Annotated in this window: 49 protein-coding genes and 1 pseudogene (2 of these 50 cut by a window edge); 23 read left to right on the top strand and 27 right to left on the bottom strand. The window is 68.1% G+C overall.

Annotated features, from left to right (window positions below; translation table 11 throughout):
* Window positions 1-640 carry the 5' portion of a DeoR/GlpR family DNA-binding transcription regulator gene (locus BLV49_RS05905; protein WP_176980737.1) on the bottom strand. It extends 134 nt beyond the left edge of the window, so 640 of the gene's 774 nt are visible here — the first part of the coding sequence; its start codon is at window positions 638-640; its stop codon lies off the left edge, out of view.
* A gap of 86 nt (window positions 641-726) precedes the next feature.
* Between BLV49_RS05905 and BLV49_RS05900 the strand changes: the two genes are divergently transcribed.
* The 10 genes from BLV49_RS05900 to BLV49_RS05855 all read left to right on the top strand — a co-directional run bounded on the left by BLV49_RS05900 (window position 727) and on the right by BLV49_RS05855 (window position 14,144).
* A complete protein-coding gene (locus tag BLV49_RS05900) occupies window positions 727-2,256 on the top strand; it encodes an FGGY-family carbohydrate kinase (protein WP_091181273.1) in 1,530 nt (509 codons plus the stop codon).
* A complete protein-coding gene (locus BLV49_RS05895; RefSeq protein WP_091181268.1) occupies window positions 2,253-3,155 on the top strand; it encodes a hypothetical protein in 903 nt (300 codons plus the stop codon). The genes BLV49_RS05900 and BLV49_RS05895 overlap by 4 nt, the downstream gene beginning before the upstream one ends.
* Window positions 3,152-3,832 carry an aspartate/glutamate racemase family protein gene (locus BLV49_RS05890; RefSeq protein ID WP_091181263.1) on the top strand — a complete coding sequence of 227 codons (681 nt, stop codon included), beginning with the start codon at window positions 3,152-3,154 and terminating at the stop codon, window positions 3,830-3,832. Before BLV49_RS05895 ends, BLV49_RS05890 begins: the two co-directional genes overlap by 4 nt.
* On the top strand, window positions 3,829-5,727 hold the full coding sequence (locus BLV49_RS05885) for an alpha-amylase family protein (RefSeq protein WP_091181261.1): 1,899 nt from the start codon (window positions 3,829-3,831) through the stop codon (window positions 5,725-5,727). Before BLV49_RS05890 ends, BLV49_RS05885 begins: the two co-directional genes overlap by 4 nt.
* Before the next feature lie 2 nt (window positions 5,728-5,729).
* Window positions 5,730-7,601 carry an MBL fold metallo-hydrolase gene (locus BLV49_RS05880; RefSeq protein ID WP_091186840.1) on the top strand — a complete coding sequence of 624 codons (1,872 nt, stop codon included), beginning with the start codon at window positions 5,730-5,732 and terminating at the stop codon, window positions 7,599-7,601.
* The gene (locus BLV49_RS17365; protein ID WP_342706616.1) at window positions 7,507-7,839 is read left to right on the top strand and encodes a PIN domain-containing protein; all 333 of its coding nucleotides are present in this window, start codon (window positions 7,507-7,509) and stop codon (window positions 7,837-7,839) included. The genes BLV49_RS05880 and BLV49_RS17365 overlap by 95 nt, the downstream gene beginning before the upstream one ends.
* A gap of 111 nt (window positions 7,840-7,950) precedes the next feature.
* Window positions 7,951-8,949: an ROK family protein gene (locus BLV49_RS05870; protein WP_091181257.1), complete on the top strand. Its 999-nt coding sequence runs from the start codon at window positions 7,951-7,953 to the stop codon at window positions 8,947-8,949.
* Window positions 8,942-9,523: a D-sedoheptulose-7-phosphate isomerase gene (locus tag BLV49_RS05865; RefSeq protein WP_091181253.1), complete on the top strand. Its 582-nt coding sequence runs from the start codon at window positions 8,942-8,944 to the stop codon at window positions 9,521-9,523. The genes BLV49_RS05870 and BLV49_RS05865 overlap by 8 nt, the downstream gene beginning before the upstream one ends.
* Window positions 9,520-12,234, top strand: coding sequence for an alpha-mannosidase (locus BLV49_RS05860; protein ID WP_091181249.1), 2,715 nt, complete (start codon window positions 9,520-9,522; stop codon window positions 12,232-12,234). The genes BLV49_RS05865 and BLV49_RS05860 overlap by 4 nt, the downstream gene beginning before the upstream one ends.
* On the top strand, window positions 12,231-14,144 hold the full coding sequence (locus BLV49_RS05855) for a YyaL domain-containing protein (protein WP_245723547.1): 1,914 nt from the start codon (window positions 12,231-12,233) through the stop codon (window positions 14,142-14,144). The genes BLV49_RS05860 and BLV49_RS05855 overlap by 4 nt, the downstream gene beginning before the upstream one ends.
* 88 nt (window positions 14,145-14,232) lie before the next feature.
* Here the strand turns inward: BLV49_RS05855 and BLV49_RS05850 are convergent, their stop codons facing one another.
* The 6 genes from BLV49_RS05850 to BLV49_RS05830 all read right to left on the bottom strand — a co-directional run bounded on the left by BLV49_RS05850 (window position 14,233) and on the right by BLV49_RS05830 (window position 21,188).
* A complete protein-coding gene (locus tag BLV49_RS05850) occupies window positions 14,233-14,526 on the bottom strand; it encodes a ribbon-helix-helix protein, CopG family (RefSeq protein ID WP_091181246.1) in 294 nt (97 codons plus the stop codon).
* 168 nt (window positions 14,527-14,694) lie between these two features.
* Window positions 14,695-14,982, bottom strand: coding sequence for a hypothetical protein (locus BLV49_RS05845; protein ID WP_091181243.1), 288 nt, complete (start codon window positions 14,980-14,982; stop codon window positions 14,695-14,697).
* 90 nt (window positions 14,983-15,072) lie between these two features.
* On the bottom strand, window positions 15,073-16,824 hold the full coding sequence (locus BLV49_RS05840; protein ID WP_091181238.1) for an ABC transporter ATP-binding protein: 1,752 nt from the start codon (window positions 16,822-16,824) through the stop codon (window positions 15,073-15,075).
* Window positions 16,805-18,700: an ABC transporter ATP-binding protein gene (locus tag BLV49_RS05835; RefSeq protein WP_091181234.1), complete on the bottom strand. Its 1,896-nt coding sequence runs from the start codon at window positions 18,698-18,700 to the stop codon at window positions 16,805-16,807. Before BLV49_RS05835 ends, BLV49_RS05840 begins: the two co-directional genes overlap by 20 nt.
* On the bottom strand, window positions 18,697-19,092 hold the full coding sequence (locus BLV49_RS17155; protein WP_245723546.1) for a hypothetical protein: 396 nt from the start codon (window positions 19,090-19,092) through the stop codon (window positions 18,697-18,699). The genes BLV49_RS05835 and BLV49_RS17155 overlap by 4 nt, the downstream gene beginning before the upstream one ends.
* Window positions 19,089-21,188 carry a glycoside hydrolase family 38 N-terminal domain-containing protein gene (locus tag BLV49_RS05830; RefSeq protein WP_245723545.1) on the bottom strand — a complete coding sequence of 700 codons (2,100 nt, stop codon included), beginning with the start codon at window positions 21,186-21,188 and terminating at the stop codon, window positions 19,089-19,091. The genes BLV49_RS17155 and BLV49_RS05830 overlap by 4 nt, the downstream gene beginning before the upstream one ends.
* 225 nt (window positions 21,189-21,413) lie before the next feature.
* On the opposite strand from BLV49_RS05830, the gene BLV49_RS05825 reads away from it, so the two are divergent.
* Window positions 21,414-22,790, top strand: a complete 1,377-nt coding sequence (locus BLV49_RS05825) for an ABC transporter substrate-binding protein (RefSeq protein ID WP_091181231.1) — start codon at window positions 21,414-21,416, stop codon at window positions 22,788-22,790.
* A gap of 86 nt (window positions 22,791-22,876) precedes the next feature.
* Here BLV49_RS05825 and BLV49_RS05820 read toward each other — a convergent pair whose 3' ends face one another.
* The 4 genes from BLV49_RS05820 to BLV49_RS05805 all read right to left on the bottom strand — a co-directional run bounded on the left by BLV49_RS05820 (window position 22,877) and on the right by BLV49_RS05805 (window position 26,143).
* A complete protein-coding gene (locus tag BLV49_RS05820) occupies window positions 22,877-23,665 on the bottom strand; it encodes an alpha/beta fold hydrolase (protein ID WP_245723544.1) in 789 nt (262 codons plus the stop codon).
* Between the two features lie 205 nt (window positions 23,666-23,870).
* On the bottom strand, window positions 23,871-24,206 hold the full coding sequence (locus BLV49_RS05815; RefSeq protein ID WP_091181226.1) for an SRPBCC family protein: 336 nt from the start codon (window positions 24,204-24,206) through the stop codon (window positions 23,871-23,873).
* 39 nt (window positions 24,207-24,245) lie between these two features.
* A complete protein-coding gene (locus BLV49_RS05810) occupies window positions 24,246-25,211 on the bottom strand; it encodes a carbohydrate ABC transporter permease (RefSeq protein ID WP_091181222.1) in 966 nt (321 codons plus the stop codon).
* Complete coding sequence (locus BLV49_RS05805) at window positions 25,211-26,143, bottom strand: carbohydrate ABC transporter permease (RefSeq protein ID WP_091186834.1); 933 nt, start codon at window positions 26,141-26,143, stop codon at window positions 25,211-25,213. The genes BLV49_RS05810 and BLV49_RS05805 overlap by 1 nt, the downstream gene beginning before the upstream one ends.
* Before the next feature lie 292 nt (window positions 26,144-26,435).
* Here BLV49_RS05805 and BLV49_RS05800 point away from each other — a divergent pair, with 292 nt between their 5' ends.
* Window positions 26,436-27,491, top strand: coding sequence for a LacI family DNA-binding transcriptional regulator (locus tag BLV49_RS05800; protein WP_091181219.1), 1,056 nt, complete (start codon window positions 26,436-26,438; stop codon window positions 27,489-27,491).
* An 86-nt stretch (window positions 27,492-27,577) separates the two neighbouring features.
* Here the strand turns inward: BLV49_RS05800 and BLV49_RS05795 are convergent.
* Window positions 27,578-28,555: pseudogene (locus tag BLV49_RS05795) on the bottom strand (Gfo/Idh/MocA family protein); the annotation flags it as partial.
* A 45-nt stretch (window positions 28,556-28,600) separates the two neighbouring features.
* Window positions 28,601-29,599, bottom strand: a complete 999-nt coding sequence (locus BLV49_RS05790) for a Gfo/Idh/MocA family protein (protein ID WP_091181214.1) — start codon at window positions 29,597-29,599, stop codon at window positions 28,601-28,603.
* A 199-nt stretch (window positions 29,600-29,798) separates the two neighbouring features.
* Between BLV49_RS05790 and BLV49_RS05785 the strand changes: the two genes are divergently transcribed.
* Window positions 29,799-31,379 (top strand): FAD-dependent oxidoreductase, encoded by a 1,581-nt coding sequence (locus BLV49_RS05785; RefSeq protein WP_091181211.1) that lies wholly within the window; start codon window positions 29,799-29,801, stop codon window positions 31,377-31,379.
* Window positions 31,380-31,458: 79 nt separating this feature from the next.
* Window positions 31,459-33,255 (top strand): stealth conserved region 3 domain-containing protein, encoded by a 1,797-nt coding sequence (locus BLV49_RS05780; protein WP_091181208.1) that lies wholly within the window; start codon window positions 31,459-31,461, stop codon window positions 33,253-33,255.
* On the opposite strand, the gene BLV49_RS05775 is transcribed toward BLV49_RS05780, so the two are convergent.
* From BLV49_RS05775 to BLV49_RS05755, 5 genes are all read right to left on the bottom strand, one after another.
* Window positions 33,202-34,131, bottom strand: coding sequence for a phosphodiesterase (locus BLV49_RS05775; protein WP_281245316.1), 930 nt, complete (start codon window positions 34,129-34,131; stop codon window positions 33,202-33,204). The two genes, BLV49_RS05780 and BLV49_RS05775, sit on opposite strands and share 54 nt — an antisense overlap.
* Before the next feature lie 82 nt (window positions 34,132-34,213).
* Window positions 34,214-37,099, bottom strand: coding sequence for an AAA family ATPase (locus BLV49_RS17315; RefSeq protein ID WP_143033976.1), 2,886 nt, complete (start codon window positions 37,097-37,099; stop codon window positions 34,214-34,216).
* A 59-nt stretch (window positions 37,100-37,158) separates the two neighbouring features.
* A complete protein-coding gene (locus BLV49_RS05765; protein ID WP_091181196.1) occupies window positions 37,159-37,407 on the bottom strand; it encodes a hypothetical protein in 249 nt (82 codons plus the stop codon).
* 100 nt (window positions 37,408-37,507) lie between these two features.
* Window positions 37,508-39,034, bottom strand: a complete 1,527-nt coding sequence (locus BLV49_RS05760; protein WP_091181193.1) for a DUF7059 domain-containing protein — start codon at window positions 39,032-39,034, stop codon at window positions 37,508-37,510.
* A 21-nt stretch (window positions 39,035-39,055) separates the two neighbouring features.
* Window positions 39,056-39,490 carry a hypothetical protein gene (locus tag BLV49_RS05755; RefSeq protein WP_091181189.1) on the bottom strand — a complete coding sequence of 145 codons (435 nt, stop codon included), beginning with the start codon at window positions 39,488-39,490 and terminating at the stop codon, window positions 39,056-39,058.
* Window positions 39,491-39,649: 159 nt separating this feature from the next.
* Between BLV49_RS05755 and BLV49_RS05750 the strand changes: the two genes are divergently transcribed.
* On the top strand, window positions 39,650-41,764 hold the full coding sequence (locus BLV49_RS05750; protein WP_091181186.1) for a RecQ family ATP-dependent DNA helicase: 2,115 nt from the start codon (window positions 39,650-39,652) through the stop codon (window positions 41,762-41,764).
* A gap of 6 nt (window positions 41,765-41,770) precedes the next feature.
* Here BLV49_RS05750 and BLV49_RS05745 read toward each other — a convergent pair whose 3' ends face one another.
* The gene (locus tag BLV49_RS05745; RefSeq protein WP_245723543.1) at window positions 41,771-42,151 is read right to left on the bottom strand and encodes a TraR/DksA family transcriptional regulator; all 381 of its coding nucleotides are present in this window, start codon (window positions 42,149-42,151) and stop codon (window positions 41,771-41,773) included.
* A 140-nt stretch (window positions 42,152-42,291) separates the two neighbouring features.
* Here BLV49_RS05745 and BLV49_RS05740 point away from each other — a divergent pair, with 140 nt between their 5' ends.
* From BLV49_RS05740 to BLV49_RS05710, 7 genes are all read left to right on the top strand, one after another.
* Complete coding sequence (locus BLV49_RS05740) at window positions 42,292-42,681, top strand: hypothetical protein (protein WP_091181182.1); 390 nt, start codon at window positions 42,292-42,294, stop codon at window positions 42,679-42,681.
* 83 nt (window positions 42,682-42,764) lie between these two features.
* Entirely contained in the window at window positions 42,765-44,912 is a 2,148-nt protein-coding gene (locus BLV49_RS05735; RefSeq protein ID WP_091181178.1) for a DUF6049 family protein, read from the top strand.
* Window positions 44,905-46,542: a murein biosynthesis integral membrane protein MurJ gene (gene murJ / locus BLV49_RS05730; protein ID WP_091181174.1), complete on the top strand. Its 1,638-nt coding sequence runs from the start codon at window positions 44,905-44,907 to the stop codon at window positions 46,540-46,542. Before BLV49_RS05735 ends, murJ begins: the two co-directional genes overlap by 8 nt.
* Before the next feature lie 61 nt (window positions 46,543-46,603).
* The gene (trxB, locus tag BLV49_RS05725) at window positions 46,604-47,569 is read left to right on the top strand and encodes a thioredoxin-disulfide reductase (protein WP_091181169.1); all 966 of its coding nucleotides are present in this window, start codon (window positions 46,604-46,606) and stop codon (window positions 47,567-47,569) included.
* A gap of 45 nt (window positions 47,570-47,614) precedes the next feature.
* Window positions 47,615-47,938: a thioredoxin gene (trxA, locus tag BLV49_RS05720; protein ID WP_091181165.1), complete on the top strand. Its 324-nt coding sequence runs from the start codon at window positions 47,615-47,617 to the stop codon at window positions 47,936-47,938.
* Window positions 47,939-48,037: 99 nt separating this feature from the next.
* The gene (locus tag BLV49_RS05715) at window positions 48,038-49,387 is read left to right on the top strand and encodes an aminotransferase-like domain-containing protein (protein WP_176980736.1); all 1,350 of its coding nucleotides are present in this window, start codon (window positions 48,038-48,040) and stop codon (window positions 49,385-49,387) included.
* A gap of 26 nt (window positions 49,388-49,413) precedes the next feature.
* Window positions 49,414-50,367 carry a D-alanine--D-alanine ligase family protein gene (locus BLV49_RS05710; RefSeq protein ID WP_091181158.1) on the top strand — a complete coding sequence of 318 codons (954 nt, stop codon included), beginning with the start codon at window positions 49,414-49,416 and terminating at the stop codon, window positions 50,365-50,367.
* A gap of 94 nt (window positions 50,368-50,461) precedes the next feature.
* On the opposite strand, the gene BLV49_RS05705 is transcribed toward BLV49_RS05710, so the two are convergent.
* The 8 genes from BLV49_RS05705 to rpmH all read right to left on the bottom strand — a co-directional run bounded on the left by BLV49_RS05705 (window position 50,462) and on the right by rpmH (window position 56,494).
* Window positions 50,462-51,442, bottom strand: coding sequence for a ParB/RepB/Spo0J family partition protein (locus BLV49_RS05705; protein WP_091181154.1), 981 nt, complete (start codon window positions 51,440-51,442; stop codon window positions 50,462-50,464).
* A complete protein-coding gene (locus BLV49_RS05700) occupies window positions 51,442-52,362 on the bottom strand; it encodes a ParA family protein (protein WP_091181150.1) in 921 nt (306 codons plus the stop codon). The genes BLV49_RS05705 and BLV49_RS05700 overlap by 1 nt, the downstream gene beginning before the upstream one ends.
* 1,068 nt (window positions 52,363-53,430) lie before the next feature.
* Window positions 53,431-54,078, bottom strand: coding sequence for a 16S rRNA (guanine(527)-N(7))-methyltransferase RsmG (gene rsmG, locus BLV49_RS05695; protein ID WP_091181147.1), 648 nt, complete (start codon window positions 54,076-54,078; stop codon window positions 53,431-53,433).
* 16 nt (window positions 54,079-54,094) lie between these two features.
* The gene (locus BLV49_RS05690) at window positions 54,095-54,607 is read right to left on the bottom strand and encodes a Jag family protein (protein WP_091181144.1); all 513 of its coding nucleotides are present in this window, start codon (window positions 54,605-54,607) and stop codon (window positions 54,095-54,097) included.
* 2 nt (window positions 54,608-54,609) lie between these two features.
* Window positions 54,610-55,659: a membrane protein insertase YidC gene (yidC, locus tag BLV49_RS05685; RefSeq protein ID WP_091181140.1), complete on the bottom strand. Its 1,050-nt coding sequence runs from the start codon at window positions 55,657-55,659 to the stop codon at window positions 54,610-54,612.
* 8 nt (window positions 55,660-55,667) lie between these two features.
* Window positions 55,668-55,982: a membrane protein insertion efficiency factor YidD gene (gene yidD, locus BLV49_RS05680; protein ID WP_091181137.1), complete on the bottom strand. Its 315-nt coding sequence runs from the start codon at window positions 55,980-55,982 to the stop codon at window positions 55,668-55,670.
* Window positions 55,979-56,332 (bottom strand): ribonuclease P protein component, encoded by a 354-nt coding sequence (rnpA, locus tag BLV49_RS05675; RefSeq protein WP_091181134.1) that lies wholly within the window; start codon window positions 56,330-56,332, stop codon window positions 55,979-55,981. The genes yidD and rnpA overlap by 4 nt, the downstream gene beginning before the upstream one ends.
* Window positions 56,333-56,356: 24 nt before the next feature.
* On the bottom strand, window positions 56,357-56,494 hold the full coding sequence (gene rpmH, locus BLV49_RS05670) for a 50S ribosomal protein L34 (RefSeq protein ID WP_091181132.1): 138 nt from the start codon (window positions 56,492-56,494) through the stop codon (window positions 56,357-56,359).
* 333 nt (window positions 56,495-56,827) lie between these two features.
* On the opposite strand from rpmH, the gene dnaA reads away from it, so the two are divergent.
* Window positions 56,828-57,298 carry the start of a chromosomal replication initiator protein DnaA gene (dnaA, locus tag BLV49_RS05665; protein WP_091181129.1) on the top strand. It continues 963 nt past the right edge of the window, so the window shows 471 of its 1,434 coding nt (coding positions 1-471); it begins with the start codon at window positions 56,828-56,830; the stop codon falls past the right edge of the window.

Genomic DNA, 57,298 nt, shown 5'->3' with positions numbered 1-57,298 from the left:
TGGAGGCCCGGCGAGCGAGCTTCGTGTGGTCGGCGAGCACGATGACCGTCTCGGCGCTGCCGGCCATGCGCTTCTTCACCTCGGCGTCGAGCATGTTCGCGCACATGAGCCCGGCCGCGTCGACAGCGGTGACGGAGAGCACGGCGACGTCCACCGAGAGCGACTCGAACGCACTGGCCGCTCCCGGTCCCGCGAATGAGCGCGTGTCGCGCTGATACACGCCGCCGACGCCGATGAGCTCGATGTCGTCGCGCGCCGTGCACGCGCTGATCACGGGCGCCGAGTGGCTCACGACGGTAGAGCCCGGCCCGACGAGGTCCGCGAGCGGCGCCACCGTCGTTCCGGCATCGAGCGCGACCGTCCCCGAGGGCGGCAGAAGCGCGGCGCAGGCGGCGGCGATCTCCCGCTTCTCCCTTGCGCCCGACCTGGTGCGCTCATCGAACGGGATGCTGCCGACGAGCGTCGCTCCCCCGGTGACGCGGCGCGCGCGTCCCTCGAGCTGCAGCTGGCGCACGTCGCGGCGAATCGTCATCTCGGAGACGCCGAACTCCGCCGCGAGCTGGCCGGAGGAGACATAGCCGGTCTCCTCCAGGCGGCGCAGGATCTCCGCACGTCGCGCGGGAGCTTCGGTGTATCGCACGCATCCATCCAACGTTCTGCGCGAAGCGTTTGTCAATAGTGCGACAAATCTTGACCTCTTTGTGCAGAAACGGACAAAATGGGGTTATGGCGAGGACGGCATCCGAAGGCGCTTCGCCGGCGACAGCCGCGCCGGACGATGCGGCGCTCCCGGACGCTGCCGTCGCGGTCGGCATCGACATCGGCAGCACAAATACGAAGGCGGTGCTGGTCTCCTGCGGCGGACCCCGGTCGGAGCTCCGTGAGCTCGCCGTGCGGCAGTTCTCCACTCCCGACACCGCGGACGAGCTGCGCGACTCGGTGACGCAGGCGCTCCGCGAGCTCACGGCCGTGGCCCCCCGGCATCCGCTCGTCGTCGGCATTGCGTCGATGGCAGAGACCGGCGTGCCGCTCGATGCGGCGGGCACGCCCCTGACCCCGCTCGTGCGCTGGAACGCGTCCGCCGACGCCACCGTCTTCGAACGCATCGACCCCGAGCGCTTCTTCTGCGCGACGGGAGTGCCGGCGCTGCCTAAGGTGCCGCTCGCGATGTGGCACGCGCTCGGCGCCGACGACCCGGGTCTGTGGCGGCGCCTCGCCCGCTGGTCCGGCGTCGCCGACCTGATCGCCCACACCCTCGCCGGCCACTGTGCCACCGACCACACGCTCGCGGGGCGCACGGGCGCGTACCTGCTTCCCGCACGGGGCGAGCGGATGCCGCGCGGCTTCGACGCACGACTGCTCGCGCTCGTCGGCCTCACGCCCGACAAGCTGCCCGACGTCGTCGCTCCGGGAGAAGCCGTCGGCGCCGTGTCGGCGGCCGCGGCCCACTCGACCGGGCTGCGCGAGGGCACGCCCGTCTACGTCGCCGGCCACGACCACGCCGTCGGAGCCTGGGGAGCCGGCGCGCGAGGCCCCGGCGACGACGCCGACTCGATGGGAACGACGGAAGCGCTCGTCCGCGTGCTCGGTGCACCCGCCGACCGCGCCGCCGTTTCCGCGACGGGCATGAGCCTCACGCGCACCGTCCCTGGCGCGCACGAGTCGCTTCTCGCCGGCGCGAGCGGCGGCTCGCTCCTCGCGGGATGGGCGCACTCCCCCGGCCCCGTCGATGGGACCACGAGGCTCGGCGAACTCATCCGGCTGCCCTACCCCTCCGGCCGGCAGACTCCGCACCCCGACCGGACCGCCCGCGACGAGCTCATCGACATCGCCGGGCGCCCCGTCGACCCCGCGACGCGCTCGGACGACGAGCTCCGCCGCGCGACGCTCCTCGGCCTGTGCCTGCAGCTGCGCTGGATGGCCGAGACGCAGCAGAACGCCGCGGCGGACCCGCTCGCCCCGAGCGTCGAACCGCTCGCCGTCATCGGCGGCGCTCCCGCGGGGAACGCGGAGTGGCTTGCGTTGAAGTCCGCCGTCCTCGGCCGGCCGCTGCGCGTTGCGCACGTCGCTCAACCTGTCGCGTGCTCGGCCGCGCTGCTCGCGGCCGTGCGGGCGGGCGTGTGCGCCGACGACGTGCGCCTGCCGGCGGCATCCGTCATCACCCCACCCGCCGAGAGCGAGGCGCAGGCCGCCTACGACACCTTCCGCCGAGCCGCACTCGCGGCCCCGACCCCGACAGAGGAGAGGCGCGTATGACGCGAAACGACCGCCGCAGGGATCTGCGCCCCATCGCCCGCGAAAGCGGAGCTCTCGCGATGGTCGCCATGGACCAGCGCGAGAGCCTGCGCACGATGTTCGACGCCGCGGGCGCCGGACGGCCGGCGGACGACGTGCTGCGCGCGTTCAAGCTCGACGTCGCCGAAGTGCTCGGGCCGCTCGCGTCCGGATTCCTCATCGACCGGCACTACGGCTACCCCGAGGTGCGCGACGCCGGCCTGCTGCCCGCGTCCACGGGGCTCATTCTCGCCGCCGACGCGCTCACGCAGGACGACGGCGGTCCCGTCGAGGAGACGGCGCTCGACGAGGTCGTGTGCGCGCCCGATTTCGACCTCGCGGGCGTCGCGGCGATCAAGCTGCTCATCATCTGGCGCCGTGACGAGCACCGGGCGCGCCGCATCGAGCTCGCCCGCTCGTTCATCAACACGGCGGCCAGGCGCGGCGTGCTCTCGGTTCTCGAGCCCGTCGTCCGGTCCACGCCCGGCGAGCTCGACGACGGCAGCTGGGACGCAGACGACGCCATCGTCGAGGCGGCGAAGGAGCTCTCCCCGCTCGGTCCGAGCCTGTACAAGGTGCAGGTGCCGCTCGCCGGCGCGGGAGAGAAGACCGAGCAGGCCGCGGCGAGCGAACGACTCGCCGCCGCGATCACCGGCCCCTGGGTCGTGCTCTCGCAAGGCGTCGAGCGTGACCGGTTCTTGCCCGCCGTCGAGGCCGCCTGCCGGGCCGGCGCGAGCGGCTTCCTCGCGGGGCGAGCGCTCTGGAGCGACATCGTCGGCGCCGATGACGTCCCGGCCGCGCTGCGGCAGACGTCCGTGCCGCGACTGCGAGCGCTCATCGACGTCGTCGACCGGAACGCGCGCCCCTGGAGCGAGGCATGAGCACGCGACTCGGACTCCTGCACACCGTGCCGGCCCTCGCCGACTCCTTCCAGAGCGGCATCCGGGCGCGGCGGCCCGACGTGGACCTCGTGCACGTCGTCGACTCGGCGCTGCTCGAGACCGCGATCGACGTCGGCGTGACCGACGAGGTGACCGAGCGCGTCGCCGCGCACATCGGCTACCTGCAGCGCTGCGGAGCACGCGCGATCCTCGCGACCTGCTCGTCGATCGGCGAGGCCGTCGAGCAGGCGGCGGAATCCGCGACCGTGCCCGTCCTTCGCGTGGATACCGCCATGGCGCGCACCGCCGTCGATACCGCCCTGCGGGGCCACGACCCGACGGACGGACCGGGCCGCATCGCCGTCCTCGCGACCCTGGAAGCGACGCTCGGCCCGACGGGCCGGCTGCTTGAACGCGCGGCGGCCGACGCCGACGTTCGCGTGCAGGCCCACGTCGTCGAAGGCGCCGCCGCGGCCCGCTCCGCCGGCCGGCCCGACGAGCACAACCGGCTCATCGCCGCCGCTCTGCTCGACGCCGCCGCGCGCTCCGACGTCATCGTGCTCGCTCAAGCCTCCATGGCGGAGGCGGCCGCCGACGCCCCGACCGACGTTCCCGTGCTCACCTCACCCGACAGCGGCACCGCCGCCCTCCTTCACACCCTCGATGAGAATCCATGACCGAATCGCAGACAACGGCAACTCTTGCGGCGAACGCGACAGACCGCCCCCTGATCGAGCGCACCGGCAAGCGCCTGATCGTGCGCGCTGCGCGCTATGAGCTCGAGGTCCCGCGCTTCGCCTCGGGATTCGAGTCGGCCCCGTACGCCCTGCTCCGCGACCTCGACGGCGGCGACTGGCTGAGCGTCAACCTGCTCAGCAGCGTCGACACGACCAACGGCGTCGACGAGAGCGTGAGCGTCGACGCCGTCGAGGTGTGCGAATACGGCGTCGACGCGATCCGCATCGGGGTGCGGCTGAGCAGCTCCATCTGGGATGAGCACGAGACGCGCCTCGTGTGCACCCCCGCGACGCTCGAACTCTCCACGAGCGTGCGAGGCATCGGGACGCTCAGCGAAGTCGCGCTGTTCGGCGGACGCGCGATGCTCCCGACCGGCGCGTGCGGCACCTTCCGCTCGGAGGCGGTATTCACGGGCGTGCTCGTCCCCGCGGCGACCGAGCCCGTGCAGCTCATTCGCTCGTCTCGCACCCCCGCGACGCTCGGCGTCGTCGGCGACGCCGACCCCGGGAGGCTCAACGCCGTGTTCTCGCCGCCCCCGCTCGCGTTCGGTCTGACACGCGAGCACGTCGCGGTGACGGCGCACGCGCCCGAGGGCGACTGGCTCGGCCTCTGGCTGCGCGCAAGCGTGGACGAGCTGCGGTTCACGAGCATGCGCTACGCGCCGAGCGAGAACGGGTTCGCGATCACGCTCGACTACGACGGTCACACGCCCGTCGACGGCACGTGGGACTCCCCCACTCTCGTCCTCTCCCCCACCGGCATCGGCGACGGCTGGCGCGTTCTGGACGCCTACCGCGACGACCTCGCCGCTCATGGCCTCGCCCCTGACGTGTCCGCCCGCGCCATCCCGGACTGGTGGCGGCACCCCATGTTCTGCGGCTGGGGAGCGCAGTGCGCGCGCTCCTCGCACGTGCTCCACGTGGGCCCGAGCGAACCGACCGCCGACACGGCGCCCGAGACGGCCGACGACGAGAAGTCCGTGACGGCCGCAGCGGCGAGCTTCGCGCGCGAGAGCGTCTATGACGAGTTCCTCGCCCGGCTGAAAGCGCACGAGATCGTCCCGGGAACCATCGTCATCGACGACCGCTGGCAGTCCGCGTACGGAACGGGAGCGATAAACACCGAACACTGGCCGGATCTCAAGGGCTGGATCGCCGCCCGGCACGGCGCCGGGCAGCGCGTTCTGCTGTGGTGGAAAGCGTGGGATCCCGAAGGTATTCCCGCTGCGGAATGTGTCACCGATCCACGCGGTCGGCCCGTGAGCGTGGACGCGGGAAACCAGGCCTATCGGGATCGCCTCCGCGGCATCCTGCATCACCTGCTCAGTCCCGAGGGACTCGACGCTGACGGGCTGAAGATCGACTTCACCCAACGCGGCCCGAGCGGGCATGCGCTGCGCGCGACAGAGACGACGTGGGGAATCGCCGCGGTGCACAGCCTGCTCAGCACGTTGTGCGAGGGCGCCCGCGCGGCGAAACCTGACGCGCTCGTCGTCGCGCACGCCGTGCATCCGTCGTTCGCGGACGTGTGCACGATGGTGCGCTTGAACGATGTCTCGAAGTACGACGTGAGCGGCGCGCGCGTGCCCGTCGTCGACCAGCTGCGCATGCGCCATCAGATCGCCTCGCGCGTGCTCCCCGACACTCTCGTCGACACCGACCAGTGGCCGATGCCGAACCGCGCCGAATGGCTGCGCTACGCGCACGAGCAAGTGCATCTCGGTGTTCCCGCGCTGTACTACCTCGAGGCGATCGACCGGTCAGGCGAGCACATCGACTCCGCCGATCTGCGCGAGATCGCCGCGACCTGGCGGCACTATCGCGAGGGACTGTGAGCATGCCCGCACCACGTGCTGGCGAATACTCCGGCGACGATGTCGTCGAAGTGACCCGCGGCGTCTACCGGGTGGGCGACACGTGCAACGTGTACCTCATCGTCGCCGACGGGTCGCCGTCGGAGGAGCGCACGGCCGTCGCTGTCGACTTCGGCGCCGGGCGCGCCCTCGAGGTTCTCGCCGACCTCGCCATCGACCGGATCACCGACGTCGTCATGACGCATCACCACCGCGATCAGGCGCAGGGGCTCCCGCTCGCCGTTGAGCACGGCGCGCGCGTGCACGTGCCGCCCGTCGAAGTCGAGCTGTTCCGCAACGTCGAGGAGATGTGGGAGACCCGCCCCCTCGACAACGACTACAACCTTCGGCAGGATCGCTTCTCGCTGCTCGAGTCTGTTCCCATCACCGGCGTCGTGCCCGAATACCGGTCCGCCGATTTCGGCGGTGTCACGCTCTACACGCTGCCCACACCGGGCCACACGATCGGCTCCGTGACCTACATCCTCGAGCGCGACGGGCAGCGGATCGGATTCTCCGGTGACCTCATCTACTCCCCCGGCAAGGTCTGGTCACTCGCCGCATCGCAGTGGTCGTACACCGCCCACGAGGGGCCCGCGATAACAGTCCTCAGCTGCTATCTGCTGCAGGACGAGAACCTCAATGCCCTTCTGCCCTCCCATGGCGACACCATGTGGCATCCGGACGACGCGCTCGGCCTGCTCGCCGCTCGCATGCAGTACCACGTCGACTCCCGACGCTGGCACCCGTGGGACCTGCACGACCGGCTGCGCAATCCGTTCATCCAGCTCACCGACCATCTGCTGCTGAACCGGTCGAGTCTTTCGTGCTGCTACATCGTGCTCTCCGACACCGGCGAGGCGCTCATCATCGACTACGGCTATGACATGACGACGGGTCTGCCGACGGGAACCGACCGCGCCGCGCGGCGGCCCTGGCTCGCCTCGCTCCCCGCACTCAAGCGGCAGTTCGGCGTCACGCGCATCGCCGTCGCCCTCACGACGCACTATCACGACGACCACGTCGCGGGTCTCAGCCTGCTGCGAGACGTCGAGGGAACCGAGATCTGGTCGCCCTCGAATGTCGCGCCGATCCTCGACGACCCCTGGAAGTACGACCTTCCCTGCCAGTGGTACGAGCCGATCCACGCCGACCGCGTGCTCCCGACGGATGAGGCCTTCACCTGGCACGAGCACACGATCCGGGTGCACGAGCAGCCCGGCCATACTCTCTTCGCCTCGGCGTTCGAGCTGCACGTCGACGGCGTCACCGTCGTCTTCACGGGCGACCAGCAGGAGAACCTCGGCATCCCCGGGGAACGGCACGAGATCCTCAATTACCAGTACCGCAACCGCTTCCGCATCCACGACTATCGCGCGAGCGCCGAGCTGTACCGCCGCATCGCACCCGGCCTCCTGCTGAGCGGGCACTGGGAGCCGCGCCACGTCGACGACGGCTACCTCGACTATCTGGCGTACGCCGGCGAAGACCTCATCGAGATGCACGAGGCGCTCCTCCCCCTCGACGAGCTCGATCTCGGCGCCGATGGTGTGATGGCGCGGCTCATCCCCTACCGCTCCCGCAGCGCACCGGGGGCCGAGGTCACTTTCACGGCCACCGTGCGCAATCCGCACCACCATGCCGCGACGGCCGTGCTGCGCCCCGTCGTCCCGGCGGGCTGGCAGACGGACGCGGGCGAGACGAGCGTCGACCTCGCAGCCGCCGAGGAACGGGAGGTGTCCATCGTCGTGCGCGCGGGCGATGGACCGGCACGCCGCTGCCGCGTCGCGCTCGACGTCACGATCGGCTCGCTGCGGCTCGGCCAGCACACCGAAGCGCTCGTCGACATCGAGTGATTCGAAATCCTCGACATCCAGGGAACACGTCGATCTGACGCCAGCGGGGGAGGCGCGCGCGCTCGAGGTACAGGCATTGCTCGTCGCGAAGGGCCACCATCGGGCTCCCTCTGTGGGCGACCTGCTCATCGCTGCGACAGCCGAGGCCGCTGGACTGACCGTGCTCCACGTCGATAAGGACTTCGAGCTGATCGCAGACGTGACCGGACAACCTGTCGAGCGCCTTCTCCTGGACTGAACCGGACCAGCGGCCGGAACACGAGCGCCCACGTCTTGGTTGACCCGCCCGCAAAGCACACCCTAGACTGACGTGGGAACGATCCCAGAAATGTCACCTCAAGGGGGAGCAATGACGACAGAGCGACGACGCGTGCTCGCGCTCGACATCGGGGGCACCAAACTCGCCACCGCCGTCGTCACGTCCGACGGGGAGACTCACGGCATGCTCGTGGAGCCGACACGTCGCGAGGAGGGACCGGACTCCGTCATTTCCCGGCTTTTCGCGCTCGGAGAGCGCTCTATCGTCGCGGCGGGCCTCGGTCCCGTCGACGCCGTCGGCATCTCCTGCGGCGGCCCGCTCGACGCGAAGAGGGGTGTCCTGCTCAGCCCACTGCACCTCCCCGGCTGGGATCACGTGCCGATCTCGGCGCTCGCACACGAGCGATTCAATGCTCCAGCCGTGCTTGAGAACGATGCCACATCATCCGCTCTCGGCGAGTTCCGCTTCGGCCGCGGACGAGGCGCATCGACAATGCTGTACCTCACGGTCTCGACGGGAATCGGCGGGGGAGCGATCGTGGGAGGCGCACTGCACCGGGGAGCTGCGAACAACGGCGGAGAGTACGGTCACATCCTCGTGCGCTCCAACGGGCGGCTGTGCAAATGCGGGCGTCTCGGCTGCCTTGAGGCCTATGCGTCGGGCACGTCGATCGCCGAACGAGCGCGCGAAGCCGTCGACGAGCGCGGCGGCGACTCCGCGCTCGCGGACCTGCCCACGATCCGGGCCGAAGACGTGTCGGCGGCGGCGCACGCGGGAGACCCGCTCGCCCGGCAGATCTGGGCGGAGACAACGCACATGCTCGGCATCGCGGTGACGGACCTCGTGAACATCCTGGAGCCGGAACTCGTCGTTCTCGGCGGGGGAGTGACCCGCGCCGGCTCCGCCTTCATCGATCCGATCCGCGAGGCCGTGCTCCGTGAGGCGATGCCTCCCGCGGCGGCCGCGGTGAGAATCGAACTCGCGCAACTCGGTGACGCGGTAGGCGTCGTCGGCGCGGGCGCCGTCGCCCTCGAGAGCGTCCCGGGAGCTGGAGAAGCACCGGGCGCGGAGGAGGTCGCCCATGTCTGACTGGATGCGCGATCAGCTCGACACGCACGTCAACACCGCGACCGGCATGACCGCGCTGCTGCCGACCGTCCGCCGGGTCGGCGAAGCGCTGTGCCGCGCGTACGCCGCCGACCACCGCCTCTACACGTTCGGCAACGGCGGAAGCGCCGCCGACGCCCAGCACTTCTCGGGCGAGATCATCGGCCACTACAAGCGCGACCGCCGTCCGCTCGGGGCCGTCACCCTGAGCACCGACCCCACGGTGATGACCTGCATCGCGAACGACTACTCCTACGACGATGTCTTCGCCCGCCAGGTCGAAGCCCTCGCACGCCCCGGCGACATGGTGGCCGGATTCACGACGAGCGGCTCCTCGCCCAACGTCGTGAGCGGTCTGCAACGCGCGAAGCAGAACGGCGCGACGACGGTGCTGTTCGGCGGTGGCGACGGCGGTGCCGCGCGCGAATTCGCCGACTATTCCCTCATCGTGCCCTCGCAGATCACCGCGCGCATCCAAGAGATGCACACGCTCATGCTGCACCTGATATCCGAGCTCGTCGACAGCTGGGCTGCCGGCGAAGGAGAGAGAGAATGACCCGAAAGGCCCCCGTCGCGAACGCACCCGCCGGAGACCAGCCCGCCGATCTGCCGCGAGGCGAACGCCCGCGCGCGACCCCGGATCGCACCCTCTACATGATCGGCAACGCTCACCTCGACCCGGTGTGGCTCTGGCCCTGGCAAGAGGGCTACCAGGAAGCCCGCGCCACCTTCTGGTCGGCGATCCAGCGCATGGACGAGTACCCCGACTTCATCTTCACGTGCGACCAGATGGTGCTGCTCAGCTGGGTCGAGGAATCCGATCCCGAGCTGTTCGAGCGCATCCGGCAGCGTGAGGCCGAGGGGCGCTGGGTGAACGTGGGCGGCTGGTGGGTCGAGCCCGACTGCAACATGCCGATGGGGGAGAGCTTCGCCCGCCAGGGCCTCTACGGTCAGCGGTACCTGCAGTCCCGTTTTGGTCGCACGGCGACCGTCGGCATGAATGTCGACCCGTTCGGGCACAACGTCATGCTTCCGCAGATCCTCCGCGGCCACGGCATGGACGCGTACACGTTCATGCGCCCCGGCCCGCACGAGAGCGACTTCGACGACAGCCTCTTCTGGTGGGAGGCTCCCGACGGCAGCCGCGTGCTCGGCTACCGCATCCCGTTCGAGTACGGCAGCCCGCCCGGCTCGGTCGACGGCCAGGTCGACAAGGCCCTCGGAAACTTCGACAAGTCCCTCGGCGACGCCATGATCTTCTATGGTGTGGGAAACCACGGCGGCGGCCCGACGAAGGCGAACATCGAGTCGATCCACCGCTACGACCGGATGGGCTCGTTCGGAAGGATGATCATGGCCTCTCCCCGTGAGTACTTCGACGAGATGCTCGGCCGGGGCGAGGCGTTCCTCGACGCCCTCGGCGTGCGCCGCGACGACCTGCAGCATCACGCGCCGGGCTGCTACTCCGCCCACTCGGGCATCAAGGCGTGGCAGCGTCGCGCCCAGCACGCCGTGTTGAACGCGGAACGCTGGGCCGCCGTCACAGCGTTGCGTGACGGCATCCGATACCCGAGAGAAGAGCTCGAGACGGCGTGGAAGCAAGTGCTCTTCAACCAGTTCCACGACGTGCTGCCCGGCTCGGCCATCGAGCCCGCCTACGACGACGCGCGCGACCAGCTCGGCGAGGCCACCTCGATCGCGAAGCGCATCATCGTGCGAGCGCACAACACGATCGCCCGGCAAGTCGACGTGCCGTTCGAGGACGGCACGCAGCCGGTTCTCGTGTTCAACCAGCACCCGTGGCCCGTCACGGCGGACGTCGTGCTCAACTACGGTTCGCTGCGCGGGGGAGTGCACGTTGTGGATGCCGCCGGCTCCCCCGTTCTCGTGCAGCACATGCAGTCCGTCGCGACGACGAGCGACACGAGCAGGGGAGCCCTCGCGTTCCGCGCCGACGTGCCGGCGCTCGGCTACCGGCTGTACCGGATGCGGCCGGGACCGGCCCCGCACGGGGCGCTCGAATCCACGAGCCTGCGTGTCGACGAGCACGTCATCGAGAACGACCTGGTGCGCATCGAGCTCGACCCGCGGACCGGCTGGATCCGCTCGTATCTGGACAAGGCGACGGGCGTCGACGTGATGGCGGGAACGGATGCCGCGAGCCACACGCAGGTGTGCGAGGACCCGACCGACACGTGGGGGCACCGCGTGATCTCGTACGCGTGGCCCGGCGATCCCATGCCGCTGTCGCGCATCGTCGTGCGCGAGACCGGGCCGCTCCGCTCCCGCGTGCGCGTCGAGCGCGCGTGGGGAGCCTCGACGCTCAGCGAGGAGCTCATCCTCGACCACGACCAGGCGGTGCTGCGCGTGGAGGTCACGCTCGACTGGCGTGAGGAGGCCCACTTGCTCAAGCTGCGGTTCCCCGTCGCGGTGAGCGATCCCCGCACGACGTTCGGCATCCCCTACGGCCACCTCGAGCGCCCCACGGACGGTGCCGAGGAGCCCGCGCAGTCCTGGGTCGACCTCAGCGGCAGCGTCGACGGTCGCCCGGCCGGCCTCACCGTCGTCGCCGCGCACAAGCACGCGTTCGACTCTTCCCCGGCCGAGGAGGGCGGGCAGCCGAGCATCGGCATCACCGCCGCGCGCAGCCCCGTCTACGCGTGGCACGACCCGCGGCTGCTCGACCCCGACGGCGTATACAGCTTCCAGGATCAGGGCATCCAGCGCTTCAGCTACGAGCTCGTCCCGCACGGCGGCGACTGGCGCGACGTCGACCCGGCCAGGCGCGCGGCCCTTCTCGAGTCGCCCGTTCGCGCCATGCTCGAGTCCTCGCACGGCGGCGTGCTTCCCGCCGAGCATTCATTCGCCTCCGATACCGGCGGGGCCGTCATGGTCACCGCCGTCAAGGGAAGCGAAGACGAGACGGATGCCGCCGGCGGCGCCGATCTCATCGTGCGGGCGGTCGAGACCCGCGGCGAGAGCGCACGCTGCAGCATCGAGCTCCCGCTCGTCGGCCGCGTCATCGACGCGGACTTCGGGCCGAGCCAGGTGCGCACGTTCCGCATCCCCCGCGACCCCGACGCGGAGGTGACCACCGTCGATCTCGTCGAGTGGCCCATCGAGGGGTCGCCCGTGACCGTGAGCCGCTTCGAGGCGCCGGAGTCTGGCACGACAGACAGCGTCTCTCCGAAGCCGCGCACGGGTAGCGAGGACCTCAGCAACGCGCACTTCCGCGCGAGCTCGAACGAGGGACACGACCGGCCGTGACCGCGACCGCCGCGACCGACCGCCCGCCGCTTGAGGTGACGGTCGTCGACGCGGCCGACCGGGTGCTGACAGAGCGGTTCGACGTGGAGACCGTGTGGCAGGGCGCCGAGGCGGGGTCCGGGTGGCGCGTGCTCGTGCGGCTGCGCCACACGGGAGACACGGCTGCCGCGGCATCCGTTCGCGTGTCGTGCGCTCTCGGCGCCTCGACTGATCCGTGGTGGCTCATTCCCGGCGCGTTCTACGGCGAGAACCGGCCCGCCGCGAACACGCGCGCGTTTCCCCGCTTCGAGATCGGCGCCGACTCGGCCGCCGACGCCGAGCTGCTCGTCAGCAGCGCGTGGGAGTTTCGCGCCGACCGGGCCGCGACGCCGGCCGTGTTCGCGTGGCCCGACCCCGGGGCCGCGGGCCTGGCCCTCGCCGCCGACGAGCGGTCGCCGCTCGGTCTCACGGGAGTCGGCTTCGCCCACGACGCCGCGACGGGAACGGCGCGCATCCACGTGCGGTTCCCGTTCCGCGAGTCGCCCGTCACCTACTACGGCGACGAGCGTCCGCGCGACCCCGAGAGCGAGACGTTCACCTTCGAGCCCGGAACCGCCGTGGAGCTCACGGTGCGCGTGTTCGCGCTCGAAGCCGATCGGCACTCCTACGCGCCCACGCTGCGGACGCTGCACGCCGAATCCGTCCCGACCGCGCCGCTTCGCCCGTGGGTCGACGTCCCGACGGCGGCGGAGCTCGCCGCCGAGGGGCTGCACGACTGGCACTACGACCCCGATCCGGGCGTGCTGCTCGAGACCGTGGGATTCGATCGCGGAGTCACGGGCCGCGACGGCCTCAGCGTCGACCGGCAGGCGATGCACGTCGGCTGGATCAGCGGCATCCCGTGGGCGTACGCGCTCCTACGGCACGGGCTCCGCACGGGGAACGCCAAGCACGCGGATGCCGCCAGACGGGTGCTCGACTTCGTCGCCGCGAACCTCTCGCCCTCCGGCACCTTCTGGGGCGTCTGGTACCGAGACTCGGGCTGGTCGACGAGCTGGACGCCCATTCCGAACGGGCTGCACGCTCGAACGCTCGGGGAGGCGACGCTGTTTCTCGTGCGGGCGCTCGCTCTCGAGCCCGAGCACGCGGGCTGGGCGGATGCCGCACGCTCGAACCTCGACGCGATGCTGCGCCGACAGCGACCCGACGGCAACCTGGGGGCCGTGCACGACGCGACGACGGGCGAAGTGCTGTCGTGGGAGGGCGCTTCGGCGCTCACCTGGATCCCGGCGCTCGTCGCGGCGCGCGACTGGGACGAGCGCTGCCTGCCCGCCGCAGAGCAGGCGGGGGAGTACTACGCCCGCTTCGTCGACAGCGAGTTCATCCACGGCGCCCCCGAGGATGTCGACCTCGCGCCCACCTCGGAGGACGGCTACGCCGCCGTCATGGCGTACCTGGCGCTGTTCGAGGCGACGGGCGCCGACCGCTGGCTCGATCTCGCGCGCCGCGCCGCCGACTGGATGCTGACCTTCCGCTACAGCTACAACGTTGACTTCGACCCGCGAACCCTGCTCGGCGTCTACCAGTTCGCCTCCCGAGGCGCTGACCAGGCGTCTCCGTCGAACCAGCACCTGCACGCGTACGGGCTCATCTGCACGCGCGAGCTGCGGATGCTGTCGGCAGCGCTCGGCGATCCGCACTATGCGGAGCGCGCCGACGAGACGCTCGCGTGCTTTCGGCAGTTCATCGCCCGCTGCGACGGCGACTTCAACGCGTACCGCGGCATGGTGAGCGAGCGCTTCTACCAGACGTACTGCTTCCAGCCGAAGGGAATGCTGCTCACCCTCTCGCACGCGTGGAGCGTTGGCGTGCTGCTTCTCGCCTGCGAACAGTCGCTCGATGAGGGCCCGGCGCCGCGATGGTTCCTTTAGCGGCGGCGGGCACTCTTGATGCGTCACAAGATGATGAGGGCCGCTCGTGCGGCAGGGCCCCCATTTACACAAGCGTGGCCGCGCATTTTCAGGCGGCAGCGTGTGCCCACTCGGCGAGTGCGGCGCGGATTGCCTCTGAGCGGGTGCGGTGCTCGCGCTCGGCTCGTGCCATGACTGCTGCCAACTCGGACTCGCTCAGACGCACGGTGATCGCTCGTGATGGCTCATCGGTTCGAGACGGTCGACCGGGCGAGCGAAACGTTGCCCCAGGAAACTGGTCCTCGGCGTTCTTCACGAGGCGTGCAATCACTTCCTCGGTGATGTCCACCCCGCCGATTTCACCATAGGAGCCGTTCACCGGCTTCGCGATGTTGTCGTTCATGTCAGCCTCTTGGAGCACCTGCCACGGCCGATCCTTTTTCGTACACAAAACTAGCAGTTTTTCGTACACAAAACTAGACCCGGTGGCGCGACGCGGAACCCGTGGCGCGAGCGGATCGATCGACGCGGCGACTCGGCTCTACGCGGCGCCCGCCGAATGCTGACTGCGCTACGCGTGTCCGGGCGGGGCGTGCGGATTCTCCGGCGGCACGGGAGACGCTGAATCGAGGGTCATCTTGCGCGTGACGCCGGAGATGCGCACTTGCGTGTAGTTCTCGGCCGCGGAGGCGTCGACCTCGACGGGTTCGTCGTTCACGCGTCCCGCGGCGAGCGCGGACAAGTAGCGTACGGCTGCGCCCGCGACGGCGACGACAGCGCCCGTGCAGGCGACGGCGGACCCGACGAGCGCCCAGCCCCAGATGAGCCGCGCCTGCTGCTCGCGGTCACGTACCGACATGGCGGACCTCCCGTTGGCCTTTGTGTAACGACACGCTACGCGGCATCCGGAACCGGGGGATAGGGGTTGCGCACGGGGCGGAAGTGCCGCTCATGCGTGCCCGCTCTCCTCGTGGTGCCACGACGTCCACAACGCCGCGTACTCGCCGCCGGCGGTCACGAGCTCGTCGTGGCTGCCGAGTTCGACGATCGAGCCGTCCTGCACCACGGCGATCCGGTCCGCGTCGTGCGCCGTGTGCAGGCGGTGAGCGATCGCGACGACAGTGCGGCCATGGAGCACGCGGTTCATGGCGGTCTCGAGGTCTCGCGCGGCGTTCGGGTCGAGAAGCGACGTCGCTTCGTCGAGGATGAGCGTCTGCGGATCGAGCAGAACGAGTCGGGCGAGCGCTATCTGCTGCGCCTGAGCGGGAGTGAGGACGACTCCGCCCGAGCCCACCTTCGTGCGAAGCCCCGCCGGCATCGCGCGCACCCAGCCGAGCGCCCCGACGACCTCGAGCGCACTCTCGAGCGCCGCCCGGTCCGCTCGGGGTGCGGCGAGCCTCAGGTTGTCGGCGAGCGTTCCGACGAACACATGGTGCTCTTGCGTCACGAGGGCGACGTGGGAGCGGAGCCGCTCGAGGGGAAGGCTCGTGAGGTCGACGCCGCCGACGGTGACGTGCCCGCTCGTCGGGCCGTTGATGCCGGCGAGCATGCGGGCAAGTGTCGACTTGCCCGAGCCGGACGGCCCCACGATCGCAAGTCGCTCACCCTCGGCGAGCACGAGCGTGATTCCGTGCAGCACCTCGACTCCCGACCGGTACGCGTAGCGGACGTCGTCGGCGATGAGCTGCTCGTCGACGGGCTCCTCGTCGCTCGCCTCGCGGTCGGGAGGGACGTCGCCGACGCCGATGATGCGGGAGAGCGCCGTCGTGCCCACCTGGATCTCGTCCATCCAGCGGATGAGTTCGCCGACGGGTGAGGACAGCTGCATCGCGTAGAGCGCGATCGTCGTCACGGCGCCGATCGACGTGACGCCCGTCGTCGTCAGGAAGGCGCCCCACGCGACGACAGCGACGACGGGGATGAGGAACGCCATGTCCGTCGACGGGAACCACACTGTCCGCAGCCCCAGCGTGTAGCGCTCCGCGTCACGGCGCTCGAGCAGGGCCTTGTCGATCTTCGAACGCTGCACCGCGGCGAGATTGAGCGCGTCGATCGTCCTCGCTCCCTCCACGGTCTCGCTGATGGCGCCGGCGAGACGCGCATACGAGGCGAGCTGACGCTGGTAGCCCGGGCCCGAGCGGCGCAAGTACCAGCGGGTCGTCACGACGAGCAGCGGGACGCCGATGAACAGGGCAGGAGCGATCGCCGGGCCCGTCACGAACGCGGCGACGACGGTGAGGATCACCGTCACGCTCGCGACAAGGATGCGCGGAACGCCGAATCGCACTGTCGCCTGCACGCTCTCGATGTCGTTCGTCGTGCGCGCCAGCAGGTCCCCCGTGCCGGCGCTCTCGACAGTGGAGAGGGGCAGGTGGCCGACGATTCGCATGAACTCCTCACGCAGCGCGGCGAACACCGTCTCGCCGAGCACCATCGCCTGCCACTGGGCGAAGCGCGTCACGAGACCCTGGCACACGACGGCGGCGATGAGCACGAGCGCCATGATGTCGACGGTCGTTCCGGTCGCGTTCCCGTTCGTCATTGCGTCGATGATGCGCCCGATGAGCCACGGTCCGACGAGACCGAACAAGGCCGCGAACGTGTGCAGCACGACAACGACGACGAGGGCCGTCCTGTGCTCCTTGACGAGGCGCAGCGCCGTCGATCGGACGGTTGCGGTGTCAGCGATCGGCAGAAGCATCGTCGTCTCCCCTCTCTCGCCGGGGCTTCGCGGTGCGGATCGCCCCGGTTTCGACCGCGTCGGTCCACAAGGCGTCGATCGAACCGGTCCACGCTTCGTCGAGCTCGCCGGCGTCGACTGGTTCCGCCGCGCTCGTCGTGCGCGCCACGACCGAGCGGTAGAGGTCGCCGACGTCGTCGTCGCGCCGCATGAGCTCGCCGTGGGTGCCGCGACCGATGACAGAGCCGCGGCGCATGACCTCGATGTCGTCCATGTGGTCGAGCAGAAGCGGGCTCTCGGTAACGATCACCGTCGTGCGTCCCGCCCGAGCGCGTCGCAGCCGCTCCGAGATCAGTGCCTCTGTGTGCGAGTCGACCGCGCTCGTCGGCTCGATGAGCACGAGCACTTCGGCGTCGGTGATGAGCGCTCGCGCGAGACTGAGTCGCTGCCGTTGACCGCCGGAGAACGAGCGGCCGCGCTCGGCGACCGTCTCCGACAGCCCCTCGGGAAGCGCGTCCACCGTCTCCGTCGCTGCCGCCGCGTCAAGCGCCGTGCGCACGCGACGAATCTGTCCGGTCTGAGTCGACCGCAGATCAGGATCGCGCAGCGGGAGGATGTCGAGGCTCTCCAGAAGCGGGCCGCCGAAGATCTGCGGGTTGGCGCCGCTCACGACGATGCGCCGACGCACTTCAGACACCGGCAGTCGCGTGTGCTCGACGCCTCCCCAGAGAACGGGCGCGTCCTCGTGCAGCGTGTCGTCGAATCGGCCGAGGCGCGTCGCTACCGCTGCCGCGGTGTCGGGGTCGACGTCGACGACGCCCGTGAACAGGCCGGGCCGGACCGTGAGCCCCGAGGCCACGTCGACGAGCTCCGAGCCGGCAGGCGGCGGGGGAGCTGGCTCGTCGGGATCGCTCGTCGCCCGCTCGATGCGCAGCACCGCGAGAATGCGCTGCCCGGCGACGATCCCTCGTGCGAACGCCTGCGCCGCCTCCACTCCGGTGCGCAGCGGAATGGTCAGGAACACGGCGTAACCGTAGAACGCGACGAGCTCTCCGGCCGAGATCGCTCCGGAGAGCACGAGGTGCGCCCCGAACCAGACGATGAAGGCGAGGAACGCGCCGGGGAGCACGACCTGGAGGCCGTCGAGCCATGACTGCATGCGGGCGACGCGCACGCCCGCCTTCCGCACTTTCTGCGAGCGCGCGGCGTAGCGCTCCACGAACTCGTCTTCGCCGCCGATGCCGCGCAGCACGCGAAGCCCCGCGACAGTGTCAGCGCCGAGTGTCGTGAGAAGGCCTGTCTGCTTGCGCCAGCCCGCCTGCCGCTTGTGCAGGGGCTTGATGACCAGGCCGAGCAGTGCGCCTAGAACGGGGACGCCGATGAGCACGACGAGGCCTAGCGGGACGGAGGTCGTGAGCATGATCACCGAGACGACGAGGTAGGCGATGATGCCGCCGCTCAAGCGCGCCGTCACATCGAACATCTCACCGAGGCGCAGCGCGTCCGACGACACCGTCGCCACGATCTCGCCCGAGGCCGTCGTCGCGGTTATCGCGTTCCCCGTGTCGGCGGAGTGATGCCCGATCACTCGGGAGACCCCGAGCGAGGACCGCAGCCAGTTCGACACCGCCATGCGGTGTCGCATCATCCCGGACGCCGCCTGCACGCACGCGACGAGAAGAAGCGCAAGGCACCACGCGAGAACCGCGACTTGACCGCCGTCGATCCCCTCGTCGATCGCCCGGCCGAGCAAGTACGGCCACACGGCCTGGCACAGCATCCAGATGACGCCGAACACGACCCCTCCGACGAGAGTCTTCGGCTGGCGGCTCGCCTGCCAGAGCAGGAACCTGCCGACCGATTCGACGGGCGGCCGATCTCGATTCTTCGCACTCATCGTTCTCGTCGCAGCATCACGTCCGCCGTTCCGAGCGCCGGAATCGCCACGCCGCCGTCACCCCCTTCGGTGTGGACCGGGTGTCCGCGCCAGCGCACGTGCGCCGTGATCGGACGATCGGAGACGTTGCGCAGTCGCGCTCGCACGACGTGGTCGCCGACCGGCCGCAGCTCGCACAGCACCTCATCGGCCGGCTCGACGCTCAGTCCGTTCGCCGGTTCGGCGCTGAAGGGCCCGCGGTACTGGCGAGCCTGCAGCGGCTCGGCGAGGTCGCGGCCGAAGACCCTGACCTCTTGTCGCGACACCGGCCGCTCGCGCGGAGCGAACCGGTAGCGGAAGGTGCGGTTCACGTCCTGCCGCGCCTGGAAGTTCGTGAAGTGCAGATTGTTCATGATCCAGCTGTTGACGTGACCGACAGGAGCATCGAGCGTGCGCGCCCACTGCCCCGTGTGGAATCCGCCGAGTTGCACGAGCGGAGCATCGAAGCTGCCCCACAGGATGCCGCCCTGCGCACCGCGCACGCCGAGGGCGTGTTGAATCGAGTACCAGTCCGCGCTCGTGTCCGGCAGTTGCTCGGCACCGGCGACATAGACGGCGCCGGCGGTCTCGAGAAGGAACTCGGGCGAGTTCTCGGCGAACGGGAAGGCGACGAACACGCTCTCGGGGCGAAGGACTCCGGCTTCGCGATGTGCACGTCGTAGTCGACAAGCTCCGTCCCGGCGTACAGCACGAGCGTCCCTCTCGCGTCGAGCAGGCCCGGAACGCTCGTCGTCCAGCTGATCTCGGTGGCAGTGTCCGTCTCGGTGATGACCGGCTCGTCGGCGCCCGTCGCGACCGTGCGCTCGAAGTCGGGCCCCGGGTCCTCCGGGTGGAAGTCCTTGGGGCTGCGCGTCACCATCGGGTGCGTGCTCGTCGAGGGCACCGTCTCGCACACGACGGCGCCAAGCGCGTGTGCGGCACTGCTGTCGACGAGCTCGCGCCCCGTGCGCTTGTCGAGGAGCGAGACGACACCTCCGGCCGCCGGATCGACCTCGACGCGGTAGCGTGCGGTCTCGATGACGCGACCGCGCCGCTGCTCGTGAGCGGCATCCGGAGTCTGAAGAAGGGACAGACCGAACGGAGGGACTGTCGCGACGACACGCACACGGCGTGCGCCGTCGATCTCGGCGGCTATCGGCTCCGTTCGCTCGCGCTCGCTCGGGTTGAAGACGAGGATGCCGCTCGCACGCACGTCGCCCGGCGCGTGCTCGCTGCCGGCCGCCGCGAGCCGGTACAGTCCCTCGATGGCGAGATCGCGCGCGTGGTCGAAGGCGTCATAGGCGAAACCGGCCTTGGCGTTCCAGTGCGAGTGGCTCAGGTTCGAGTGCGGCTTGGAGTAGGTCTCCCAGGATCCCCACGTGTGCTCGCCGAAGAGCAGCAGCTGCTCGTCGACGTGCGCGAGGTCGTCGAGAAGCTCGGCGGGGGAGCGCAGCAGCACCGGCCCGCGGCGGTAGCCGAGCACCGTGGCGAGCGCCGGCGTTCCGGTGCCGTCGAGCAGTACGAGGGCGTGCGAGGCCTGGGCGGCACGCGCGAACGAGCGCGCTTCACGGTAGACCGCGACTTCGCGCGCCGTGGAACCGTGACCGTGCGCCCACCAGTCCGACCACTCGCCGCGGTACACGGGAAGACCGGCCGAAGCAGGGTGACCCTGCAGCACGTCGAGCGCGTCGTCGATCGTCGCCGTGCGCATCGGCACGTCCGGATGCCGCTCGTTCCAGTGCCGCACGATGTCGAGGTGGGCGGTCGTCGGCCAGCGGTTGTCGTTGCCGGCGTGCACGACGACGGAGTCGAACGGGTAGTCGTCGCGCTTCTCGAGCTCGTCGACGAACGCGCGGATTCTGCGCTCGGCCAGATCACAGTCGCCGTCAACGATTCCCCACTCCTCGCCATAGCCATAGTGGGTCGAGAGCAGTGTGAACAGCCGTTCGCCGCTCGGGCCCTCCCACCAGAACGCGCTCGGCTGCGGGAAGGGGGCGCGCCCGTGGTCGGGGTTGAGCGCCATCACGAGCCGTTCGATGCCGGCCCGCCGCATCGCCGGGATCGTGCCCCACGCGATGCCGTTGACGTCGCCGTGCTGCTCGGTGCGCACGGGAATCCCGGCCGCGGCGAAGGCGCTGAGCGCGTCGTACGCGGTCTCGAACTCCCAGGTCGAGGGCAGCTGCGTCATGTTGAGGTAACCGCCGGTGACTGCGATGTCACCCGCGCGGACCTGGCGGCGCAGGCGCGCGACGTCGTCGGCGCTCGCGTGGGCGAGGAAGCGCAGCACGGGACGAGAGACCTCGAACGTCCACCGAAACCGGTCGGGTCCTTGGCCCGGGGAGGCATCGCAGAGCGACAGAACCTCCGAGACGATGCGCTCGTGCTGGCGATCGATGATGCGGGGGCTGTTCGTGTAGCCGACGTCGTGGTGGGTGTGCGCGACAAGCAGAAGCTGTCGAATGCGCGACATAGCTCTCTCTTCCCTGTGGCATCGTTGCCAGAAACGAGCCTATCGGCTGCTCAGTGGCGAAGACAAGGTTCAATAACGGTTCGGCCACGGACGGGGGACGACCCGCCCTCAACCCCTTGTTTCTCGCGACAAGCTGGGCTAGTTTGCGTGTGGAAAGGATTCCACATTTCTGCACTCTCGGGCGGCTGGCGATGATGCTCGTCGCACTACTAAAAGGAGATTCACATGAAGAAGAGGCAGTTGACACTCCTTGCCGTCACCGCCGCAGCCTCCATGGTTGTGCTCGCAGGGTGCGGCAGCGGCGGAGGCGGCGGGACGGAGGCTGAGTCCGCGGACTTCACGACGAGCCCTTCCGGCACGCTGAACGCGTGGGGCTTCGACAACGCCGACGAGGTCGGCACCTCGCGACTCGACTATGCGAAGGAGCAGCTGAAGGACGTCGACATCAAGATCGACCAGACGGCCTTCGACGCGCAGAAGTTCACGACGCGCGCGGCGAGCGGCAAGGTGCCCGACGTCGTGCAGATGGACAGGCGCTTCGTCGCGACCTACGCGGCGCAGGGCCTCATCATGCCGCTCGACAAGTGCTATTCGGCGCACAGCGCAAAGCCGACCGACCTCTATTACCAGTCGGTCGTCGACGACATCACGTTCGACGGCAAGGTGTGGGCCGTTCCGCAGTTCTACCAGCCGCCGGCGATCATCCTCAACAAGCGGGTGATGGATGCCGCGGGCGTCACGGCCGACCAGATCGACACCTCGAAGCCTGACGTCCTGCTCGACGCGATCGGCAAGATGTACAAGGAGAGCGGCGGCAACCCCTCCGTTCTCGGCTTTGACCCGGTCTCGACCGGCCAAGGCGGCCTCTGGGTCCTCGGCCTCGGCGGGCAGCTGACCGACAGCGACGGCAAGCCGACGCTTGACGACCCGAAGAACGAGAAGGCGCTCGACCTGCTCAAGAAGATCAACGACGCGCAGGGTGGATACGCGAAGGTGAAGAGCTTCACCGACACGTTCGACACCTTCGGTGACAAGAACCAGTACGTCACCGACCAGGTCGGCGCACAGGTGAACGCGCAGTGGTACGTCAACGTGCTCACCCCCTACATCGACAAGGTCGACATCGGCGCCGTTCCGTTCAAGGACAGCGACGGCCAGCCTTTCGCGGTCGCGAGCGGCACGTCCTTCGTGATCCCGACGGGCGCGAAGAACGCTGACGCCGCGTGTGCGTGGGCTCTCGACCTCACGTCGCAAGACGCGTGGATGGCGGCGGCCGCAGCTCGGAACAAGACGATCGAGAGCACGCCTGGCGCGATCAACACCGGCCTCTTCACGGGGTCGCCGAAGGCCGATCAGGCTATTCGCGAGAAGTACGTGAAGAAGAGCGGAAACGAGGGATTCGACCAGACGATCGCGACGTTCTACGACGTTGTGAACTCGGGCAAGTCGTTCGGTGCCTCTCCGGCGGGCCAGTCGATTGAGAACGAGATGAACAATGCGATCTCATCCACGCTTCTCGGCGACAAGTCGGCGAAGCAGGCTCTAGCCGAGGCGCAGAAGGCCGCACAGCGCGCCTACGACAACGCCATGGCTGGCAAGTAGCCTCCCTAACGGGGATGGGCGGTCCTTCGGGACCGCCCATTTTCGTTGCGCCGTGAGCCGAGCGGACGCCGGCCCGGGGCGTCGCTTCACTCGGGATTGTGTCCTGTGGCCGGTCGAGCGAACTCGGCGATGGCAGCCGTGACCGTGTCGGAGATCGTCGGGCCGAAGTGACCCTCGTCATCAACGATGACGAGCCTGCTCGCCGGCCACCTCTTATGAAGTTCCCAAGGAACGGAAAGCACGGAACTGACATCCAGGCGGCCGTGCACGAGAACAGCAGGAATGTGCGCGATCCGCTCTAAAGCACCGACGATGCCGGGCGGGTCGACGAACGCAGCGTGCTTCCAGTTATGAATGACGAGGGTCGCCAGAAGCAGACGCGTCGCCTCGTCTTCGAAGCGCGGATCGGGTCTGCTCGACGGAGCGAGCGAAACATGGGCGTCTTCCCAGACGCACCATGCGTGAGCCGCGGCCGCGCGAACAGCGGGGTCTGGATCGGTGATCCTCTCGTAGTAGGCGTCAATGAGCCGCTCGCCCTGACGCGCGCCCGAGGCCCTGGCGAACTCATCCCATTCCCGGGGAAACAGATGGCGCAGATCCTGCGTGATCCATTCCACTTCCGATCGGCTTGTGGTCGTGACCGCTCCAAGAACGATTTCGGTCACTCTATGGGGATGCTCCTCGGCATACGCTAGAGCCAACGTCGAACCCCACGACAGGCCGACAACCAGCCACTCTCCGACCCCCACATGCTGTCGCAGTCTTTCGAGATCTCGGATGAGACCCTGTGTCGTGTTCGTGCGAAGTCTTGCGACGTCCTCACTGGCAAGAGGCCGGCTGCGCCCGCAGCCTCGCTGATCCAGCGAGACGACCATGTACTCGTCAGGATCGAAGTAGCTGCGGTGATGGGTTCCGATTCCCGAGCCGGGCCCCCATGGAGAAATAGCGCGGGCTTCCCCTGCGGGTTGCCCCAACATTCCCAATAGATCTCATTGTCCTGGTCCACCTCAAGCAGACCGCTGAGGAACGGCTCCGTCACAGAGGCACTGTACCGCGGGAGCATTTATGCCGGGGGGTCCCTCAGATCAGGGCCGAGATGAGCACGGCGTTTCGCGAGGCGACGAGGCGGCGAAGGTACGGCACAAGGATGAGCCGTTCTGCGAGCCGGCCGAGAAGGGGAGATCCGAGAGTGATGGTGTCGGTCATTCGCGAGCCGCCGGGAAGCTGCTCGAACGAGTGCTCGTGCACAAAGACCGTGAACGGGCCCTTGACCTGTTCATCGACGAAGCGGATCGGCCGCTCGAGCGCGGTGATCCTCGAGGTCATCGTGAACCAGATCCCGAAGTGGCGCGCGCGCCACGTCACGCTCTCGGCGTCGGCCGAGCATTCGGTGATGAGCGTGAAGGTCGATGCCACGACCCCATCTTGCCGTGGAGGCGATGCCGGAGCGCGACCTTATCCCTTTCGACCCTGGGTGGCGACGCCTTCGATGAAGTACCGCTGGCCGAAGGCGAAGATAATGAGCATCGGCAGCGTGACGAGCAGCGAGGCGACCATGACGTACTGGTAGTCACCGTGTCCGCCGTTCGTGGGGCTGTACTTCGTCATCGCATAAGCGATACCGAGCGGGGCCGTGAATTCGTCCACGCTACCCGCGTTCAGGTAGATCAGTGCCGCCTGCAGGTTGTTCCAACTGGCCTGGAATTCGAAGATGAACACGATGATGAACGAGGGAATCGACAGCGGCATCGCGATGCGGCGGAACAGCCCCCAATAGCTCGCGCCGTCGATGCGCGCCGCTTCGAACAGCTCTCTCGGCAGGCCGAGGAAGAACTGTCTCTGCAGGAAGATGTAGAAGGCAGAACCGAACAGATTCATTCCCCACAAGGGCACCCACGTGCCGACGAGGTGCAGTTGGTTCCAGATCAGGTACTGCGGCACCATGGTGACGGCGCCGGGCAGCATCATCGTGGCGAGCACGAGTCCGAACAGGATGCCGCGGCCGGGGAACTTGAAGTACGCGAAGCCGAACGCGACCACCGAGCTCGAGATGGCCACGGTTCCCGCCGCGAGAACGGCGATGGCGACGCTCGTGTACATCCAGTTGAGCAGAGGCAGCTGGTTCCAGACCTCGACGTAGTTCTCGGGCACGAACGTCTTCGGTATGAGGGCGTTGTCGAAGACCTGCCCGCGCGGTTTGAGGCTGGCGGCGAGGAGCCAGACGAACGGGTACAGGAACATCAGGGCGAAGCCGACGAGGACGATCCAGAGGATGACCTTGCCGATGACGCTCCGCGGCTTGTACCAGCGGCTCGACTTCTGCGGCTTTCCGGGCCCCCTCGGGCGGTCCGGCACGTCAGTCGTGGCTTCTGCGGTTGTCTGCGACTGCACGTTGGCGGCCGCCGATGATCCGATGGACATCAGTCGTTGTCCCCTTCGTAGTAGACGAACCGTCTGCCGAACCTCATCTGCACGAACGTGATGATCATGATGATGACGAACAGGAGCCACGCCATGGCCGAGGCGAATCCGAAGTTGAACTGGCGGAACGCCTGGATGAACAGGTAGACGGCGTAGAAGAGCGACGACTCAGGTGACGCGTTCGACTGGTCGCGCCAGAACAGCAGGTACGCCTGGTCGAAGGTCTGCAGCGCCGCGATCGAGAGCACGATGACGTTGAAGAACATGGCACCGGAGATCATCGGGAGCGTGATCGTGAAGAACTGCCTCACGGGGCCCGCGCCGTCGAGGGAGGCGACCTCGTACAGGTCTCGCGGCACGTTCTTGATCGCGGCGAGGAAGATCACCATCGTGCCGCTGACCGTCCACAACGTCATGATCACGATCGCGGGCTTGACCCAGAACGGATCGAGGAGCCATTGCGGGCCCGGGATGCCGAACAGGCCGAGGAAGTTGTTTATCGCTCCCGTGTTGCCGTTGAGCAGAAGGAGGAAGATCGATGCTGTTGCGACGGTCGGCGTCATCTTCGGCAGGTAGTACAGCGTGCGGAACACGCCGGCTCCGCGGCTCACCTTGTCGAGGAGCATGGCGAGGAAGAGCGCGAAGATGATCTCCCCGGGAACGGCCATGAGCGCGTACAGGAGCGTGTTGCTCAGCGACGTCATGACCTTCGGATCCTGGAACAGCTCCGCGTAGTTCGCGAACCCAACGGGAATCGCTGTGTTCGTCGCGAGCCGGTAGTTGCTGAACGAGATCACGAGGCTGTAGATCATCGCGCCGAGCGTGAAGATGAGGAAGCCGATGATCCACGGGGTGATGAAGAGATAGCCGGCTATGGCCTCTCTCTTGTTGTACTTGACCTTCACGCGCTTCTTGCGGCCCTGGTCGCCCATGACGAGCAGCTTCGTCTCGCTCGGCTTGCCCTTTATCGTCATCGCACCCCTCCACTGGGAGAAGCCCTTGCGAAACCGACTGCCGCGGTGCCTGCCGTCTGCGAGCGCTACTCACCATCGAGTTGTGGCATCGTTACCACATAACTGGGACTATAGGGGCTGGAGAAGGCTACCGCAAGCGTCTACGTGACAGCCTGGTGCACTGGTACGATGCCTGCCGCGCTCCTCCGCTAGTCTGTGGAAGTCGAGGTGGGTACGTTCCCGCTTCACCGATCGTGCGTGAAGGAGTCCGATGAGCGAAAGCACACCCCGTTCCACGGGGCAGCGACGTGCGACCCTCAAGGACGTCGCTCGACTCGCCGGCGTCTCCCAGTCGACAACCTCCCGCGCGCTGAGCGGTGAGGGCTACGTCGCCGCGGCGGCCCGGCAGCGGGTGCTCGCCGCCGCTGAGGAACTCGGCTACGTGCCGCACGCCATGGCCCGCAGTCTCCGCAAGCAGGAGAACCGCTCGATCGGCGTCATCGTCTCCGATCTGCGCAATACGTTCTACGCGGACCTCGCCGCGGGAGTCTCGAGCCGTGCCCGCAGCCGCGGTTACACGATGCTTCTCGTCGACGACGAAGGGCTGCTCGACGAGGAGCTCAGCGCCGCGCGCGCGTTCGTGGCGACGCGCACGGCCGGCGTCATCGTGACGCCCCTGTCCGCCGAAGTGTCCGAGTTCCTCCTCAAGCAAGACACGCCCGTCGTCGAAGTGGACCGTCAGTTCGCGCCTCACGAGTGCGACGGCGTCGTCATCGACAACGCCAACGTGTCGCGCCGCGTCACCGACTATCTCGTGGGTCTCGGCCACCGCCGCATCGCGCTGCTCATCGACGAGACCGGCTGGACGACGGGCAGCGAGCGGTTCGCGGGATACCAGCGGTCGCTCGAGGATGCCGGCATCGACGTCGATCCCTCACTCGTCGTCTCGGCGGGCTGGAGCGTCGACGCCGCGCGGCAGGCCGCCGTGAACGCCTTGGCGCGACGCGACCCGCCCACGGCGCTGTTCGCGGCGAACAACCTGCTCGCGGAGGGCGCCTGGCGCGCCGCGGGGGACCTCGGCATGCGCATCCCGAGCGATATCAGCATCGTCTCGTTCGACGACGCTCGCTGGATGACGATGGTGAGCCCCGGCGTCACGACAGTCGCCCAAGACGCCTTCGCGCTCGGCGAGACCGCGATGGACCGCCTGCTCGAGCGCATCGAGAACCCCGAGGCCGAGCCCTCGACGATCGTGCTCGACGCGCAGCTTCTGCCGCGCGGCTCGACCGCTGGGCCGCGCGGCTCGACCGCTGGGCCGCGCGCGTAGCCGCTACGACACGTCGGCGAGCACCTGCTCCCCGGAGCCTCCTCGGGAAGCGGCGTGTCCTCGGCCCGGATGACCGGCACGAACGCTCCCGTGCGTGCCGACTCGTAGGCGGCGAGGATCATGCCGAGCACCTCGATCCCCTCCTTGTGGGTGTGGATCGGCCGGGTGCCGTTCCGGATGCTGTCGGCGAAGTGCTCCACCTCGGCGGCGAACTCGTGGACCTCGTCGAACTCGACGGTCACGGCATCCGCCCCCCTCAACCGGTAGCTGAGGCTTCGACCGTCGCTGTGCATCGAACCGAGCTCGCCGACGACCGAGAAGCGCTCGGTGTTCGCGGCGGGCTCGTACGCCCAGCTCGTGACGATCGTGCCCACCACGCCGTTGTCGAAGCGCACGAGCACGTTGGCGGAGTCCTCGCCCTCCATGAAGGCGAGTCGGTGGCGACTCAGCATCGCGACCGCCTCTGTCGGCACGCCGCCCGCGAGGTGGAGGAGCAGGTAGGCCGGGTGGTAGCCCGTGTCGATGAGCTCACCGCCGCCGCTCGTGCGAGCGTCGGCGCGCCAGCCCATGCTCTCGGGCGTGAAGTCGTTGAAGAAGCTGTCGGTCGTGCGCACTTCGTAGACCTGTCCGAGCAGGCCGGCCTCGAGCAGGCGCTTGGCCTCGGCGACAGCCGGCAGGAACAGCTGGTTGTGGGCGCACATGACGGTGACGCCGGATGCCGCGACGGCGGCGGAGACCTCGACCGCCTCGTCGGCGTTGAGGCACAGCGGCTTCTCGCACAGCACGTGCTTGCCCGCCCGGGCGGCGGCCACGATGGCGTCCTTGTGCAAGTGGTGGGGGAGGCAGATGTCGACGGCGTCGATGTCGGCTTCGGCGATCATCTGGTTGTAGTCGGCGTAGACGATCGCGCCCGTGCCGGCGGCGCGCGCCTCGGCGTTCGCCGTCACGGGGTCCGCGACGGCGGCGAAGACGACGGTGTCGGGGTTTCGCTTGTAGCCGGCCACGTGGGCTCCGGCGATGCCGCCGGCGCCGATGAGTCCGATTCGGAGGGGATTGGGGGACATGGTGCTCAGCTCCTTGGGGGGTTGCTGTGTTTCGGATTGTTCGGGTTATTCGGGTGGGAGGGACACGGTCGTCCCCGTTGCGGCAGCCTCGTTCGCTGCGACGATCAGGCGGGTGAGCTCGACGGCCGCACGCTGGTTCTCCGTGGGCGTCGTCCCGGCGGCGATGTGCTCGAGCCACTGTTCGAACGGCGAGGCCGCGGCGGGATCGAGCGTCACCTCCTGCCAGGCGTCCGGGTCGAGCCGGCTGCTCTTCACGCGCATGCGCTCGTCGCCGAAGCCGTACAGCAGGGCGCCTTCGGTTCCGCGAAGTTCGAGTGCGAAGGCTCCGGGGGTCGTGACGAAGCTCGCTTCGAACACCGCGAGTGCACCGTTCCCGTAGCGGGACGTCGCGACGGCGTTGTCTTCGACCTCCCGGCCGGTGACCGACGAGTACTGTGCGGTCACGGCATCCGGTCTGGCGCCGAAGAAGAGCTGTGTGAGGTACGCGGGGTGGCAGCCGAGGTCGGAGAGCGCCCCGCCGATCGCCGCGGTTCGATCGGCGAACCGCTCGGGCAGCCAGTCGTGGATCCAGCCGTCGTGCGCCATTCGGACGCGCCCGTAGGTGAGATCACCGAGCGCGCCGTCGGCGATGAGGCGGCGCGCCGTGATCGTCGTGGACTCCGTGAGGCGGGGGAGCGAGACCACGAGAACGGCACCGTTCCGGCGGGCGCAGGCGAGGATCTCCTCGCACTCGTCGACGCTCGGCGCGAGCAGCTTCTCGGTGAAGATGTGCTTGCCGTGCGAAGCGGCTTTCATCATGACGTCGTGGTGCTCGTTCGTCGCAGTCGTCACGGTGACGGCGTCGATGTCCCCGCGGGCGAGGAGCTCGTCAAGGTCGGCGACGAAGGGCACGCCGAGGTCTGCCGCGGCGTGCCTGCCGCGTTCCGCGTCCGGATCCCACACGGCGGCGAGGCTGGTGTCGGGGTGCTCGCGAACCGCTTTCGCATAGTCGGCGGCGTGGACGTGCCAGAAGCCGAGAACCGCGACGGAGAGCGTTCGGGTCATAGGTCAATACACCTTTGTGGTATCGATGTCAGGTACTTGACGATGACCATATCTTCTGCTTCTCAAGCAGCGCCACTACTCCTTCGGGGGTGTCTCGGGAAATTTTCAGCCGAAGTCGCCCTGTGGAGGGCGATTCTCTGGCATCGTTCCCAGAAGAGGGCATACTGCCAGGGGAGTCCGCCATCAGTGAGGAGACCGGATGCCGACTGATGATTCGCGCACGCACGAACTGTCGTCGGCGACAGAGGTCGACGTCGTGGTCTATGGCGCAACCTCGGCTGGAGTCTGCGCGGCGGTGGCCGCGGCCCAGCGCGGCGCCCGCACGGTTCTCGTCGAACCCGGCCGGCATCTCGGCGGGATGACGAGCGGCGGCCTCGGTTACACGGACATCGGCGATGCGCGCGTGCTCGGCGGCGCTGCCGCGCGGTTTCGCCACGATGTCGCGGAACACTACGGGGTCGCGGCCGGTCGCTATGCGGGACCGGAACCACATGTCGCCGAGGCAATATTCGAGCGCTGGCTGCTCGAGGCGCACGTCGAGGTCGTGTTCGGCGAGCGCCTCACTGCGGCGCTCGTATCCGCCGGGCGCATCGAGGAGGTGGAGTTCTCGTCGGGGCTGCGGCTGCGCGCCAACGTCTGCATCGACGCGAGCTATGAGGGCGACCTTCTCGCGGCCGCCGGAGTCCCGTCGGCGGTTGGCCGCGAAGACCGCGCTCTCTACGGCGAGACCTTCGCCGGGCGCCGCGAGCTCCTGCCCGGTCGGCACACGATGCCGCCGTGGATCTCCCCGTTCGCCGACGACCCCTCCGGCCTGACTGTCGGCTCCCTGCTTCCGCAGATCAAACCGGAGCCGCTCGCCCGCGTCGGCGAAGGCGATGGCGGCGTCATGTCCTACGGCTATCGGGTCTGCCTCACCCGCGCGGCGGATCGCATTCCGTTCGAGCGGCCGCCCGGGTACTCCGAGGAGTACTGGGAGCTTGGCCGGCGTCTGTTCGCGCACTGGGCGTCGAGGGGCGTCGATGTCGCCGCGGGCGAGCTGATCGGGCTGGCCCAGAACCTGCCGGGGGAGAAGTGCGACGGCAATTCTCTCGGCCCGTTCTCGCTGAGCGTGCTCGACGGCTCGGCCTGGCGGTACCCGCTCGCCTCGGCGCAGGAGCGAGAGCGCATTCGGGAACATCACTTGTCGCACGCGGCCGGGTTCCTCTGGTTCCTCAGCACCGATCCGTCCGTGCCGTCAGCGGTGCGCACCGAGATGAGCCGCTGGGGGCTGCCGCGGGACGAGTTCGCCGACAGCGTTCACCTTCCGCACCAGCTCTACGTGCGCGAGGCGCGGCGAATGATCGGCTCACGCGTGCTGACGGAGCATGACCTCCTTCACTCCACGCGACACCCGGACACCGTGGCGATGGGCTCGTACCACATCGACATCCGCGAAGTTCAGCGCGCCTGGACCTGGGTGTACGAGCATCCTCGACCCCGGGGAATGGTGGTGACCGAAGGCTACCTCTCGGTTCCCGTGCAGCCGTACGAGATCCCCTATCGCTGTCTCATCCCCCGCGAGGAGCACTGCACAAACCTGATCGTTCCCGTGTGCGTCTCCGCGTCGCACGTCGCGTTCTCGTCGGTCCGCATGGAAGTGCAGTACCAGATGCTCGGACACGCGGCTGGCGTAGCCGCCGCGCTCTGCTGCGCGACCGACACGATAGTGCAGGGAGTCGACGTCGGCAGGCTGCGCGAGCAGCTCGCCGGCGATGGCCAGGTTCTCGCTCTTCCCGCGTGAGCGATGAACGGCGCGCCTCTTACACTGGTGAAGCGCGCGGGTGCAGCCTTCGCGCCGGATTCGAGGAACGGGGGCAGGCATGAGCGAGGATGACGCCGTGGACGCCCAGCGTCAGGAATCGACGCTCTCGGATGCCGCCGGACGCTCGTTCCGCGTCGAGGCTCCCCTCGCCTCCGGTCTGCCCGCCATCGTCGCCGATGAGGGTGCTCCAGCCGCGCACGGTGCGGCCCGGCTGCTCACCGACGAACCGCTCGTCGTCCCCTCTCGGGAGCGCCGGTTCGAACGCGAGGACGTCGTGCATCGCGAGGGCCGCTACGCGCTCACCGTCGGCCACTTCACGCCGCACCAGTCGATGGTCGAGGATCTCCTCGCCGTCGCCGATGCGCTCGAGCAGGCGGGAATCGACTTCCTGCTGGCGCGCAGCTCGGCGGATCGCCCGATCATCGCGGTCGACCGGCGCCGGCGCCGTGACGTCGAGGCGGCATTCTCGACCGCGTTCGCCCACGAGCCGTTCTATGCCCTCACCCTCAAGAAGGAGCAGAAGCGGGATCTCTCCGACGCGCCCTACTACTCCGTCGACGATGATCTGCCCACCGTTCTGCTCGCCGACGGCCGGCTGTCTCCCCTGCCAAAGGCGAAGGTGTTCCGGCTCTACCGCCCGCGACTCGAGCCCATTGGTCGCCTCCGCTACGGCCCGGAGTCGGCTCCGCAGCTCGAGCTGTGGGCGTTCGGCGACGAGACGATAATCGCGCCGACCCCCAACGCGCTCACGCGTCGCCACCTCGCTCGGTCGGAAGCGGCGATCGCGACGATCACCCGCTGGGGACGTGAGTGGCCGACGCTCGAGAACATGTTCGCCGACCTCGCGAGCGACGTCACATTCGACATCGACGTCGTCTTCTCGTGGGTCGACGGCTCGAGCGTCGAGTACCGCAGGCGGCGGGCCGCGCGCATGGCGGGCGTGCTCGTGGGCGAGGGTGACGATTCGGAGGCCCGGTTCCGCCAGATCGACGAGCTGAAGTATGCGCTTCGAAGCATATACATGTTCGCGCCGTGGGTCCGGCGCATCTTCATCGCGACGGATTCTCCGGCACCGCGCTGGCTCAAGCGGCATCCGCGCGTGATGATCGTACCGGCGGAGAAGCACTTCGCGGACCCGAGCGTGCTGCCCACGTACAACTCGCACGCCGTCGAGAGCCAACTGCACCACATTCCGGGTCTCGCCGAGCACTTCCTGTATTCCAACGACGACATGTTCTTCGGCCGCCAAGTGAGTCCCTCCCTGTTCTTCTCGCCCGGCGGAGTGACCAAGTTCGTCGAGGCGCGCACGCGCATCGGGCTCGGCGACACCGATCCCACGAGGTCGGGATATGAGAACGCCGCTCGCGTGAATCGTGAGCTCCTGCGCGGCCGTTTCGGCAAGATCACGACCCGGCATCTCGAGCACTGCGCCGCACCCTTGCGCGTGAGCGTTCTGAACGAGATGGAGCAGGAGTTCGCTGAGGAGTTCCGGCGCACGGCGGCATCCCGATTCCGTTCGGCGACCGACATCTCGGTGACCAACTCGCTCTATCACTACTACGCGCTCATGACCGGACGCGCTGTCGTGCAGACGCAAGCGCGCGTGCGCTACATCGAGACGACGCTGCGTTCGGCTGCGCCCGCGATGGAGCGCCTGCTGCGCAAGCGCGACCAGGACATGTTCTGCCTCAATGACGGCTCGAAGCCGGAGATCAGCGACGAGGAGCGCACCGAGAACGTGACGGCGTTCCTGGAACGCTACTTCCCGTTTCCGGCGCCGTGGGAAAAGGACTCGGCTGACTCAGCGCGCGCCGACGAGCTCTCGCTCCGGCTTCCGGGCAGCGAGCGTGCCTGATTCGGGGATCACGATTCCCTGCTCGGCCAGGCGACGCGCGCTCTCGTCGGCCGGAATGTAGTCGAGCGCCGCGTACGCTCCCACGGGAACCACCGAGTGCAGCACCGTCGACTCATACACGTGCACGAGATTGAACGCGCGGGCGCCGTCGCGGCCTCGGGTGCCGCCGACAGGCACGTTGAGGTCTTGCGTGTAGCACGTGGCGGAGGCGACGGAGACCGGGATGCCGGCGAATGTCGCTGTCGACGAGTAGTGCAAGTGGCCGGCGATGATGCTGCGCACGTCACTGCCGAGCAGGACGGCGGCGAGGGCGGACTGGTCGCGCAGCTCGACGCTCACCGCGAGGTCAAGCACGCTCGGCACCGGCGGGTGATGCATCGCGAGAACCGTGCCGTGAGGGGCAGGCGTCGCCAGCTCGGCGGCGAGCCAGTCGAGCTGTTCGCGCGTGAGTTCGCCGTGGTGCGCCCCCGGCACGCTCGTGTCGAGAGTGATGACGCGCAGGCCGTTCACGTCGTAGACGCGATCGATCGGGCGCATGCTCGGCGCCTCGTCAAGCAGTCCGGCGCGCAGAGCAGCGCGATTGTCGTGGTTGCCCATCGCCCAGATCACGCGGGCGCCGAGCCGCTCGGCGGCAGGCTCGACGATGCCGCGAAGCAGCTCGTACGCCTCCGGCTCGCCCTTGTCGGCGAGGTCGCCCGTGAAGACGATCGCCTCGGGCCGGCCCTCCGAGGCCTCGAGCTCGGCGAACAGCTCTCGCAAGTGATCGGCGCTGTCGACAGAGTCGTAGAGCTTGCGTCCCCGCCCGAGCAGGTGGGTGTCGCTGATGTGCAGAAGAAAGTGATCCGGCCTAGGGTATTCGGCCGTTCGTGATGTCACGATTCGTCCATTCGGGTGGCTTCTTCGGTTCTCTCCATGAGAGCACACGAAGTCTAACCGCCGGTGAACGGCGCGCTGGGCGTCACGTTCTCGGGTTCCGGCCTGCGGCAACGGCGGCCTCCGTGCGCGTGGCGACCCCGAGCTTTCGCAGGATCGCGGAGACATGCACGCTCGCGGTCTTCGCGCTGATGAACAGCCGCTCGCCGATCTGACGGTTGCTGAGCCCGTCGGCGACGAGCTCGAGCACTTGCCGCTCGCGCGCCGTGAGACCGAGCGGTCCGGCAGCGTCGTTCTCCTCGAGTCCCGCGGCGGAGGCGTAGTCGGCGACCTCGCGTTGCAGGCCGATATGCGAGAGGGCGGATGCCGCTTTCGCCGCGCTCTGCAGCAGCTCGCGCGCCCGAGCCCTGTCGCCGGCATCCACGAGGGCGCGAGCCAGCTGCAGGCAGAGGAACGGCGGCACCGTCGCCGGGAGGCTCTCGTGCGCGGCCGCGTCGTGGGCGGCCTCGAGCCGGTCGACGGCTGCAGCGTCGGGGATCGCGAGGGCCGCGTCGATGATCCTCGTCCACTCCGCCGTGCGCACGGCGTCGGGCATCGCCTGCCATGACGCCTGGACCGCGGCCGCGGCGGCCGCGACGTCATCCGCGCCGAGGTCGCCGGGGGAGACGCGCAGTCGCGACACGACGGTCGCCGCGAGCAGGAGGGCCCGCCGATGATAGCCGAGCATGATCGGGCCCGGATCCGCGAGCACGCGCTCGAAGACGCGCCAGGCGGCGGGGATGTCGCCTGCGGCGACGGCGACACTCGCCTCGGCGTCGGCGAGCGCGTACCAGACCTGTCGCTCCACCGCGCCGATCGCGCGAAGCGCCGGCAGCCAGTCGCGGGCCCGGCTCTCGGCCTCGGCGAGTTCGCCCCGCCACAGCAGCGCCTCGATCTTCGTCTTCTGCGCGTAGGCCTGGAACACGAGCAGCGTGTTCATGGCGAGGCTGCGCGTGATCAGCTTCTCCGCCTCGTCGATGTCGCCGAGCAGCAGGAGGGGATCGACCATGTTGTGCAGCAGCATCGTTCCCGATGAGCGCTCGACGCCGAGCTCGCGGGCGCGCTCATAGCCGGCCCTCGCGACCTCGACCGCCTCGCGGTAGCGGCCCTCGTTCAGCAGCAGGTCCGAGTAGTTGACGCTGTAGCGCAGGAACGAGTTCTCCGTCACCGCGTGCTTGCCGGCCACGGCGAAGTCGTCCAGGGCGCCCGCCACATCGCCCAGTGCGTCTCGCGAGACGCCGCTGAGGTTCGCCGCGATCGACATCTCGGCGTCGTCGCCGCTCTGCTCGGCGAGCTCGTACGCCTCCCGTGCAGTCACGATGGCTTCGTGCGATCGGCCGGCGACCATGTAGCGCGCGGCGAGTGTGTTGAGCAACTCCGCCCGCAGCCGGTCGTCCTCCAACTCTCCCGCCTCACCCGCGCCGGTGGCGAACATCGCGAGCGCGTCGGTGAGCAGCTCGATCGAGCCCGGCCGGCCGAGGTTCGCGAGGTACTGCGCCTTGTCGCGAAGCAGGCGAACCTGAACCGCCGCCGGCTGGGGCGTGCGCTCCGCCTCCTCGAGCGCGGCGCTCACCGTGGCAAGGGCCCGCTCGCCTTCGCCGGCGTTGCGCAGCGCGGAGCCCACGCGAGCGAGCAGCCGCACCTTCGTCGTCCCCGTCACCTCTTCGGCATCCGGCACGCCGTCCCACAGCTCGATCGCCAGCTCGCCGAGCCGGGACGCGGTGGCGTACGCGTAGGCGTCCTTCGCGGCGTCCATTGCGGTGACGGATGCCGCAAGGGCACGGCGCGAGTCGTGCGCGGCGTGCCAGTGGTGGGCGATCGCCGCAGGGGAGGGAGCGAGCTCGGGGTGCTGCTCGAGCGTCGTGGCGAACGCGAGGTGCAGGCGGCCGCGCTCGCCCGGCAGCAGCTCCTCGTACACCGCTTCGCGCAGGAGCGCGTGGCGGAAGCGGTACGAGTCGGCGCCAAGGGTGATGATGTTCGCCTGCACGGCCAGGCGGATGGCGGCATCCAATTCGTCATCTGCCATTCCGGCGACGGCGCTCAGGATGGGGTGGGTCAGCCAGCCCTCGGCGCACGAGATGACCCGCACGATGCGCTGCGCCGACTCGTCGAGCTGGTCGTACCGGGCGAGCAGGAGGTCGCGCAGCGTCTCGGGCATGGGCCCGTCGCTGCAGCAGGCGAGCTCCTCCACGTAGAACGGGACGCCCTCCGCCCGATCCACGACGCGCTCGAGCGCGTCGGCGTCGACCGGCCGGGTGAGGATCTGTTCCACGAGCTCGCGCACATCGTCACGGTCGAGCCGATCGAGCTCGATGCGCTCGAGCAGGCGCGCACGCTCACCCTCGATGACGAACTCTCGCACGGGGTGACCGCGGCGCACGTCTTCATTGCGCAGGCTCAGAACGAGCAGGAGCCGCGCCCCCGTGATGGCGCGCAGCATGAAGCGGAGCATCGTGAGGGTCGAGGCATCCGCCCAGTGCAGGTCTTCGATCATGAGCACGAGCGGCGCGCGCTCGGCGTACTCCTCGATCAGCACGACGACGACCTCACGCAGCCGGGCGGCGCTCACCTCGTCCGCGTTGACGGGGCCGTCGCCGAGTTCGGGAAGCAGCAGGAGCAGCGCATCACGGCCGGGCCCGGCGGCGCTCAACGCCGCCTCGGCGCCCATCCCGGCGACGATGCCGCGCAGGACGGGGATCAGCGGACCGTACGGCGTCGGCGTGCTGCCGAGATCGATGCACTGCCCCACGAGCACGTTCGCCCGCGAGGAGACCTCCTCGCCGAACGTGCTCAGCAGTCGCGTCTTCCCGATGCCGGCCTCGCCCGAGACGAGCACGGCCTGGGGCTCGCCCGCCGCGCTCCGCTCGAAGGTGTCATGCAGACGAGCGAGCTCGGCGCCGCGGCCCACCATGGTGGCGCTCGAAGTGGCCATGCTTCCATCGTTGCACGCCCCTCCGACGCTCGGGAGGGTGAGGGAGCTGTCCGCGAGGGTCACGGCAGCGCCGTGGGGCACGGCTCGGGCGAGGATGCCGCCTCCCGAGTGCGCGCCGCTCTCTCCCGACGCGCCCGGAAGACACCCCTCAGGGCGGTTACGGCCCGCTCGCGCAGCAGGGACAGCCGGCTCGGCACCACGCGTTCGGGACTCTCCTCTGCCGCCCGCCGCCACGCTATCCGCTGCTCGAGCTCACGCTCCCGCTCGCGCCATACCGTGTCGTAGTAGAGCTCTGGCGATTCGTACATGCTGCTCACTCCTTGAGGACCCTTCTGCGATATCCCCAGAGTGCGAGCTAAGGCGGGTCCGTCCCATCGGGCAGATGCCTTATCTTTGCGGCGCGTCGCCTCAGACGGCGAAGAGCAGCATTCCCGTGCCGATGAGCTCGCGCACGCGCGGCAGCAGCTGCGCGGCGAGCGCGGACTCGTCCACCTCGAGCAGCTGCGCGATGGCGGCAACGAGCACGCCGAGCGGCAGTTCGCCGTCGCACGCTCCCAGCAGCGCGGCAAGTGCCGTGTCCAGGGGAACGGTGCGCCCGAATCCGCCGCCCTGGTGCAGCAGCATCGCCTGCGGGTCGTCGCTTCCCGGCCAGTAGTGGCGTTCTTCCGTCACGTCCGCGGCACGCATGAGAGCGGATGCCGCGAGCTCGGCGTCGCTGAGGGCGGCCTCCCGGTCGCGGGCGTCGATGCACGCGGCGATGTGCACGCCGAGCCCCGTCTCGTTCTCGCCCGTCGCGGTGTGTAACCGCTCGAACAGGTTCCATCGCGGAGCCTCCGGGGTGACGGGACGGCGCAGAATGACGTAGCCGAAGCCGACAGCGCGCACGTCGCGCGCCTCGAAGTCGGCGAGCCACGCGTCGTACAGCTCGTCGAACGCTGCGCTTCCCGCGCGCGTGCCGCCGTCGCGGATCCACGTCTCGGCGTACTCCTCGGGGGACTGCACCTCGCGCTCGATGAGCCAGGCGTCGAGGGGCGTCCGCTCGGCCTCGAGCGCCGTGACCCAGCCGCGCGCGCGGTCGAGGCCCGCGGCATCCGAGTGGTATTCCCAGTTGCCGAGCATCTGCGCCGTCCCGCCCGGCTCGAGATGCGTCGCGCAGCCGGCGATCACGGCGCGCACGAGCTCGTCGCCGACCATGCCGCCGTCGCGGTACTCGTATTCGGGAACGCCGGGCCGCCGCGGCGTGATGACGAACGGCGGGTTGCTCACGATCTGGTCGAAGCGCTCGCCCGCGACCGGCTCGAAGAGGCTGCCGTGCCGGAACTCGATGTTTCCGATGCCGTTGAGCTCCGCATTGAGCCGCGCGATCTCGAGGGCACGGCGCGAGATGTCGGTGGCCACGACGTGCTCAGCGTGGCGCGCGGCGTGCATCGCCTGGATGCCGCACCCCGTGCCGAGGTCGAGAACGCGGCTCACGGGCCGCTGCAGCATGAGGCCCGACAGCGTGAGCGACGCGCCGCCGACGCCGAGCACGTGATCCTCGCCGAGCGCGTGCCCGAGCGCGAGCTCACCGAGATCGGACACGATCCACCAGCTTCCCTCACCGGTGGAGTCCACGAAGGCGTATGGCCGCAGGTCACGGCGGGCCCGGATGCCGCCGGGCACGGTCGCCGCCAGTCCGAGCGCGGTCGCGCCCTCCACGCCGAGCGACGGCAGCGCTCGGCCGACGGCGTCGGGGTCGCTGTCGAGGCCGAGCAGAAACATGCGGGCCAGAGTGGCGAGAGGGGAGTCCTCTGCAGAATCGAGCGCCCGCACGGCCGGAACGCGCTGCCCGCGGTGCAGGGCAGCGGCGGCCTCCTCGCCCCACAGCGCCGAGACGGCGGCCACCGTGTATCCCGCGGAACGCAGATCCGAGCGCAAACTGTCGATGAGAGTCACGCTTCATTCTCGCAGGGCCGCTCACGAGGCGACGCTGTGCTCGGCGTAGTCGTCGGGAGCGAGCCAGCGCACGCCCTGCCGGTGGCTGATGAGCTGCGCTCGCACGCTCAGCCCCCGCTCGCGGCATCCGTCGGCGAGCAGGCTCGCCCACGCACGGTCGGGCCCGGTGATTCCCGCTCCGACCGGTCGCTCCCACACGAAGATCACGTGTCGGGCGCCGACGCCCTCCATCGCGGAGCGCACGAAGTCGGCGCTGCCGTCGGCGGACACGGCGTCGGGCACGAGCGGGTAGTCGTCGACCGGCATCATCAGGGGAAGCTGCCGATCGTCGTCGTCGAGAAACAGCAGCCACCACGTTCGCCGGATCGCCCGCCCGATGAGCATCTGCACGCGTTCCGCGATGGCCTCGTCCGTCGTCAGCGGGGTCGCCGCCGCTTCATCAGCACTGATCGTCATGGGCCGATCCTCGCGAGTCAATCGGGGTCGGATGCCGCTCGCGGCCCGATCTGTGGATAACACCGCACTCTCCACAGGCGCCGTGGGCAGTGCGCCGCGTTCTCCACCGGCCCGACCGCGCACGCGTGCCTGTCAGCCGCGCCCGGTACCGTGAGGCTCATGACCTCCGCCGCGACGACCGACACGCGTACCGAGGCTCTCGAGGTTCTCCGCACCCTGGTGAACAGCGACGACGCCGAGTTCCACGAGGGACAGTTCGAGGCGATCTCCGCCCTCGTCGACGAGCGTCGGCGCGCGCTCGTCGTGCAGCGCACCGGCTGGGGCAAGTCTGCCGTGTACTTTGTCGCGACCCTCCTGCTGCGGCGCAGGGGAGCCGGGCCCTCGATCCTCGTGTCGCCCCTCCTCGCGCTCATGCGCGACCAGGTCGCGGCGGCGGCGCGAGCGGGCGTTCGAGCAGCGTCCATCAGCTCCGCGAACGCGCACGAGTGGGACGACGTCATCGCGGGGCTGCAGAACGACGAGATCGACGTGCTGCTGGTCTCGCCCGAGCGGCTCAACAATCCGCGCTTCCGCGAGGAGCAGCTGCCGGAGCTCGTGCGCCGCACCGGTCTTCTCGTCGTCGACGAGGCGCACTGCATCTCGGACTGGGGCCACGATTTCCGGCCCGACTACCGCCGGCTGCGCGACCTCGTCGCGCGCATGCCAGACGGCGTCCCCGTTCTCGCCACGACGGCGACGGCCAACCAGCGCGTCGTCACCGACGTCGCCGAGCAGCTGAGTGCGGGCGGCGGCGACGTGCTCACCATCCGCGGCCCCCTCGCGCGCCGCTCCCTCCGACTAGGCGTGCTCTCGCTCCCCGACAACGCGGCTCGCCTGGCCTGGCTGCTCAGCCACATCGGCGACATGCCCGGCAGCGGCATCATCTACGCCCTCACCGTGTCCTCCGCCGACGACACGGCGCGGCTGCTGCGGGAGGCCGGGCACAATGTGCTCGCCTACACGGGCCGCACCGATCCGGCCGAGCGCGAGCACGCCGAGCAGGCCCTCAAAGACAACGCCGTGAAGGCGCTTGTCGCGACGAGCGCGCTCGGCATGGGCTTCGACAAGCCCGACCTCGGGTTCGTGATCCACCTCGGCGCCCCGTCGTCACCCGTCGCCTACTACCAGCAGGTGGGGCGCGCGGGGCGCGCGACGGACACCGCCGACGTCCTCCTTCTCCCGGGTGAGGAAGACCGGGCGATCTGGCGTTACTTCGCGACCGCGTCGATGCCCGACGAACAGGCCGCCCACGCCGTCATCGCGGAGCTCGGCGCGGCGCCGGCGCCGCTGTCGACTCCCGCTCTCGAAGCGCGGGTCGATCTCAAGCGCAGCGCCCTCGAGCTTCTGCTCAAGGTGCTCGACGTCGACGGCGCCGTGAGTCGCGTCTCGGGAGGCTGGGTCGCGACCGGTGCGCCGTGGACCTACGATCGTGAGCGCTACGAGCGCATTGCCGCCGAGCGCGTGGCGGAGCAGGACGCGATGATCGCGTACGAGACCACCGATTCGTGCCGCATGGCCTTCCTGCAGCGTGAACTCGACGACGACAGCGCCATCGAGTGTGGGCGCTGCGACGTGTGCGCCGGTCCCTGGTATCCGAGCGGATTCGACGAGTCCGCGACCGAAGCCGCGTCCTCGGGTCTCAATCGCGTGGGCGTCGTTCTCGATCCGCGTGCCATGTGGCCGACGGGTGCCGACAGGGTCGGGCTCCCGGTCTCCGGTCGCATCCCCGCCGAGGAGCGCGTCGAGCCGGGCCGCGCCCTCGCGCGGCTCACCGACCTCGGCTGGGGCGGGCCTCTGCGCGAGCTGTTCCGCGAGGGCGCGCCCGACGCCCCGATCGACAGCGCGATGCTCGACGCGTGCGTGCGCGTGCTCGCCGACTGGCGCTGGGACGCGCGCCCCGACGCCGTCGTCTCCCTTCCCTCGCACAGCCGCCCGCAGCTCGTCGACTCGCTCGCCCGGGGCATCGCCGCCATCGGCCGGCTCCCCTACCTCGGGGAGCTCGAGTCGGGGACGGATGCCGCAAGCGGCACCGGCGGCAACAGCGTCTTCCGCCTCGCCGCCGTGTGGAACCGCTTCGGCGTTCCCCAGCACGTGCGCGAGCAGATCGAGGGGCGGACGGTGCTGCTCGTCGACGACCGCGCCGACAGCAGGTGGAGCGTCACTGTCGCCGGGCGGCTTCTCCGTCACGCGGGCGCCGCCGCCGTGCTTCCGCTCGTGCTCGCCCAGACGGCCTAGCGCCCGCTATCGCGCCTCCGCCTTGCGGGCGCACTCGATGCACAGCGTCGCATACGGTCGCGCCTCGAGCCGCGGCCGGCCGATCGGGTTGCCGCACGCCGCGCAGAGCCCGTAGTCGCGGGCTTCGATGCGTTCGAGCGCACTGTCGAGTTCACGCAGCTCCGATCGCGCCTCGGCCTGCAGTCCCGTCAGCATCGACCACTCCTCCGACATGGTCGGACCCTCGGGGTCGTGCTCGTCATCGTTGGTCCCCTCACCGAGCGACTGCCGAACCTGCACGAGGGACTCGTCGTTGGCACCCATCTGGTGCAGCAGTTCGGCCTTGCGTCTCTGCAGCACGTCCGTGAAGTGCTGCAGGGTGCTGTCGCTCAATCGTGATGTGACCATATGCCATCGTGGCACATCGTCCCGCCGACGCAACAGGGGACGCTGTTGCCCCCGTCCGCGGCACGTGAACCACGCGGCGGCCGCCCGCGTCGTAGGCTTAATCGCAGCACACGGCACGAGTGACGGAAGGCGGAGACGGCATGAGCCTCGACATCGTTCGGCTGCGCGCCGACGCCCGGCTCGAGCTCGACGTGCTCATCGAGCACCATGCGCGCGACGGTGAAGATCCCTGGGAGTTCCTCCAGGAGCTGCCCACCGTCGACGAGCTCGTCGTCGTCGCGCTGCGCGATGAGGCTCTCGACGCGCAAGGCAAGACAGCCGAGTATCTGCTCGCGCGGCTCGCGTCCGAGACGTCGCGAGCGGATGCCGCTGAGCTTCGCGCGTCCGCGGATCGCCTCGAGTATGAGATCCTCCGTGAGATCGCGCATCGGCATCCCGTGCTCACGCACGCCGTGTGGCGGCTCGCGGGTCAGCTCGACCATGCGCAAGTCTCGCCCGCCGAACCGGCCACCCGACACCGCGAGGAGTGAGTCGGCGCCGCGTTCAGGCAGCGCTGTGTCACGGCAACGTAGAATCGGCTGAGCCCTCGCACGAGCGATTGCTTGCCAAGCCTATGAATCTTCGAACGACTCTCGCGTGCGCGGCCGCCCTCACCGCCGTCGCTTTGTCGTCCCTCGCCGGCGCGCCCGAGCCCGCCGCCGCGGTGACAGAAGACTCCGCCGTCACTCTCGACGCTGAGCTTCTCGACACTCCGCTCGGCCCCGACGGGTCCTTCCGCGTGAGCCTCACGGTGTCGAACCCGACGACGGACCTCGTTCCCGCGGGGCATGTGATCCTCGCCGCGGCCGACCGCCCGTTCGGCTCGCGCGCCGCGCTCGGCGCGTTCCTGACCCCGGGCAACGAGTCGACGAGCACGCCCGTCACCGTCGACACCATCGACGTCCCAGAGTTGTCCCCGCACGCCACGTGGACGAGCACGCCGATCACGATCGAAGCATCTGAACTCAAACTCCCCGACGACTTCGGCGCATATGCTCTTTCGGGAACATATGCTGCTGGCATGACGACGGCGCAGTCTCGTGACGCCTTCGTGTACGCGCCCGCGGCTCCTTCGGCCCGCCTAAACGTGTCGGTCGCGATGCCGATCACGATTCCTCCCAGCACTGACGGCCTGATCGACGCAGACACTCTCGCGTCCGCGACGGAGCCGGACGGCATCCTGACGCAGCAGCTCGACGGCGCGATGAATCGGCCCATCGCCTTGGGCATCGACCCACGCATCGTCGCCTCTATCCACGCGCTCGGCTCAGCGGCGCCGGAGTCCGCCGTCGACTGGCTGGCGCGCCTCGCGGCCGCCTCGAATGACACATTCCCGTTGCAGTATGCAGACGCTGACCCGACGGCGCAGCTGCAGTCCGGGGCGACGAGCCTCCTCGCTCCGAGCTCGCTCGAGTACGGCCTCGACCCGGCGAACTTCTCGCCCCCGAAGCCCACCGCCCCGGCGACGCAGTCGACGGGGACTCCGGGCACGAGCTCCCTCGAGTCGACGCCCGATCCCGAGCCGACCACCGACGCCGACGGCATTCCCACGCTCGAGTCTCTGCTCGACTTCCCGTACACCTTCGATTCGATGGTCTGGCCCGCCGACAATACCGTGACCCGGGCCGACCTCAAGAGCCTCGCCGCAGCCGAGGCCGGGCCGGCGATCATCGCGTCTTCGAACACATCAGCGGGGGAGCGCACGACCGTCCCCGCCGCCGGAACCGCCGAGGGTGAAGCGGTCTACGTCGCCGACTCCGCCGCCTCCGCGGCCTTGCGCCGCGCCGTGACCGCGACGGGCGACACGGCTCAGTCAGACGCCCTCGCGGCGCTCAGTGCGGAGCTCGCCGTCATGTCGGGTGAGCCGGGAGCCGACAAGCGCCACGTGCTGCTGACCCTTGACCGCACCTGGCCCACGAGCTCCGCGCGCCTCTCCTCCGTGCTGAGCCGGCTCGGCACCCTGCAGACCGTCACGCCGGTGCCGCTCAGCGATATCGACCCGAGCAGCGATTCCGCGGTCGCCATCACGGACGCCGCGCAGTCGGATTCACGACTCGACGCCTTCCGTCAAGCGGCGTCGCACGACGAAGCGATCGCCGCGTTCTCGAGCGTCCTCGAAGACCCGAGCATCCTGATCGGCCGGCAGGATGCCGCCAAGCTCGCACTGTATTCAGTCGGCTGGCGCGACGACGCCTCCGGCTGGGACGATGCGAGAAGCGCGTTCGAGACCGCGACCGCGAAGACCCTCGACTCCATCACGATCGTGCGATCGAGCCCCATCCTCATGATCGCCGACCAGATCTCGATAAAGATCTCGGTCCGCAACTCCCTCGACCTGCCGGTGAAGGTCGTCATGCGCGCCTCACCGGACAACCCCCGCCTCGTCGTGACCTCCTCGGATGTCACCGAGATCCCCGCTCAGACGCAGCAGGCCGTCGCCATCCCCGTGACGGCTCGGCTCGGAAACGGCGACGTGAACCTCCGCCTCGAGCTGTTCAGCCCGAGCGGGGTCCCGATCGCCGACAGCTCGACGGTGCCGGTCACCGTCCGGGCCGACTGGGAGCGGATCGGCACCATCATCCTTGTGACCGGCGTCACGCTGCTGTTCGTGTTCGGCCTCATCCGCACGATCCACCGTCGCCGTCGCGAGAACCGTCACAGCACGCCGGGAGAGGGCCCCACGCCGGCCGACGCCTCCGTCGTGAAGGATGCCGATGACTGAGGCGACGGGGAGAGAGGAGTCGATCGGCCGGGCGAGCCTTTTCCTCGCCTCCGGGACTGTCGTCTCGCGGGTCCTCGGCTTCATTAAGGCGGTGCTGCTCGCAAGCGCGATCGGCAGCGTGGCGAGCGCGAGCGCTGACGCGTTCGGCGTCGCCAACCAGCTCCCGAATCAGATCTACTCCATCGTCGCCGGTGGCGTCTTCAGCGCCATACTCGTGCCGACGATCGTCCGGGCGATCGTCAGCGAAGACCGCGGCCGCGCCTACATCAACAAGCTGCTCACTGTCGCGGTGGCGATCCTGCTCGGGGTGACCCTGCTGGTCTGCCTCGCGGCGCCGTTCATCATCAACATCTACCTCACGAGCGGCGAGATCGACCCGGCGGCGCGTGCCCTCGCGACGGCTTTCGCGTACTGGTGCCTCCCCCAGGTGTTCTTCTACGGCCTGTACTCGCTCCTCGGCGAGATCCTCAACGCACACAAGCTGTTCGGCCCGTTCACGTGGGCTCCCGCGCTCAACAACGTCATCGCCATGCTCGGTCTCGTCGCGTTCATGCTCATCTTCGGCGCCGACCCGGCCGGTCATCGTCTCGTCACCGAGTGGACGGACGGCATGATCACGCTTCTCGCCGGCTCCGCGACGGCCGGAATCGCCGCTCAAGCACTCGTCCTCTTTCTCTTCTGGCGCCGCATCGGCCTGCGCTACCGTCCCGACTTCCGCTGGCGCGGAATCGGCCTGCGGAAGACGGGCAAGCTCGCCGGCTGGACGTTCGCGTCGCTCCTGCTCACCCAGCTGGGCGGCGTCGTACAGACGAACGTCTCGTTCCTCGCTGCCGGTCAGGGCGCGTCCACAGCGGCGCTGCAGGCCTCGTGGCTCATCATCATGCTGCCGCACTCGGTGATCGCCGTCTCCGTCGCGACCGCCTACTTCACGCGCCTCGCGGAGCACGCGCACGCCGGGCGCATCGAAGCGATGAAGGAGGACGTCGCTCGTGCCGCACGCCAGATAACCGTGCTGATCGTCCTGGCGGGCGCCGTCATCGCCGTCGTGGCCCTGCCCTTCTCCAGCCTCTTCACGGGAAAGATCGAGCAGGCGGGCCAGATGGCGCTCGTCATCCTCGCGTACCTCGGCGATCTGCTTCCGTTCACTCTCCTCTTCGTGATCCAGCGCACCTTCTACGCGCTCGGCGACACGCGCACTCCCTTCTTCTCCACCGTCGTGCAGTCCGCCCTCTTCATCGCTCTCGCCGTCAGCTGCTCGCTGCTGCCGAGGGAATGGATCGGCTTCGGGCTCGCCGCATCCATCTCCATCGCCGGCGTGGCGCAGATGACGGTCGGCTATCTCTTCCTACGCCGAAAGATCGGAGGGCTCGGGGCGCGCGCCGTGCTCCTGGCGATCGGCCGCTTTGTCCTCGCCGCGATTCCCGCTGCAGCCGTCGGCTGGCTCATCACGTGGCTTCTCGGCGCTACGCGGGAGGACGGATTCGCCGTCGGGAGCGTGATCGGCGCCGTCGTGACGATGGCTGTCGTGGGAATCGTGATGGCCGTGATCTACTTCGGAATCCTCATCGTCACGCGCTCGCCCGATCTCAAGGGAGCACTTGCCCCGTTGCGCCGCAAGCTCGGTAGGTAGCCAGGAATACTGGCTGACTACACTGTGTTCTACTGGGCGACAACAACGTAAGGAGCCGCGCGTGCACAACGTCATCATCATCGGATCGGGGCCGGCCGGATACACGGCAGCGATCTACGCCGCGCGCGCCGAACTCGGGCCGATCGTCATCGCGAGTTCGGTCGAGGCAGGCGGCGAGCTCATGAACACGACGGATGTCGAGAACTTCCCGGGCTTCCCCGAGGGCATCCAGGGACCGGATCTGATGGCCAACATGCAGGCCCAGGCGGAGCGCTTCGGCGCCAAGGTCATCTATGACGACGTCGACTCGGTGCAGCTCGATGGACCGGTGAAGGTCGTCAAGACGATGCTCGGGGACACGTACAAGGCCCGCACCGTCATCGTCGCGACCGGCTCTGCCTACCGCAAGATCGGCATCGCTGACGAGGAGCGCCTGTCGGGCCGCGGCGTCAGCTGGTGCGCCACCTGCGACGGCTTCTTCTTCAAGGGCAAGACGATCGCTGTCGTAGGCGGAGGAGACTCGGCGATGGAGGAGGCGACCTTCCTCACGCGCTTCGCCGACAAGGTGTACGTCGTGCACCGCCGCGACAAGCTTCGCGCCTCGAAGATCATGCAGGAGCGCGCCTTCACCAACCCGAAGATCGAGTTCGTCTGGAACAACGAGGTCGTCGGCATCTCCGGCGAGGACTCGGTCACCGGACTGACCCTGCGCAACACGGTGGACGGTGCCGAATCCGCACTCGACGTGCAGGGCCTGTTCGTCGCCATCGGCAACGACCCGCGCACGCACCTCGTGCACGGCCAGCTCGACCTCACCCCCGAGGGCACGATCGCCGTCGAGGGACGCTCGTCGAAGACAAACCTCGCTGGCGTGTTCGCCGCAGGCGACGTCATCGACCCGACGTATCGCCAGGCCGCGACCGCTGCCGGCAGCGGTACCGTCGCTGCGCTGGACGCCGAGCACTACCTCGCCGCTCTCCATGAAGCCGGAGAGCCGGAGCCGGTAGCCGACCAGATCAGTGCCTGAGCGGCGAAACCCGCCGCTGCTGCAGAATCCAACAAAGGAGAGATAATGACCGCTCGTGCAGTGACCGAGCAGACGTTCGAGACCGAGGTCCTGAACTCTGACAAGCCCGTCCTCGTGGACTTCTGGGCCGCCTGGTGCGGACCCTGCCGCATGGTGTCTCCGATCCTCGACCAGATCGCCTCGGAGAACAGCGACAAGCTCGACATCGTCAAGGTGAACGTCGACGAGAACCCGAACCTGGCTATGAAGTACCAGATCACCTCCATCCCCGCGATGAAGGTGTTCTCGAACGGCGAGGTTGCGACCTCGATCATCGGTGCAAAGCCCAAGGCCGCCCTCGAGGCCGACCTGGCCGCCTACTTGGCGTAGCCGACGACACTCGAGTGACCCGTCCGGCTCGTCCGGACGGGTCACTTGTCGTTTAAGCCGCAAACCACGCGGCCGCAACGTCCAGCATCCCCGACTACCATGAAAGCAAAGCAGAAACGGATTCACGTGTCAGAACAAGGCCGCCCCACCGCACCCGGAAACAATCTCGATCCCTGGTACTCCAGCTACGCGGCGCGGGCCGCCGGGCTGTCCGCCAGCGAAGTGCGCGCCTTGTTCGCCGTGGCCTCGCGCCCCGAAGTCGTCTCCCTCGCCGGCGGCATGCCGTATGTGTCCGCGCTGCCGGAGGACCTCGTCACAAACGCCATGTCCACTGTCATGCGTGATGAAGGCCCGACGGCGCTGCAGTACGGCTCCGGCCAGGGCGTGCCGAAGCTGCGTGAACAGATTCTCGACGTCATGGCCCTTGAGGGCATCAAGGCCAGCGCATCCGACATCGTCGTGACGACCGGAAGCCAGCACGCCCTCGAGCTCTTCAGCAAGCTCTTCCTCGACCCCGGTGACGTCGTTCTGTCCGAGGGCCCGAGCTACGTGACCGCGATGGTCATCTTCAAGAGCTACCAGGCAGAGGTCGCCCACGTCCCGATGGACGACAACGGCCTGATCCCCGAGGCGCTGCGAGAACGCATCGCGCAGCTCAAGGCCGAGGGGCGGCGCCTCAAGTTCCTCTACACGATTCCCACGTTCCACAATCCCGCCGGCGTCACGCTCGCCGCGGAGCGCCGGGCCGAGATCCTGCAGATCGCGCAGGAGAACGGCATCCTCGTCCTTGAGGACAACCCGTACGGGCTTCTCTATTTCAACCAGCAGCCGCCGAACGCGATCCGGTCCTTGGATGAGGACGGGGTGGTCTACCTCGGCACATTCTCGAAGACCCTCGCTCCCGGATTCCGCGTCGGCTGGGCTCTCGCCCCGCACGCGATCCGCGAGAAGCTGATTCTCGCGAACGAAGCCGCCATCCTGTGCCCTTCCTCGTTCAGCCAGATGGTCATCTCCGAGTACTTGAGCCAAGCCGACTGGAAGGGCCAGATCAATACCTTCCGAGGCGTGTACAAAGAGCGCAAGGAGACAATGATCTCCGCCCTTGAGGAGTATCTGCCCGGCTGCACGTGGACGAATCCGAACGGCGGGTTCTATGTCTGGCTCACGCTGCCCGACGACCTCGACTCGAAGGCGATGCTTCCGCGTGCGGTGAAGGAGCTCGTCGCGTATACGCCCGGCACCGCCTTCTACGCCGACGGGGGAGGACGACAGAACATCCGGCTCTCGTTCTGCTATCCGACTCCCGAGCAGATCCGCGTGGGAATCCGGCGCTTGGCAAACGTTGTCAACGGCGAGCTCGACCTTCTGCACACGTTCACGAGCTCCGGTCCGTTGACCACTCGCCGATCGTCGCAGAGCTTCAACGCCCCGCCGCCCAACATGTCCTGAACGATCACGAGACAGAAAGCCTGATCATGACTGATAAATCTGCCCTTTCCGTGACCGTTCTCGCTGGCGGCATCTCGCACGAGCGCGATGTCTCCCTCCGCTCCGGCGCACGCTTGAGCGACGAGCTGCGCCGCACCGGTCACGCCGTCACCCTGCGTGAACCCAACGCCACACTGCTGAGCGACGTCACCGAGAACAGGCCGGACGTCGTGTGGCCGGCACTGCACGGCGCAAGCGGGGAAGACGGCGCTCTCCAGGCGCTGCTACGTGCCCGCGGCATCCGCTACGTGGGCTCCCACGCCGAGGCAGCCGGACTCGCATGGTTCAAACCGACCGCGAAGGTCCTCGTCGACCGCGCGGGGTTTGCGACTCCGAAGTGGCTCGCGCTGCCGCAAGCGACGTTCCGGGAGCTGGGCGCCGGGGGAGTGCTCTCCGAAGTCCTCTCCGGCATCGGCACCCCCGCCGTCGTGAAGCCCGCTCAGGGCGGATCGGCTCAGGGCGTGACGATCGTGGATGACCCGAGCGATCTGCCCCGCGCCATGGTGGACGCCTACACCTACTCAGACACCGCTCTGGTGGAGCAGAAGGTCACGGGCGTCGAACTGGCCATCGCCGTCATCGACACCGGCTCGGGTCCGCGCGCACTGCCCGCCGTCGAGATCGAGCCGATCTCCGGCGTATACAGTTTCGAGGCCCGCTACAACGCCGGTGAGACGACTTTCTACACGCCCGCTCGCATCTCCGATGAGGTCGCCGAACGTGCAGCCGAGACGGCGGTGGCTGTGCACGAGCTCTTGGGGCTTCGCCACATCTCTCGCATCGACGTGATCGTGGACGCCGAGGGAACCGTCTGGTTCCTCGAGGCGAACATGCTCCCCGGACTCACCGAGACCTCGCTCGTGCCCCTCGCGATCGAGGCGGCAGGTCTCACCCTGGCGAGTGTGTACGACGCGCTCGCGCAGGCGGCTGCGAACGAATAGAGCGGATGCCGCCAGTCGGCGAACAAGAAGGGCGACCGGATTTCCAGTCGCCCTACTTGCGCTTCAGGCCGAGGCCGGAACGCTGGTTTCTGTATCACCCACTGTAGGGTTCCTCGCCGATCTCCGCAAGGATGCGATTGAGGTCGCCGATCGTAGCGAAATCGACGATGATCTGGCCTTTCCTCGCCCCAAGGTTCACCTTGACGCGGGTGTTCAAGCGGTCGCCGAGCCGCTCTCCGATTGAGTCGAGCTGGCCGCGGCGCTGACCAGGCTGCGGCTTCGGCCGCTTACCGGCCGTCATCCGCTTCGCGGCCTCTTCGGCCGCACGCACGGAGAGGTCTTCGTTGATGATCTTCTCGGCAAGCCTCGCCATGAGCTCCGGCTCACTGACGGACAGAACCGCGCGAGCGTGCCCCGCGCTGAGGACGCCCGCCGCAACCTTTGACTGAACCTCCGTCGGCAAGCGCAGCAGGCGAATCGTGTTGGTGATCTGCGGTCGGGATCGGCCGATGCGGTCGGCGAGCTGATCCTGGGTGATTCCGAAGTCCTCGAGGAGCTGCTGATACGCCGACGCCTCTTCAAGGGGATTCAGCTGCGACCGGTGCAGGTTCTCCAGCAGAGCGTCACGCAGCATCGCCTCGTCCGCGGTGTCCTTGACGACTGCGGGGATGCTGTCGAGCCCTGCTTCCTTCGCCGCGCGGAGGCGACGCTCGCCCATGATGAGCTCATAGGTTCCCTTATCCGCGTCCTTGGGGCGTACGACGATCGGCTGCAGAACTCCGAACTCGCGAATGCTGTGCACGAGCTCGGCGAGGTCGTCCGGATCGAAATGGGTGCGCGGCTGATTCGCGTTCGGGGCGATGTCGTCGGGATTGAGGCCGAGAAGCTGGGCGCCCGGGACTGTCTTGAGATTGCTCTCGGGTTCGGTCGCTTCCTTCTCGGCCGTGTCGACACCGACGGACACCGTTGCGGACGAATCGGGGAAGAAGACGTCGACGGGGCGGGACTGGCCCTCCGTCTGGGTGGGGATGAGTGCGCCGATGCCGCGACCCAGACCGGTACGTCGTGTGGCCATTACTGCTGTTCCTTCTTCTGTGGTGACTTGGGAGCGCGGCGGGCGATCTCCGCCGCCGCTTCCAGATATGACACGGCGCCGATGCCGCTCGGATCGTAGGTGATGACGGTCTGTCTGAAACTCGGAGCCTCAGAAATGCGCACGGCACGCGGAATGACGGCCTTCAGAACCTCGTCAGGGAAGTGGGCCCGAACGTCGTCAGCCACTTGGTTCGCGAGGTTCGTCCTCGAGTCGAACATGGTCAGCAGGATGGTGGACAAGTGCAGTCCGGGATTGAGGTGCTTCTGGATGAGGTGAATGCTGTTGAGCAGTTGGCTGAGGCCTTCAAGCGCGTAGTACTCGCACTGGATGGGGATGAGCACTTCGTTTGCAGCGACAAAGCCGTTGATAGTGAGGAGTCCGAGCGACGGCGGACAGTCGATGAAGATGTAGTCCCAGGGTTCACCGGCTTCCCGGGCTGCCGTGACGAACTCGTCGAGCGCGGTGCGGAGTCGATGCTCGCGTGCGACTTGCGAAACGAGCTCGATCTCGGCGCCGGCGAGGTGGATTGTCGAGGGGACGCAGAAGAGATTGTCGGACTCCGGGCTCACCTGCACGACTTCCTGCAGGGGAAAGTCATCGATCAGCACGTCGTAAACGCTCGGAACTTCGGACGTGTGGTCCACTCCGAGAGCAGTAGAGGCGTTTCCCTGGGGGTCCAGATCGATGACGAGAACCTTGTTGCCATGCTTGGCGAATGCCGCCGCGATATTCACCGTGGTCGTCGTCTTGCCGACGCCGCCCTTTTGATTTGAAATGGTGAAGATCCGCGTGGACGCCGGCTTGGGAACCTTTACTTTCGCGACAGCCTGTCGTCGCTGCGTCAGCGCTGCTAGGTCGCGAGCCAGGGGAGTGGAGGAGTCGAAGGAGACCTCCGTCATGAGGCTCTCACCACCGCGTCCTGATGTTTCACGTGAAACCCTCCGTCCGAAACCGTACTCAACAACTGTACGCGTTCCGGCCGACCTCCGCACGGCGTTCCGGCGTCGTTCGCGACCTCGTTTCACGTGAAACATGGCGCTGCACGGGCATCGGGTTGGCCTAGGTGCCCGCGTCCCACGTGGCGAAGCGACACGCAACAGAAATGCAGGCGAGAACCTCCCACGCGTGACTCCCGCAGCGGCGTGCACGCAAGACTCGGCAACCGCCGCGGCTCCGTCTATACAGCGAACAGGGCGCGTCGCTGCTGGTGGAGGGGGTGAATGAGAACTGAGATGACGCCCCACTATCGCACGCAAGCTGCGGCGGCGCTCCGACTCCAGAGCGGAGGAGGGCACCGATCCGACGCCGCGCCCTGGACCGAGGGCTCATCGCTACTCTCGCCGTCGCAACACCCGGACACAAGGCAACATGGTCCGTCACTCGGCACGAGTCGCCACAAATCGTGTTTCACGTGAAACATGGCTGGGACTTCGCTACGCCACTGAAAGAGCACGGTAGGAGTGCCTCCGAGAGGGAAATCTCCTCCGATTCCGACCGCCGCTACGAGGGCGCGAGGGCTTAGAATCGCTCCTGTGGAATTCCGGCTCGAAAAAGGCCGGTCAGGATCATCTTCCAGCTTTTCGAAATCGGGCCGGTTTTGGCCCTCAACAGCCCCGCGGCTCTAGTGAGCCAGCGGGCGCCCAGACGACGAAGCTTCTTACCCCGGAGCGGTCCGAAGTGTGAGTCAGCAGGGCGCCTCTACCGAGAAGGCAGCAGCCTCTACGCCTGCCCCAACGGGACAGCGGTGGCAGAGCCACGAGCCAGTGGGGTAGAGCGAAGGTTTCACGTGAAACGAAGGCCCTCGCGTATCCACAGGTATCGTGTACCTGTGGATAACTCAAAGGGCAGCGGGTGCATCATCCCGAGCAGAACCGCGAGATGACGGGGGAGAGGGAGGTCCTGTCGACGGATGTCCACAACTGTGGAGAGTGAGAGATATCCACAAGTGGGGCGTGGGACGCCGCGGGTTACGCGCGTACGTCTCCCCGGATCACGCGGGTCGGTTCAGAGATGACGCCCTCGCCGAGCACCTGGACGCGCGCGTTTGTAACCTTGTACCGACGCATCTCCTTTTGTGCCGCATCGATTTCGGCCTGAGCGTTCGCCCCCTTCATCAGGACGAGCTCGCCGCCATCGCGCGTCAAGGGAGCCGTGAGGCGCAAGAGCTTACGGAAGGCGCTCACTGCACGAGCAGTGACCTGATCGAGCCCGGCGTCGACGTTTGACTCTTCCGCCCGGGCGCGAACGATCTCCACGTTTTCCAGCTCGAGTTCGGACACTTGCTCGCGAAGCCACGTGACGCGACGCTCCATGGGCTCGATGAGCACGAACTGAACGTCGGGACGCGCGGCGGCCAAAACGATGCCGGGGAGCCCGGCGCCTGTGCCGACGTCGCCCACGCGACCTGGTTGCAGCAGGGGAGCGACGACTCCGGAGTTCAGAATGTGCCGCGTCCAGAGACGAGGCAACTCGAGCGGACCGATCAGTCCGCGTTCTTCTCCGTGCAGCGCGAGCTGATTCGTGAAGTGTCGGACGATGCTGAGGCGGTCACCGAATACAGTGACCGCCTCAGCGGGTTCGAGTTCTAGCTCTGCGGGGGAGGGGGAAACAGTCATCGTTTCACGTGAAACATCAGTGCCGCGTGATGACGGTGTGACGGTCTCGTCCCTCACCGTGAGACTCAGATGTGTAGCCGCGCTCAGCCACAATGTCGTGCACGATCTTGCGTTCGTAGCTGGACATCGGCGGAAGGTCCGCTTGGCTCGAGCCTTCTTCGATCCGGGTGATTGCACGGGAGACGAGTTCTGTCAGCTCCGCCTGTCGAGCCGCGCGTGAACCGGCAACGTCGAGGATGACGCGAGAGAATTCTCCTGTCTCGCTTTGCACGGCGAGGCGCGTGAGCTCCTGAAGAGCGGAGACGACCTCCGGCTTGGAGAGGCGGTCGAGATCGCCGTCCGAATCACTCACGGACACGTATGCCCGGTCATTGCGCACATCGATGTCGATGTCTCCACCGAGGTCACACACATCAAGGAACTCCTCGATGTAATCCGCAGCCGCTTCGCCCTCGCGCTCGACGGCGCTCAGCTCATCGGGCGACTTCGTGTCGACGGCATCCGTTCGGGCTTCGGTCGTGTCGGACATTCCTACTTCTTTCCCTTGGTCTCGGGTTCACCGGTGGTTGACTTCTTAGCCGCACTCGTCGGCGAGGGGCTCTTCGGCGCATTCACTTGTCGGCCCTGCTGCGAGAGCTTCTTCGCGCGATTCTTGCCGACCGGCTGCGTGCGCTGAGTGGGCTTCTTCTCTTCGACGACAATGGTGTCGCCCTTCGCCTCCAGCTTGTCGAGCTTTCCCTTGCGCGCGAGGCGCTCCTCGCGCTGCTTGGCGGCCTCCGTGCCGGGCATCGGCATGTTCCGGATGATGAGGAACTGCTGCACCATGGTCCAGATGTTCGAAACGAGCCAGTAGAACATGACGCCGAGCGGGAAGGCGAAGCCCGAGAAGAGGAACACGAAGGGGAGCAGGTAGAGAAGGATTCGCTGCTGCTTGAACATCGGCGAGGCCTTGGTCTCATCCGAGATGTTCTTGGACATGATCTGCAGCTGCGTGAAGAACTGCGATCCCGTCATGAGAACGACCATGACGGCCGCGATCACCATCACGCCGGTCTGCTGCGGATCCGCGTTCATCGCGTCCTGGAAGCTCGAGTGGAGGGGAGCGAGATCGAAGAGCGACGCGTCGCCGAACAGCTTGGCCAGGGTCGTGTTGAGCGGTCCGACACCGGCCTGCCCGTTCGCGGCCTCACGCAGGACGGAGAACAGCGCGAAGAAGATCGGCATCTGCACGAGCAGCGGCAGGCAGGAACCCATGGGGTTCGTGCCCGTGCGCTTGTAGAGGTCCATCGTCTCGCGACTCATCGCCTCACGAGACAGCTGGTCGCGCTTGCCCTTGTACTTCTCCTGGATCTTCTTCAGCTGGGGAGCGACCTCCATCATCTTGCGCTGATTCTTGATCTGCTTGACGAAGAGGGGAATGAGAGCCGCGCGGACGACGAGGACGAGACCGACGATCGACAGCACCCACGTGAATCCCGCGGCCGGATCCATGCCCAGATTCGTGAACAGCCAGTGGAAGGCGACGAGGATCAGCTCGACCGCCCACTTCAGAGGCCAGAGGATGGTACCGATGATGTCCATGGGGGCGATCAGCCCTTTCTGTGGAGGGGAGAGACCACGAACCCTCGCGGGGTCACGGCGTAGCGGAAGTTGTTTTTAGCGGGGGCATCATCCACTCCGCCTGCTGCCCAGGGGTGACAGCGAAGGATGCGACGAGCGCCGAGCACCGAGCCGACGGCGACGCCATGATGCTGAATCGCCGTGAGCGTGTAGGCGGAGCACGACGGGTAGTAGCGGCATACGTCGCCGTACAGCGGGGAGATGACGGCACGGTAGACCTTCAGCACACCGACCGCGACGTTGCGGGGTATGAGAAGAAGAAATCCGATGACTCGCGCGGTCATGCGACCGCCTTGCGCACGGCCCGCGCAACATCTGATCGCAAGTCGTCGAACGAGGCATCGGCGGCACTCGGTAGCGCACGAATGACCAGGTCAAGACCAGAAAATGAACCACGAACGCCGAGCTCGCCGGTGAGGATCTGGTGGCAGATGGCCTTCAGACGCCGGCGAACCCTGTTACGCGTCACAGCGTTGCCAACCGTTTTCGCAACAATGAACCCGAATCGCGGTTTCCCGCCATTCGGGTTCTTGTAAAAGTAGCTCACGGTACTCCCACCGGCGCTGCGACGACCACGGCGAACTGCGTACTTGTAGTCAGCAGCGCTCGTGATTCGATGCCTCTTGTCGAGCACTGTCGGCTGGCAGCCGGCCGGCTACTACGCAGAGAGCTCGGTGCGGCCCTTGCGGCGACGAGCCGCGAGGATGGCGCGGCCGGCGCGGGTGCGCATGCGGGTGCGGAATCCGTGAACCTTGGCACGACGGCGGTTGTTCGGCTGGAACGTTCTCTTGCTCATAGTTTCTCCTGGAGGACACCCACCGCGGCTTGGCAGCAGGAAAGCTGTAGGCCCAATCGGGCTGAGTCAACTGATTAAAGCTACGTGTTCGAAGTGCCGCGGTCAAACTAGACCGGCAGCAAAGGGTCGATTATCCACAACATTCACAGATTATTCGGCCGCGACACGCATCTTCGATTCTACCGGGATCGCGGCGAATTTTGTCACCGCCCGCCGCGCCGACTAGCGTGATGGAACTGAGTTATCCACAAGCTCGAACGAGCGGTGAGCGATACCGCGCACCAAGTGGAGTTTAATCAGTGGATAACCTTGTGGATAAGGAGGGGGACTTGGATGTCTGACGAGCAACAGGACGTTGCCGGCACTTGGCAAATCGTGCTCGATGCTCTCGCCGACGACGAGCGGATCACTCCTCCTCTCCAGGGCTTCCTCAGTCTCGTGGTGCCAAAGGGCATCATGGGCGGCACCTTCTACCTCGAGGTGCCGAACGAGTTCACGGCGGGGCAGCTCAATGCGCGCATGCGCGCTCCGCTTCTGCAGGCGATCGCCGGAACAATCGAGCAGTCTCACGGCGCATCGACGTACGCGGTCGTCGTCAATCCCGAGATCGTCGAGGAAGAGTTCGAGACGGTCTTCGCCACGGGTCCGTCGCATGACGACGGACCGGCGGCACGCGCGGAATCGCTGCAGCAGTCGATCTCCGTCGCCGACACGATGCTGCCGGCGCGCCAGAACGACACTCGACTGAATCCGAAGTACTCGTTCGACAACTTCGTGATCGGGCAGTCGAACCGATTCGCGCAC

The organism is Paramicrobacterium humi (assembly GCF_900105715.1).
GTDB lineage: Bacteria > Actinomycetota > Actinomycetes > Actinomycetales > Microbacteriaceae > Paramicrobacterium > Paramicrobacterium humi.
This window is presented reverse-complemented; position numbering and strand designations above follow the sequence as displayed.

Excerpts from the sequence above, each read along its gene's own strand:
- BLV49_RS05900 (WP_091181273.1), top strand. The coding sequence starts at position 727 with ATGGCGAGGACGGCATCCGAAGGCGCTTCGCCGGCGACAGCCGCGCCG.
- BLV49_RS05895 (WP_091181268.1), top strand. The coding sequence starts at position 2,253 with ATGACGCGAAACGACCGCCGCAGGGATCTGCGCCCCATCGCCCGCGAA.
- BLV49_RS05890 (WP_091181263.1), top strand. The coding sequence starts at position 3,152 with ATGAGCACGCGACTCGGACTCCTGCACACCGTGCCGGCCCTCGCCGAC.
- BLV49_RS05885 (WP_091181261.1), top strand. The coding sequence starts at position 3,829 with ATGACCGAATCGCAGACAACGGCAACTCTTGCGGCGAACGCGACAGAC.
- BLV49_RS05880 (WP_091186840.1), top strand. The coding sequence starts at position 5,730 with ATGCCCGCACCACGTGCTGGCGAATACTCCGGCGACGATGTCGTCGAA.
- BLV49_RS17365 (WP_342706616.1), top strand. The coding sequence starts at position 7,507 with ATGGACCGGCACGCCGCTGCCGCGTCGCGCTCGACGTCACGATCGGCT.
- BLV49_RS05870 (WP_091181257.1), top strand. The coding sequence starts at position 7,951 with ATGACGACAGAGCGACGACGCGTGCTCGCGCTCGACATCGGGGGCACC.
- BLV49_RS05865 (WP_091181253.1), top strand. The coding sequence starts at position 8,942 with ATGTCTGACTGGATGCGCGATCAGCTCGACACGCACGTCAACACCGCG.
- BLV49_RS05860 (WP_091181249.1), top strand. The coding sequence starts at position 9,520 with ATGACCCGAAAGGCCCCCGTCGCGAACGCACCCGCCGGAGACCAGCCC.
- BLV49_RS05850 (WP_091181246.1), bottom strand. The coding sequence starts at position 14,526 with ATGAACGACAACATCGCGAAGCCGGTGAACGGCTCCTATGGTGAAATC.
- BLV49_RS05845 (WP_091181243.1), bottom strand. The coding sequence starts at position 14,982 with ATGTCGGTACGTGACCGCGAGCAGCAGGCGCGGCTCATCTGGGGCTGG.
- BLV49_RS05840 (WP_091181238.1), bottom strand. The coding sequence starts at position 16,824 with ATGCTTCTGCCGATCGCTGACACCGCAACCGTCCGATCGACGGCGCTG.
- BLV49_RS05835 (WP_091181234.1), bottom strand. The coding sequence starts at position 18,700 with ATGAGTGCGAAGAATCGAGATCGGCCGCCCGTCGAATCGGTCGGCAGG.
- BLV49_RS17155 (WP_245723546.1), bottom strand. The coding sequence starts at position 19,092 with ATGAACAATCTGCACTTCACGAACTTCCAGGCGCGGCAGGACGTGAAC.
- BLV49_RS05830 (WP_245723545.1), bottom strand. The coding sequence starts at position 21,188 with ATGTCGCGCATTCGACAGCTTCTGCTTGTCGCGCACACCCACCACGAC.
- BLV49_RS05825 (WP_091181231.1), top strand. The coding sequence starts at position 21,414 with ATGAAGAAGAGGCAGTTGACACTCCTTGCCGTCACCGCCGCAGCCTCC.
- BLV49_RS05820 (WP_245723544.1), bottom strand. The coding sequence starts at position 23,665 with ATGGTCGTCTCGCTGGATCAGCGAGGCTGCGGGCGCAGCCGGCCTCTT.
- BLV49_RS05810 (WP_091181222.1), bottom strand. The coding sequence starts at position 25,211 with ATGTCCATCGGATCATCGGCGGCCGCCAACGTGCAGTCGCAGACAACC.
- BLV49_RS05805 (WP_091186834.1), bottom strand. The coding sequence starts at position 26,143 with ATGGGCGACCAGGGCCGCAAGAAGCGCGTGAAGGTCAAGTACAACAAG.
- BLV49_RS05800 (WP_091181219.1), top strand. The coding sequence starts at position 26,436 with ATGAGCGAAAGCACACCCCGTTCCACGGGGCAGCGACGTGCGACCCTC.
- BLV49_RS05790 (WP_091181214.1), bottom strand. The coding sequence starts at position 29,599 with ATGACCCGAACGCTCTCCGTCGCGGTTCTCGGCTTCTGGCACGTCCAC.
- BLV49_RS05785 (WP_091181211.1), top strand. The coding sequence starts at position 29,799 with ATGCCGACTGATGATTCGCGCACGCACGAACTGTCGTCGGCGACAGAG.
- BLV49_RS05780 (WP_091181208.1), top strand. The coding sequence starts at position 31,459 with ATGAGCGAGGATGACGCCGTGGACGCCCAGCGTCAGGAATCGACGCTC.
- BLV49_RS17315 (WP_143033976.1), bottom strand. The coding sequence starts at position 37,099 with ATGGCCACTTCGAGCGCCACCATGGTGGGCCGCGGCGCCGAGCTCGCT.
- BLV49_RS05765 (WP_091181196.1), bottom strand. The coding sequence starts at position 37,407 with ATGTACGAATCGCCAGAGCTCTACTACGACACGGTATGGCGCGAGCGG.
- BLV49_RS05755 (WP_091181189.1), bottom strand. The coding sequence starts at position 39,490 with ATGACGATCAGTGCTGATGAAGCGGCGGCGACCCCGCTGACGACGGAC.
- BLV49_RS05750 (WP_091181186.1), top strand. The coding sequence starts at position 39,650 with ATGACCTCCGCCGCGACGACCGACACGCGTACCGAGGCTCTCGAGGTT.
- BLV49_RS05745 (WP_245723543.1), bottom strand. The coding sequence starts at position 42,151 with ATGGTCACATCACGATTGAGCGACAGCACCCTGCAGCACTTCACGGAC.
- BLV49_RS05740 (WP_091181182.1), top strand. The coding sequence starts at position 42,292 with ATGAGCCTCGACATCGTTCGGCTGCGCGCCGACGCCCGGCTCGAGCTC.
- BLV49_RS05735 (WP_091181178.1), top strand. The coding sequence starts at position 42,765 with ATGAATCTTCGAACGACTCTCGCGTGCGCGGCCGCCCTCACCGCCGTC.
- murJ (WP_091181174.1), top strand. The coding sequence starts at position 44,905 with ATGACTGAGGCGACGGGGAGAGAGGAGTCGATCGGCCGGGCGAGCCTT.
- trxA (WP_091181165.1), top strand. The coding sequence starts at position 47,615 with ATGACCGCTCGTGCAGTGACCGAGCAGACGTTCGAGACCGAGGTCCTG.
- BLV49_RS05715 (WP_176980736.1), top strand. The coding sequence starts at position 48,038 with ATGAAAGCAAAGCAGAAACGGATTCACGTGTCAGAACAAGGCCGCCCC.
- BLV49_RS05710 (WP_091181158.1), top strand. The coding sequence starts at position 49,414 with ATGACTGATAAATCTGCCCTTTCCGTGACCGTTCTCGCTGGCGGCATC.
- BLV49_RS05705 (WP_091181154.1), bottom strand. The coding sequence starts at position 51,442 with ATGGCCACACGACGTACCGGTCTGGGTCGCGGCATCGGCGCACTCATC.
- BLV49_RS05700 (WP_091181150.1), bottom strand. The coding sequence starts at position 52,362 with ATGACGGAGGTCTCCTTCGACTCCTCCACTCCCCTGGCTCGCGACCTA.
- rsmG (WP_091181147.1), bottom strand. The coding sequence starts at position 54,078 with ATGACTGTTTCCCCCTCCCCCGCAGAGCTAGAACTCGAACCCGCTGAG.
- BLV49_RS05690 (WP_091181144.1), bottom strand. The coding sequence starts at position 54,607 with ATGTCCGACACGACCGAAGCCCGAACGGATGCCGTCGACACGAAGTCG.
- yidC (WP_091181140.1), bottom strand. The coding sequence starts at position 55,659 with ATGGACATCATCGGTACCATCCTCTGGCCTCTGAAGTGGGCGGTCGAG.
- yidD (WP_091181137.1), bottom strand. The coding sequence starts at position 55,982 with ATGACCGCGCGAGTCATCGGATTTCTTCTTCTCATACCCCGCAACGTC.
- rpmH (WP_091181132.1), bottom strand. The coding sequence starts at position 56,494 with ATGAGCAAGAGAACGTTCCAGCCGAACAACCGCCGTCGTGCCAAGGTT.